This is a genomic window from Caldisalinibacter kiritimatiensis (genome assembly GCF_000387765.1).
In the GTDB taxonomy this organism is placed as follows: Bacteria; Bacillota; Clostridia; order Tissierellales; family Caldisalinibacteraceae; genus Caldisalinibacter; species Caldisalinibacter kiritimatiensis.
The window spans coordinates 1-57671 of sequence record NZ_ARZA01000236.1 but is presented as its reverse complement, the minus strand read 5'-3'; the positions used below and the strand labels follow the sequence as shown (position 1 = coordinate 57671).

The 57671-nt window shown below is 29.9% G+C and carries 62 protein-coding genes and 1 tRNA gene (1 of these 63 running past the window's edge); 61 read left to right on the top strand and 2 right to left on the bottom strand.

Annotation, left to right across the window (positions count from 1 at the left end):
* The 54 genes from L21TH_RS13850 to L21TH_RS10520 all read left to right on the top strand — a co-directional run.
* Window positions 1–1372: the 3' portion of a L,D-transpeptidase gene (locus tag L21TH_RS13850; protein WP_006315756.1), read on the top strand. The gene continues 197 nt to the left of window position 1, outside the view; only the last 1372 of its 1569 coding nucleotides appear in the window; its start codon lies beyond the left edge, outside the window; the stop codon is at window positions 1370–1372.
* Between the two features lie 128 nt (window positions 1373–1500).
* Window positions 1501–2091 carry an RNA polymerase sigma factor gene (locus tag L21TH_RS10770; RefSeq protein WP_006315754.1) on the top strand — a complete coding sequence of 197 codons (591 nt, stop codon included), beginning with the start codon at window positions 1501–1503 and terminating at the stop codon, window positions 2089–2091.
* A gap of 22 nt (window positions 2092–2113) precedes the next feature.
* The gene (locus L21TH_RS10765; protein WP_006315752.1) at window positions 2114–3361 is read left to right on the top strand and encodes a DUF4349 domain-containing protein; all 1248 of its coding nucleotides are present in this window, start codon (window positions 2114–2116) and stop codon (window positions 3359–3361) included.
* 170 nt (window positions 3362–3531) lie between these two features.
* A complete protein-coding gene (polA, locus tag L21TH_RS10760) occupies window positions 3532–6201 on the top strand; it encodes a DNA polymerase I (protein ID WP_006315741.1) in 2670 nt (889 codons plus the stop codon).
* The gene (gene coaE, locus L21TH_RS10755) at window positions 6188–6811 is read left to right on the top strand and encodes a dephospho-CoA kinase (protein ID WP_006315739.1); all 624 of its coding nucleotides are present in this window, start codon (window positions 6188–6190) and stop codon (window positions 6809–6811) included. Before polA ends, coaE begins: the two co-directional genes overlap by 14 nt.
* Window positions 6812–6830: 19 nt before the next feature.
* On the top strand, window positions 6831–7406 hold the full coding sequence (locus tag L21TH_RS10750) for a lytic transglycosylase domain-containing protein (RefSeq protein WP_006315738.1): 576 nt from the start codon (window positions 6831–6833) through the stop codon (window positions 7404–7406).
* A 118-nt stretch (window positions 7407–7524) separates the two neighbouring features.
* Window positions 7525–8571, top strand: a complete 1047-nt coding sequence (locus L21TH_RS10745; protein WP_006315737.1) for a nicotinate phosphoribosyltransferase — start codon at window positions 7525–7527, stop codon at window positions 8569–8571.
* Window positions 8572–8590: 19 nt separating this feature from the next.
* A complete protein-coding gene (locus tag L21TH_RS10740; RefSeq protein ID WP_006315736.1) occupies window positions 8591–10369 on the top strand; it encodes a peptide ABC transporter substrate-binding protein in 1779 nt (592 codons plus the stop codon).
* A 53-nt stretch (window positions 10370–10422) separates the two neighbouring features.
* Window positions 10423–10508 (top strand) — tRNA-Leu (locus L21TH_RS10735).
* A 292-nt stretch (window positions 10509–10800) separates the two neighbouring features.
* Window positions 10801–10953: a hypothetical protein gene (locus L21TH_RS14360; protein ID WP_006315735.1), complete on the top strand. Its 153-nt coding sequence runs from the start codon at window positions 10801–10803 to the stop codon at window positions 10951–10953.
* Between the two features lie 319 nt (window positions 10954–11272).
* Window positions 11273–12349, top strand: coding sequence for a DNA polymerase IV (dinB, locus tag L21TH_RS10730; protein WP_006315731.1), 1077 nt, complete (start codon window positions 11273–11275; stop codon window positions 12347–12349).
* Window position 12350: 1 nt separating this feature from the next.
* Window positions 12351–13235: an SPOR domain-containing protein gene (locus L21TH_RS10725; protein ID WP_006315730.1), complete on the top strand. Its 885-nt coding sequence runs from the start codon at window positions 12351–12353 to the stop codon at window positions 13233–13235.
* Window positions 13236–13260: 25 nt separating this feature from the next.
* Entirely contained in the window at window positions 13261–13629 is a 369-nt protein-coding gene (locus L21TH_RS10720; protein ID WP_006315729.1) for a DRTGG domain-containing protein, read from the top strand.
* Window positions 13622–14071 (top strand): ATP-binding protein, encoded by a 450-nt coding sequence (locus L21TH_RS10715; RefSeq protein WP_006315728.1) that lies wholly within the window; start codon window positions 13622–13624, stop codon window positions 14069–14071. The genes L21TH_RS10720 and L21TH_RS10715 overlap by 8 nt, the downstream gene beginning before the upstream one ends.
* An 18-nt stretch (window positions 14072–14089) precedes the next feature.
* Entirely contained in the window at window positions 14090–15340 is a 1251-nt protein-coding gene (locus L21TH_RS10710) for a [Fe-Fe] hydrogenase large subunit C-terminal domain-containing protein (protein WP_006315727.1), read from the top strand.
* A gap of 31 nt (window positions 15341–15371) precedes the next feature.
* Complete coding sequence (locus tag L21TH_RS10705; protein WP_006315726.1) at window positions 15372–15704, top strand: DRTGG domain-containing protein; 333 nt, start codon at window positions 15372–15374, stop codon at window positions 15702–15704.
* The gene (locus L21TH_RS10700; RefSeq protein WP_006315725.1) at window positions 15705–16421 is read left to right on the top strand and encodes a PHP domain-containing protein; all 717 of its coding nucleotides are present in this window, start codon (window positions 15705–15707) and stop codon (window positions 16419–16421) included.
* Between the two features lie 24 nt (window positions 16422–16445).
* Entirely contained in the window at window positions 16446–17018 is a 573-nt protein-coding gene (locus L21TH_RS10695) for an ATP-binding protein (RefSeq protein WP_006315724.1), read from the top strand.
* A 334-nt stretch (window positions 17019–17352) separates the two neighbouring features.
* Complete coding sequence (gene rsxC, locus L21TH_RS10690; protein WP_006315722.1) at window positions 17353–18687, top strand: electron transport complex subunit RsxC; 1335 nt, start codon at window positions 17353–17355, stop codon at window positions 18685–18687.
* 12 nt (window positions 18688–18699) lie between these two features.
* Window positions 18700–19644: an RnfABCDGE type electron transport complex subunit D gene (locus tag L21TH_RS10685; protein WP_006315720.1), complete on the top strand. Its 945-nt coding sequence runs from the start codon at window positions 18700–18702 to the stop codon at window positions 19642–19644.
* A complete protein-coding gene (locus tag L21TH_RS10680; RefSeq protein ID WP_006315711.1) occupies window positions 19637–20221 on the top strand; it encodes an RnfABCDGE type electron transport complex subunit G in 585 nt (194 codons plus the stop codon). The genes L21TH_RS10685 and L21TH_RS10680 overlap by 8 nt, the downstream gene beginning before the upstream one ends.
* A gap of 32 nt (window positions 20222–20253) precedes the next feature.
* On the top strand, window positions 20254–20856 hold the full coding sequence (rsxE, locus tag L21TH_RS10675) for an electron transport complex subunit RsxE (RefSeq protein ID WP_006315709.1): 603 nt from the start codon (window positions 20254–20256) through the stop codon (window positions 20854–20856).
* A gap of 14 nt (window positions 20857–20870) precedes the next feature.
* A complete protein-coding gene (rsxA, locus tag L21TH_RS10670; protein WP_006315707.1) occupies window positions 20871–21449 on the top strand; it encodes an electron transport complex subunit RsxA in 579 nt (192 codons plus the stop codon).
* A gap of 15 nt (window positions 21450–21464) precedes the next feature.
* Window positions 21465–22439: an RnfABCDGE type electron transport complex subunit B gene (gene rnfB / locus L21TH_RS10665; RefSeq protein WP_006315705.1), complete on the top strand. Its 975-nt coding sequence runs from the start codon at window positions 21465–21467 to the stop codon at window positions 22437–22439.
* Between the two features lie 282 nt (window positions 22440–22721).
* The gene (locus L21TH_RS10660; protein WP_006315703.1) at window positions 22722–23108 is read left to right on the top strand and encodes a NusG domain II-containing protein; all 387 of its coding nucleotides are present in this window, start codon (window positions 22722–22724) and stop codon (window positions 23106–23108) included.
* Window positions 23109–23125: 17 nt separating this feature from the next.
* A complete protein-coding gene (locus L21TH_RS10655) occupies window positions 23126–23641 on the top strand; it encodes a Gx transporter family protein (protein WP_006315701.1) in 516 nt (171 codons plus the stop codon).
* 21 nt (window positions 23642–23662) lie between these two features.
* The gene (locus L21TH_RS10650) at window positions 23663–23911 is read left to right on the top strand and encodes a DUF4321 domain-containing protein (protein WP_006315700.1); all 249 of its coding nucleotides are present in this window, start codon (window positions 23663–23665) and stop codon (window positions 23909–23911) included.
* Window positions 23912–23926: 15 nt separating this feature from the next.
* The gene (locus tag L21TH_RS10645) at window positions 23927–24505 is read left to right on the top strand and encodes a Maf family protein (protein ID WP_006315699.1); all 579 of its coding nucleotides are present in this window, start codon (window positions 23927–23929) and stop codon (window positions 24503–24505) included.
* 19 nt (window positions 24506–24524) lie between these two features.
* Entirely contained in the window at window positions 24525–25220 is a 696-nt protein-coding gene (gene radC / locus L21TH_RS10640) for a RadC family protein (RefSeq protein WP_006315697.1), read from the top strand.
* A 28-nt stretch (window positions 25221–25248) separates the two neighbouring features.
* Window positions 25249–26280: a rod shape-determining protein gene (locus tag L21TH_RS10635; protein WP_006315696.1), complete on the top strand. Its 1032-nt coding sequence runs from the start codon at window positions 25249–25251 to the stop codon at window positions 26278–26280.
* Window positions 26281–26299: 19 nt separating this feature from the next.
* Window positions 26300–27145, top strand: coding sequence for a rod shape-determining protein MreC (gene mreC, locus L21TH_RS10630; protein WP_006315695.1), 846 nt, complete (start codon window positions 26300–26302; stop codon window positions 27143–27145).
* 14 nt (window positions 27146–27159) lie between these two features.
* Window positions 27160–27669, top strand: coding sequence for a rod shape-determining protein MreD (gene mreD / locus L21TH_RS10625; RefSeq protein ID WP_006315694.1), 510 nt, complete (start codon window positions 27160–27162; stop codon window positions 27667–27669).
* The gene (locus L21TH_RS10620) at window positions 27666–31019 is read left to right on the top strand and encodes a penicillin-binding transpeptidase domain-containing protein (protein ID WP_006315693.1); all 3354 of its coding nucleotides are present in this window, start codon (window positions 27666–27668) and stop codon (window positions 31017–31019) included. The genes mreD and L21TH_RS10620 overlap by 4 nt, the downstream gene beginning before the upstream one ends.
* A gap of 99 nt (window positions 31020–31118) precedes the next feature.
* On the top strand, window positions 31119–31760 hold the full coding sequence (minC, locus tag L21TH_RS10615; protein WP_006315692.1) for a septum site-determining protein MinC: 642 nt from the start codon (window positions 31119–31121) through the stop codon (window positions 31758–31760).
* 125 nt (window positions 31761–31885) lie between these two features.
* Window positions 31886–32680 carry a septum site-determining protein MinD gene (gene minD / locus L21TH_RS10610; protein WP_006315691.1) on the top strand — a complete coding sequence of 265 codons (795 nt, stop codon included), beginning with the start codon at window positions 31886–31888 and terminating at the stop codon, window positions 32678–32680.
* Window positions 32681–32706: 26 nt separating this feature from the next.
* A complete protein-coding gene (gene minE / locus L21TH_RS10605; protein ID WP_006315690.1) occupies window positions 32707–32982 on the top strand; it encodes a cell division topological specificity factor MinE in 276 nt (91 codons plus the stop codon).
* A gap of 76 nt (window positions 32983–33058) precedes the next feature.
* Complete coding sequence (gene mgsA / locus L21TH_RS10600) at window positions 33059–33457, top strand: methylglyoxal synthase (protein ID WP_006315689.1); 399 nt, start codon at window positions 33059–33061, stop codon at window positions 33455–33457.
* Window positions 33458–33714: 257 nt separating this feature from the next.
* A complete protein-coding gene (locus tag L21TH_RS10595) occupies window positions 33715–34428 on the top strand; it encodes a M23 family metallopeptidase (RefSeq protein ID WP_034429910.1) in 714 nt (237 codons plus the stop codon).
* A 15-nt stretch (window positions 34429–34443) separates the two neighbouring features.
* Window positions 34444–35322, top strand: a complete 879-nt coding sequence (locus tag L21TH_RS10590; RefSeq protein WP_006315685.1) for a M50 family metallopeptidase — start codon at window positions 34444–34446, stop codon at window positions 35320–35322.
* A gap of 153 nt (window positions 35323–35475) precedes the next feature.
* On the top strand, window positions 35476–37317 hold the full coding sequence (locus tag L21TH_RS10585) for a TIGR03960 family B12-binding radical SAM protein (protein ID WP_006315683.1): 1842 nt from the start codon (window positions 35476–35478) through the stop codon (window positions 37315–37317).
* Complete coding sequence (locus L21TH_RS10580) at window positions 37317–38018, top strand: TIGR03936 family radical SAM-associated protein (protein ID WP_006315680.1); 702 nt, start codon at window positions 37317–37319, stop codon at window positions 38016–38018. The genes L21TH_RS10585 and L21TH_RS10580 overlap by 1 nt, the downstream gene beginning before the upstream one ends.
* 45 nt (window positions 38019–38063) lie before the next feature.
* Entirely contained in the window at window positions 38064–39554 is a 1491-nt protein-coding gene (locus tag L21TH_RS10575) for an Rne/Rng family ribonuclease (RefSeq protein ID WP_006315678.1), read from the top strand.
* Between the two features lie 119 nt (window positions 39555–39673).
* Window positions 39674–39985: a 50S ribosomal protein L21 gene (gene rplU / locus L21TH_RS10570; RefSeq protein ID WP_006315672.1), complete on the top strand. Its 312-nt coding sequence runs from the start codon at window positions 39674–39676 to the stop codon at window positions 39983–39985.
* Window positions 39986–39994: 9 nt separating this feature from the next.
* Window positions 39995–40336 carry a ribosomal-processing cysteine protease Prp gene (locus tag L21TH_RS10565; protein WP_034429909.1) on the top strand — a complete coding sequence of 114 codons (342 nt, stop codon included), beginning with the start codon at window positions 39995–39997 and terminating at the stop codon, window positions 40334–40336.
* Between the two features lie 2 nt (window positions 40337–40338).
* Window positions 40339–40638 carry a 50S ribosomal protein L27 gene (gene rpmA, locus L21TH_RS10560; RefSeq protein ID WP_006315670.1) on the top strand — a complete coding sequence of 100 codons (300 nt, stop codon included), beginning with the start codon at window positions 40339–40341 and terminating at the stop codon, window positions 40636–40638.
* A gap of 186 nt (window positions 40639–40824) precedes the next feature.
* Window positions 40825–42105, top strand: coding sequence for a GTPase ObgE (obgE, locus tag L21TH_RS10555; RefSeq protein WP_006315669.1), 1281 nt, complete (start codon window positions 40825–40827; stop codon window positions 42103–42105).
* Between the two features lie 34 nt (window positions 42106–42139).
* Complete coding sequence (locus L21TH_RS10550; protein ID WP_006315668.1) at window positions 42140–42322, top strand: hypothetical protein; 183 nt, start codon at window positions 42140–42142, stop codon at window positions 42320–42322.
* A 23-nt stretch (window positions 42323–42345) separates the two neighbouring features.
* Complete coding sequence (gene yhbY, locus L21TH_RS10545; protein WP_006315667.1) at window positions 42346–42639, top strand: ribosome assembly RNA-binding protein YhbY; 294 nt, start codon at window positions 42346–42348, stop codon at window positions 42637–42639.
* A 188-nt stretch (window positions 42640–42827) separates the two neighbouring features.
* Window positions 42828–43034 carry a hypothetical protein gene (locus L21TH_RS10540; protein ID WP_162138496.1) on the top strand — a complete coding sequence of 69 codons (207 nt, stop codon included), beginning with the start codon at window positions 42828–42830 and terminating at the stop codon, window positions 43032–43034.
* Between the two features lie 105 nt (window positions 43035–43139).
* On the top strand, window positions 43140–43754 hold the full coding sequence (nadD, locus tag L21TH_RS10535) for a nicotinate-nucleotide adenylyltransferase (RefSeq protein WP_006315665.1): 615 nt from the start codon (window positions 43140–43142) through the stop codon (window positions 43752–43754).
* A gap of 53 nt (window positions 43755–43807) precedes the next feature.
* Window positions 43808–44383 (top strand): bis(5'-nucleosyl)-tetraphosphatase (symmetrical) YqeK, encoded by a 576-nt coding sequence (yqeK, locus tag L21TH_RS10530; protein WP_006315664.1) that lies wholly within the window; start codon window positions 43808–43810, stop codon window positions 44381–44383.
* An 87-nt stretch (window positions 44384–44470) separates the two neighbouring features.
* Window positions 44471–44830 carry a ribosome silencing factor gene (gene rsfS, locus L21TH_RS10525; RefSeq protein WP_006315663.1) on the top strand — a complete coding sequence of 120 codons (360 nt, stop codon included), beginning with the start codon at window positions 44471–44473 and terminating at the stop codon, window positions 44828–44830.
* Window positions 44831–44880: 50 nt separating this feature from the next.
* The gene (locus tag L21TH_RS14355; RefSeq protein ID WP_006315662.1) at window positions 44881–45048 is read left to right on the top strand and encodes a hypothetical protein; all 168 of its coding nucleotides are present in this window, start codon (window positions 44881–44883) and stop codon (window positions 45046–45048) included.
* A gap of 44 nt (window positions 45049–45092) precedes the next feature.
* A complete protein-coding gene (locus L21TH_RS10520; RefSeq protein WP_006315661.1) occupies window positions 45093–45473 on the top strand; it encodes a RidA family protein in 381 nt (126 codons plus the stop codon).
* A 29-nt stretch (window positions 45474–45502) separates the two neighbouring features.
* Here the strand turns inward: L21TH_RS10520 and L21TH_RS10515 are convergent, their stop codons facing one another.
* On the bottom strand, window positions 45503–46816 hold the full coding sequence (locus L21TH_RS10515) for a D-alanyl-D-alanine carboxypeptidase family protein (protein ID WP_006315660.1): 1314 nt from the start codon (window positions 46814–46816) through the stop codon (window positions 45503–45505).
* Window positions 46817–47056: 240 nt separating this feature from the next.
* Here L21TH_RS10515 and L21TH_RS10510 point away from each other — a divergent pair, with 240 nt between their 5' ends.
* From L21TH_RS10510 to L21TH_RS10480, 7 genes are all read left to right on the top strand, one after another.
* Window positions 47057–47713, top strand: coding sequence for a helix-hairpin-helix domain-containing protein (locus L21TH_RS10510; protein ID WP_006315659.1), 657 nt, complete (start codon window positions 47057–47059; stop codon window positions 47711–47713).
* Between the two features lie 12 nt (window positions 47714–47725).
* On the top strand, window positions 47726–48766 hold the full coding sequence (gene selD, locus L21TH_RS10505) for a selenide, water dikinase SelD (protein ID WP_006315658.1): 1041 nt from the start codon (window positions 47726–47728) through the stop codon (window positions 48764–48766).
* 128 nt (window positions 48767–48894) lie between these two features.
* Window positions 48895–50307: an L-seryl-tRNA(Sec) selenium transferase gene (selA, locus tag L21TH_RS10500; RefSeq protein WP_006315657.1), complete on the top strand. Its 1413-nt coding sequence runs from the start codon at window positions 48895–48897 to the stop codon at window positions 50305–50307.
* 13 nt (window positions 50308–50320) lie between these two features.
* Window positions 50321–52228: a selenocysteine-specific translation elongation factor gene (selB, locus tag L21TH_RS10495; protein ID WP_006315656.1), complete on the top strand. Its 1908-nt coding sequence runs from the start codon at window positions 50321–50323 to the stop codon at window positions 52226–52228.
* Window positions 52229–52400: 172 nt separating this feature from the next.
* A complete protein-coding gene (locus L21TH_RS10490; protein WP_006315655.1) occupies window positions 52401–53096 on the top strand; it encodes a response regulator transcription factor in 696 nt (231 codons plus the stop codon).
* A 52-nt stretch (window positions 53097–53148) separates the two neighbouring features.
* Window positions 53149–54522, top strand: coding sequence for a HAMP domain-containing sensor histidine kinase (locus L21TH_RS10485; protein WP_162138495.1), 1374 nt, complete (start codon window positions 53149–53151; stop codon window positions 54520–54522).
* Window positions 54523–54586: 64 nt separating this feature from the next.
* Window positions 54587–55447: a GerMN domain-containing protein gene (locus L21TH_RS10480; RefSeq protein WP_006315653.1), complete on the top strand. Its 861-nt coding sequence runs from the start codon at window positions 54587–54589 to the stop codon at window positions 55445–55447.
* 29 nt (window positions 55448–55476) lie between these two features.
* On the opposite strand, the gene L21TH_RS10475 is transcribed toward L21TH_RS10480, so the two are convergent.
* Window positions 55477–57582, bottom strand: a complete 2106-nt coding sequence (locus tag L21TH_RS10475; protein ID WP_006315651.1) for a methyl-accepting chemotaxis protein — start codon at window positions 57580–57582, stop codon at window positions 55477–55479.
* Between the last annotated feature and the right edge of the window lie 89 nt (window positions 57583–57671).

Sequence of the window (57671 nt, the reverse complement as noted above, 5' to 3'; positions counted from 1 at the left end):
TCCTGTAGGACGATATAGAGTGCTAAATAAAATAGTAGACCCATATTATGTTAAAGGCGATATACCGGGAGGAAGTATTTATAATCCATTAGGAAGTAGGTGGCTAGGTTTTAAAATACATTATGGGATTCATGGAAACAGTGATCCTAGCTCTATAGGAAAATATATTTCTGGTGGATGCATAAGAATGCATGAAAGAGACGTTCAAGAGTTGTATGAAAAAGTACCTATATCAACACCTGTTACAGTGACATATAATCTTATGAAAGTTGAAAAAGATGTTGATAATATTAATCCGGTATTAGTAGTATATAATGATTATTATTCAAAGGAAGAAGGCTTAGATACTAAAGTTATTAACAAATTGAAAGAATTAAATATATACGAGAAAATATCTACAGAGAGAGTTAATAAGTTACTTAAGTTGTTATCTAAAGAAAAAGTTGTGTTTTCTAAGGGATGGACTTTCTTTGTTAATGGAGATTATGTTACTGATGATATTTTAATTGAAAAAGATAAATACTTTGTAAACAAGAAGAAAATTGAGAAATATTTTAATATAAAAATTTTAAGTTTAGCGTCAGAGCAAAAAGCATTATTAATGAATGAAAAGGTATTAGAAAAGAGAATACAACAAAAGCAATATATTCCTATTGAAGAAATACAGAGGGTATTAGGTGGAGTTATTAAAATAGGGAAAGAAAAGCAGATTCTAGATTATAAATTAAATTACATGAAATTAAATGATAAGCTTGTAAAAGGTGAATTTTCAAACTTAGTCGAAAATCCAATTATACCGTTGTTTCCACTTGTAAATAAGTTAGATTTGAAAATAGATTTGGTTGATAATACTCTTGAATTTAAATATGGGGATAATAGTATTGATTATGTTATGTACAATAATAATCCTTATGTGTCAGTACAGACATTATATGATAAATTAAATATAACTAATGAAGTATTTACACTAAATAATAAATTAGAGCTTTATATTGACCCAATAATTGTATTTAATAATACTATTTATAATGGTAAACTAATTGATAAAAAAATATATATACCTTATGAGTTGATAAAATGTGCTAGTTGTTTTGATATACAACAAGATGAGACTGAAGAGATATGTCAACAACAAATATGTAAAGAAGAAAAAGAAAAGGTATTAAAAGAGGTAGTAGGAGATACAGAGCAATTAAAAGCTGAAAATCAAAATGTGAAAGAAGTGTGTAAGCTTAAAGAAATTGACACTATAACTATTGCTGGAACAGAGTATGTAATATTAGATGATATTAGACAATTTATGAAAATAGAAATGAATGAATTTAATACTCAAATATATTTAAGTGAAAAGGAAATCTCTAATAAAAATTGAATATAAACATATAAGAAAAAGGAAAACTTCCTTGCTATAGGAAGTTTTCCTTTTAACAGTGGAACTTTTTTTTTATTAGTTACGTCTAAATATAGATAAAGCTAATAGAGAGAGGAGGGGACTTATAGTTGGAAGACAAAGAATATAAATTGATTAAAAAATGTAAAAAAGGTGACATAAATGCATTCCAAGAGCTTATAAAAAAGTATGACAAAACAGCATATAATATAGCTTTGAAAATGTTGAAGAATCCTGAAGATGCAATGGATATGTCGCAAGAAGCATTAATAAAGATTTATAAGTCAATCAAAACCTTCAATTATAAAGCTTCATTTTCAACATGGCTTTATAGAATAGTAGTGAATACTTGCTTGGACTTTTTAAGAAAAAAGAAAGAGAAAGTATATTCTTTGGACAATCCCATAAAAGTGGAAGATAACGAAATAAATAGAGAAGTCAAAGATGAATCTAATACCCCTGAAAACATTTTAGATAAACAGATTACAAAAGAATTAATACATCAATGCATAAATGAATTAGACGATATTTATAAAACAGTGATTATACTAAGGGATATTCAAGGTTTTTCATATGAAGAGATAGGTAATATTTTAGATTGTTCACTAGGTACTGTAAAATCAAGAATAAGTAGAGCGAGAAAAAAACTTAAAGAGCTTATACTAGCTAAGAAGGAACAAAATAATGAATTTTTCGTCTAAAAAGTAAGGAAGGAGGGATATAATGGATTGTAAAGTGTTCGAAGATAATATGTCTTTATATATAGATAATGAGTTGAATGATATTGACAAAAAAGAGTTTGAATTGCACTTAATGACATGTGAAAAATGTAGAAAAAGTTATGAAGCTATGGTTGCAATATTAAAAGAAGTTAGAAATGAAGAGCAAGTAGAATTACCTGATGGATACACTGAAAAATTAAATGAAAAACTTAAAAAGATTAACGAAAAAGAGAAGAAAAAGGTTAATTGGAAACCTTTAACAGCAATAGCAGCAAGTTTATTGGTCTTATTAGTATCTATTAGTTTTATATTTAATAATTTTATTTTTGACAAAAAAGTACAATATCAATATGATAGTGCGGTAGAAGAACCTGAATTTGATAGAAGTACTAGTATGAATGCTAAAGTTGAGGTACAGGATGACAGAAATATGACGGCTAAAATGGATTTAGATGTTGAGACTTCATCAGTTGCAGAAGATGCTAAGTTTACTGAAAGGGCAAATGAATCAGTACAGAATAAATCTTTTTCGGTTTCAAGAAGCAAGCCAGTACAAAAAATAATTAAGCAAGCCTATTTGAATATAGAAGTAGAAGATTACGATAATAAGTTTAATAGTATAGTTAATTTTGTAAAACAAAATGAGGGCTATATTGAAAATGCCAATACTACTTATAAACCTGTTAAGGACTCAAATAAAAATAAATTAAAACAAGGATATTTAAAAGTAAGAATACCAGAGAGTAATTTTGTTAAAACAATAGAGTATATTAAAAAGTTAGGAGAGGTTACAAATGAGCAAGAGTCAACAAGGAATATATCTAAGCAATATTATGATAAAGAAAATGAATTAAAAAACTTAAGGATTCAAGAAGAAAGGCTTAGAGAAATATTAAAGAAAGCAAAAAATGTAGATGAAATATTAAGGGTAGAAAATGAACTTAGGAGAATAAGAACAGAAATAGATAGTCATACAAATTTATTAAATACATGGGATGACCAAGTAAATATGTCTACTATAAATATTAATTTAATAGAAGTTAAGAAAAATGATGAAAATATAAATGCTGTTGACGACAATATATGGTTGCGAGCTAAGAAAGGATTTATTTCAACAATAAATAATATTATAAAGACAATAGAAAATGGAATTGTCTATATTATAACAATATTACCTATTCTTGCTATAGTAGCTATAACTTTAGGTATTTTATATTTAATAGTAAAAAAAGTTATGATAAAGAGATAAAAATCGGCCATTGTGGTCGATTTTTTAATATGTACTTTAAAATTAGTAATTGTTCGGTTAAAATAGTAGATATAACGTATAAAATAATTTCATAGTGTTTAGTTGTGAGAATGCTAGCAAAAAATAAATAAATAAAGAATTTTTAAATATAAACTAAGGGGTTGTTTATTTTGGATAAAAAGAAGTTAATGATACTAGACGGAAATAGTTTACTTTATAGAGCATTTTTTGCTTTACCACCTCTAACGACTAAAGATGGAGTATATACAAATGGTGTGTATGGATTTTTAACTATGTATTATAAATTAATAGAAAAATATAATCCTGATTATGTAGGAGTAGCTTTTGACCCTAAAAAACCTACATTTAGACATAAAGAGTATGAAGAGTATAAAGCAGGTAGGGCAAAAACTCCAGATGAATTATTAAGTCAATTCCCTATTTTGAAGGAAGTATTAGATAAACTTGGTGTTACTAGATTAGAGATAGATGATTATGAAGCCGATGATGTGGCGGGTACTTTAGCTAAATTTGGAGAAAAACACGACCTAGAAGTTATCATAGTGACTGGCGACAAAGATTATCTTCAATTAGCAAGTGATAATACTACAGTATTAATTACTAAAAAAGGTATAACGAACTTAGTTGAATATGATAAAGATGGGGTAATAGATAGATATCAAATAACACCAGAACAATTTGTAGATATGAAGGGGTTAATGGGAGATAAATCAGACAATATCCCTGGAGTTCCAGGAGTAGGAGAAAAAACAGCTATAAAGCTATTAAAGCAATTTGATTCTATAGAAGGTGTATATGAAAATATAAGCGAAGTAAGTGGAAAGAAATTAAAAGAAAGACTAATAGAAAACCAGCAACAAGCACTTATGAGTAAGAGATTAGCTAAAATTATAACAAATATACCATTAGATATTGAATTAGATGAGCTTAAAAAAGAAGTACCTGATAATGATGCCTTAATAAAAATGTATAAAGAATTAGAATTTAATAGCTTACTTAAAAAGGTAAAGGGTAATTCAGATACTAGTAAAAAAATAGAACAAGATGTAGAAGTGGTAGTTAATAAAGAAAAAATTGAAGATATAATAAAGCAAGTAGATAGGAAGAAAAGACTAGTATTGAAATTTTTAGTTGACGGTGAATATCCTTTAAAAGATGATATATTAGCTTTAGGTATAAAGATAGATGAGGATAAATCATATTACATAGATTTTGAGCAGTTAAATCTAGAAGAAACTTTACGCATATTTAAAGAAATAATAGAATCAAATGACATTAAGAAATCAGGTCATAATCTAAAAAAAGATATATTAGTTTTCTTAAAGCATAATATCCATATGCAAGGTATTTACTTTGACAGTATGATAGGACAATATTTAATAGCTCCATCACAAAATAAATATAGTTTAAAAAATTTAGCTTATGAATATTTAACAATAGATATTAAAAATGAAGAGGAGATATTAGGAAAAGGTAGAAAGAAAAAGGCATTTAAAGAGTTACAGCTAGAAGAAAGAGTTGAATTTCTATCTAATCAGTTAAATGTTATATATAACATAGAACAGCCAATAATAGAAAAGATAGAAGTACAGAATATGTATAAACTTTATAATGAAGTAGAAATCCCTCTTATAGAGGTATTAGCAAGTATGGAGTATGAAGGATTTAAAGTTGATGTAGATAAGCTAAATGAGCTAGGGGAAGAATTTGATAAAAAAATAGAAGGGCTTACGAAAAGTATATATGATTTAGCAGGAGAAGAATTTAATATAAACTCTCCAAAGCAGTTAGGAAAAATATTATTTGAAAAGCTCGAGCTACCAGTTATTAAGAAAACAAAAACAGGTTATTCAACTAGTGCAGAAGTTTTAGAAAAATTAAGTGGTGAACATGATATTATTGAAAAAATACTTGAATATAGACAGATAACTAAGCTTAAATCTACTTATGTAGATGGTTTAATGTCAGTAATAGATGGAAATACGGGGAAGGTACATTCAAGCTTTAATCAAACAATAACTACAACTGGAAGAATTAGTAGTACTGAACCTAATCTACAAAACATACCAATAAAAACAGAAGAGGGTAGGAAAATAAGAAAAGTATTTGTACCTCAAAGTGAAGAATATAAATTAGTTGATGCGGACTATTCTCAAATTGAACTAAGAGTATTAGCTCATATTTCTGATGATGAAAAGTTAAAAGAAGCATTTTTTACTGATGAGGATATACATACAAAGACAGCTTCAGAGGTCTTTGGCGTACCTAAAGAAGAAGTTACTAGTATTATGAGGAGTAGAGCAAAGGCTGTTAATTTTGGTATAATGTATGGTATAAGTGATTATGGTCTAAGCAGAGATTTGAAAATAAGTAGAAAGGAAGCTAAGCAGTATATTGAAAACTACTTATCTAATTACAAAAAAGTAAAAGAGTATATGAGTAATGTAATAAAGTGCGGAAAAGAGAAAGGATATGTAGAAACAATATTAAATAGAAGGAGATATTTACCTGAGCTAAAATCAAGAAATTATAATGTTAGGTCCTTTGGCGAAAGAATGGCTATGAACACGCCTATACAGGGAAGTGCAGCGGACATAATTAAAATAGCTATGGTGAATGTTTATAAAGAATTAAAAACAAGAAACATGGAGTCTAAATTAATACTTCAAGTACATGACGAATTGATAATAGAAGCTCATAAAGATGAGTTAGAAGAAGTTAAATCATTATTGAAGAGTCTTATGGAAGACGCAGTTGAGCTAAGTGTTCCTTTAAAAGCTGATATGAATACGGGGGATAGCTGGTATGATACAAAGTAAAAAACAAGTAAGGATAATAGGTATCACTGGGGGGATATCTACCGGTAAGAGTACTGTATCAAGAATATTAATTAAAGAAGGATATCCAGTAATAGATGCAGATATCATAGCTAGAGAAGTTGTAAGAGTTGGCAAAACAGCATATCGTGAGATAGTAAATTCTTTTGGTGAAAAAATATTAAATCAAGATATGACTATAAATCGTGAAAGGCTTGGAGAAATAGTATTTAATGATAAAGAGAGTAGATTATTATTAAATAAAATAGTTCACTCAAAAGTAGTAGAAGAGATAAAAAGCCAAATCGAAATGCATTCAAAAGAGTATAATATAATTTTTTTGGATATACCATTACTAATAGAAGAGATGGATAAATTAAAGGAATTTGGATTACATATAGATGAGATTTGGTTGGTTTATACAGATGAGGAAACGCAATTAGAAAGACTGATGAAAAGGGACAACTTAGATAAAGAAAGTGCTTTTAGAAGAATTAGAGCTCAGATGCCTATAGAAAAAAAGAAAAAATATGCAGATGTAGTAATAGATAATACAGGAGGAATAGAAGAACTGAAGGATAAAATAGATGCTTTGATAGTGGGTTTAAAGTAAATTGAAGTGGAGGGAACAGATGCATATTATTACTATTAAGTATAGAAGATTGTTGTTGTTCTTCTTTATAATTATTATAATATGTTTAGGTATTGTAAATTTAAAGTGGATTGGCAAAAAAATATATCCATTAAAATATAGAAAATATATTGTTAAGTATTCTAATGAATACGATATAGACCCACTATTGGTTGCATCTATAATAAGAGTTGAAAGTAAATTCGATACATATGCTCAATCACATAAAGGAGCTAGAGGATTGATGCAAATATCAAGACAAACCGGTAGATGGGGAGCTGAACAAGTAGGAATTGAAGATTATACTGATGATATGCTTTTTGAGCCTGAAATTAATATAAAATTAGGTTGTTGGTACATAAGTAAATTAAATGAGCAATTTGATAATAATTTGCCTATTGTAATAGCAGCTTATAACGGTGGAAGTGGTAATGTAACAAAATGGTTAGCGAATGAAAAATACAGTAGTGACGGAATAACATTAGATTATATTCCATTTAAAGAAACAGACCAGTATGTAGATAAGGTATTGAAAAATTATAAAATATATAAAATACTTTATAACAATGAAATGTAACAATAATAAGTTTTTATAAAAAATTAGAGAAATCTGTTATAATTAAATAGTGTTAAGTGATATTTTACAACAAATACAGACAAAAAATACAACTGAAAAAATGGAGAGGATGATAGAAATGGAAAATAATAAAGCTTTAAAAAGTCTAAAAGACGTTGAAGAATATAAAATAGATAGAGAAAAAAGAAAACTTTTTTCAGCAAATCATGATGACATTTTAAGTGGAGCGACTACTGATATATATTTCTTAAGAACATTAGATATATTAAATCATATGGGAGTTGCAGACAGAGAAGTTACTGCAGAAATATTTGCAAGAAAGAAAGGTATATTTGCAGGTATTGAGGAAGTGAAAAACATATTAAAGGATAAAAATATTGAAATGTGGGCATTAGAAGAAGGGACTGAGTTTGAACCTAAGGAAACTTTAGTTAGAATAAAAGGACCATACAAAGAGTTTGCAATATACGAGTCAGTGATATTAGGGTGTTTAGCAAGTCCTTGTGGTTGGGCTACAGCAGCAAGTGAAGTGAAAGAGGCTTGTGGAGATAAACCTTTTGTATGCTTTGGTACAAGGCATCTACACCCTTCAGTAGCTCCAGTTATGGAAAGGGCTGCAAGATTAGGCGGTGCTAGTAGTGTTAGCAATATTTTAACAGCTAAGTTATTAGGTGAAGAACCAACAGGTACATTACCACATGCTTCATTTTTAGTTGCTGGAGATACATTAGAGGTAGCTAAAGTATATAACGAAATAATGCCAGAAGATCATAAAAGAATTGTTTTAGTTGACACATTTAAAGATGAAATTGAGGAATCTTTAAGACTTGCAGAAGAGCTAGGTAGAAACTTATATGGTATTAGATTAGATACTCCAAGTGAAAGAGGAGGAGTAACTCCAGAACTAGTTAAAGAATTACGAGCGAGATTAGATTTAAATGGATATACATGGGTTAAGATTTTTGTATCAGGTGGATTAAAACCAGAAAAAATAAAAATTTTATCAGAAGTAGGAGTAGATGCATTTGGTGTGGGAAGTTACATATCAGGAGCTCCCGCAATTGATATGACTATGGATATAAAAGAAGTAGATGGTAAACCAGTTGCAAAAAGAGGAAGGATACCAGGTATTGTAGAAAATGATAAATTAGTTAAGATGTTGTAATAGTCAAGGAGGAATAAAGTTGAGATTAAAAAAGATATCTACTGTTATATTGTCTTTGCTGCTAATTATGACGTTGGTTAGTTGTACTGTTGAAGACATACAAAACAATAACGGCACAAAGAAAGAAAAAGAACAAAATGAAGTTGTAGAGTACGAGCCTAGCTATGGAGGAGAGTTGGTAGTACCTATATCTTATGTAAAGACTTTTAATCCACTAATGAACAAAGATAAGAGTTTATATTACTTTTATAAATTAATATATGAAGGATTATTTGAATTTGACCAAAATCTTAATATAAAGAACGTATTAGCAGAGAATTACAGTATAGAAGATGAAGGACAGGTTATTAATATAAAACTTAGACAAGATGTATCATGGCATGATGGAGAAAAATTTACAGCAGAAGATGTAAAGTTCACTTTAGATACTATAAAGTATGGAGCCCAAAATTCTGTTTATAGAGAAATGATGTCTAGTATATTTAAACCAGGAAAGCCTGGTGACTTAGAACATATTTTGAATGTTGAAATCATAGATGAATATAATTTAAAAATTATATTTGATAGAAGTTATAGTAATGCATTAGAGAGTCTTGTTTTACCTATATTGCCGAGACATCAGTTTGTAGAAGATGGAATAAATATAAAAGAAGCTTATGAAAGTGCTCTTGAATTAGATAATTTTAAGCCTGTAGGAACAGGCCCTTATAAATTTGAAACATATAACAAGTTAAAATCAGTTACTTTAGTAGTAAATGAAAATTGGTGGAAAGGAAAACCGTATATAAGTAGAATTATAGGTAAAGTTTTAGCAGATGATAGATTGGCTTTAACGGCTCTTAAAGCAGGAGAGATAGATTTAGCAGTATCAGTAGGTGTAGATTGGGAGAAATATGCACAAAATAATAAAGTGAAAGTTTTTGAGTATCCTACTCAAAGATACGAATTTTTAGGATTTAATTTTAGTAAGGAGATATTTACTGGTGAAAAAGGTAAAGTATTAAGAGAAGTGATTGCCTATGGAACAGATAAAGACGAGATTATAGATAAAGTATATTTAGACCATGCTATTAAGACAGATTTACCTATACCTCCTTTTTCATGGCTTGTTGATGAAAACTTAAATAAATTTGATTTCAATGTTAATAAAGCTAGAGATATATTAGAGGAAGCAGGATGGTCTGATATAGATGAAGATGGTATATATGAAGATGTAAATGGAAAAGAACTAACTTTAAACTTATTAACTAATTCTTACAATAGATTAAGAAAAGCAACAGCAGATATGATTGCTGATAATTTAACTGAGGTTGGAATTAAAGTTATCAAAGATTATGATTCTAGTAATAAAGAAAATTTAACTCAAGATATGATTAATACTCAATGGGAAAATGTACAAACCAAAATAGCTAATGGAGATTTTGATATAGTATTAACTGGGTGGAATCTATCTTATATTCCTGATTTATCTTTTGCTTTTCATTCATCTCAAATTGAATATGGAACAAATTTTATTAAATATAATAATGAGCTGATGGATAAAAAATTAATCGAAGCTTTTAAAGCACCTTCACGAAATGAGAAAAAGTCAGTATATAAAGAGATTCAATCAATTTTATTAGAAGATTTACCTTATATAAGTTTGTTTTTTCAAGAATCGGCAATTCTTGTAAATGATAAAATTCACGGAGAAATACAACCTAAGTCATTTAATATTTACTATAACATAGAAGAATGGTTTATTCCTGAAATATATCAAGAAGATAACAAAAAAGATAACAATGAAGATAAGCAATAAAGCTGCTTGACATAATAAATAAAAAGCGTTATACTATTTGGGCGACCAAAATTGCCGTGGTGGTGGAATTGGCAGACACGTAGTGTTGAGGGCGCTATGGGTTAGTCCCGTGCGGGTTCGAGTCCCGCCCACGGCACCATACATAATATTACAAATTAACTGTCCGTAAAGGGCAGTTTTTTTATTGCGTAAAAAGTGATGAAAGAATTGGTGAGTGAAATAGCATACAATAAAACATAAATAATTTACTTATAGGAGCCATTAACAAATGAATTGAAGAAGAGGAAGTTGTTTTTGTATAAAAAAATGAGTAATAACATAAACTTTATATGAAAAATAAAGTATATTAGTTTTCATTATAAACAATTAGTAAGAGTTTATATATAAGAAGTATTTAAAAATAAGCTGCTTAATCCAAGGAGGTGCTTATAATGAAAAAGGGTATGTTTTGGTTAGTTCTAGCACTAGTTTTAGTTCTTGGGCTTATGACTGTATTCATAGATAGTTCTACTGTGAAAACTATGAGAAAAAATGATAATAATCAAATACCAAAGTTAAGTGATTCATTACAAAGTATCCTTTAACTTAGTTTAATATGTAAAAGTTTTCTCACTTTAAACTAATTAATGATACTTATGTACATTAAGAAGGTGATAAAGTTCTTAGAGAAGTGGTACAGTAGATAAAAAGAAATTCACCTAGTAGACTCTTATCTTATGCAGATAGAGCTATGTATTCTGGAGCAAAACAACAAGGTAGAAACAGAATTTGTATGTATATGAACTAATTATAGAGCTTTTTAGCGACGTTTATCGTCGCTTTTGTTGTTTATATAGAAAATGGTTACAGTGATTAGTACTTCATTTTATGTTATAATTAATATATATAATAGGGTGTGATTTTATGGCTAATAAAGCAATAATACATGTAGATATGGATGCCTTTTATGCATCAATAGAACAAAGAGATAATCCAAAGTTAAGGAATAAGCCTATAGCTGTAGGAGGAAATCCTAATTCAAGAGGGGTTGTGTCTACGGCATCATATGAAGCAAGGAAATATGGAGTAAAGTCTGCAATGTCATGTAAGAAAGCGAAAATATTATGCCCTGAATTAATTATAGTACCAGTAAATAAGGAAAAATATAAGAGAGTTTCAAAGAAGCTACACAAAATTTTTAGGAAATTTAGTGACAAAATCGAACCAATTTCACTAGATGAAGCCTTTATAGATGTTACAGGTTCAAATCCTATAATAGTAGCAAAAGAAATAAAGAAAGAAATTAAGCAAAAACTAAGATTAACTGCATCTGTTGGTATATCAAATAATAAGTTTCTGGCAAAATTAGCTTCAGATATGGAAAAACCTGATGGTTTTACAGTTATTAATAAAAACGATGTAGAGAAGATTTTAGACCCTTTGCCAGTTAGAAAGCTTTGGGGTGTGGGACCAAAAACAGAAGAGCAGCTAAATAAACTAGGTATATATAAAATCAAAGATTTAAAGAATTATGATAAAAATATTTTGATTGAGAAGTTTGGTAAGAAAGGTATAGAATTGATTGAGTTTTCTAAAGGCATTGACAATAGGCCTGTAGAGTGGAGGGTTAAGAGCCAATCTATAGGAGAAGAAAATACATTTTCAAAAGATGTATCAGATATTAATATACTACGGAAAGCAGTAAATCAATATGCCTTAGATATAACAAAGAGAATAAAAAAATCTCATTATCTAATAAAAACAGTTACTGTTAAAATAAAATATGAAGATTTTACTGTTGAAACAAGAAGTTTAACACTTAAACAGCCGACAGATAAATTAACCATAATAAGGGATACTGCACATTATATCTTAGATAATAAGTTTAATATAAAGAAAAAAGTTAGGCTGTTAGGACTTACAGTATCAAATTTTGTATATCCTAACGAGCCAATTCAGTTAAGACTAGATATAGACGAATACATGAGGGGGACGATATAAAGTGAGGCGTTCAAGGCGTTCAAGAAAAAAGCTAAATAATAAAAATAAAGTTATAACGGTTTTAGCATTTTTTGTATTCGCGCCAACTGTAGCAGTAATACTTGGATTAGCATTAGTTAAGTATTTTATTTATCCTATTTTTACTAATGAGGAATTAAGTATAAATAAAGACAGGGGGCAACAAGTACAAGAGACAAATGCAAATTCAACTAATACAATAGAAAATAAAGAGGATTCTAATACAGAGACAGCAGATTCCGAAGAGCTTCAGTTAGAAAAAACACTAGTAATTAATGGAGTAAATATATTTAATGTTCAGGTTGGTAGCTTTTCCGATATAAAGAACGCAGGAAATTTGATTAAAGATATGGAAGAAAAAGGTCTTTGTGGATATATAATTAAGGCAGATACCAACTACAAAGTATTTGCAGGAAGTTTTTACAATAGAGAAGAAGCTGATGAGTATATTAAGGAAATAAAGAAGTATTATAAAGATTCGTTTATAAACTCAGCAATCATAGGTCAAAAATCTATAAAATATAAACCTGAGGATAGTGAATATATTGACCAAGTTTCAGATTTATTAGCAACGGTAACTAATGCTTATGGACAAGAATGTAGTTTATGGCCTAATGCATTATTAGAAGATGATAAAGAACTTCTTAAACAAAGCATGGTAAATAATACAGAGAGTATAGAACAAAAGATTGAGTTGGTTGAAGAAAAAGTAGTTAGTGAGCAACTAAGTGAAATTATTAACAATTTAAAAGGGACTATTCAAGTTAGAAAAGAAATTTGTTCTAAACTTGAAAATAAAGATTCTAACTTAATAAAAGAATATAAAAAGTTTAATCAGAGTTTATTTAATTATGGGGTTTCTAATTAAGTAGAAAGTAAATGAGGTGATGCTTGTGAAGTTGGTTGAAATTAAAGAGATTCTAAATGCAGAAGTTTTAGTGGGGGAGGAGTTTTTACAAAGAGAAGTAATATCAGCTTTTGGTTCCGATTTGATGAGTGATGTATTAGCGTTTGTTAACGATAGTACTGTCTTATTAACCGGATTAACTAATTTACAGGTAATAAGGACTGCTGAAATGGTAGATTTATTTGCAATAGTATTTGTAAGAGGAAAGATGCCGAGTAAAGAAATATTAAAAATGGCTAAACAAAATAATATAACAATTATGAAGACGGATGATATTTTATATACTGCTTGTGGTAAATTGTATAGCAAAGGTCTTAAAGGAGTAGAAATAATGGGTGAGGCGTATAATGAATAGTCCAAATACTTCAATAAAGTTAGAGTATGATGTAATTGAAAATGATTTTAGTAGGGCAGGAGAAGCTTCAAGTAATATAAAAAAAGTTTTAACAAAACTAGGGATTGATTCTCAGACTATTAGAAGAGTTGCTATAGTAACATATGAAGCTGAAATGAATATAGTTATTCATTCGCATGGAGGAAAAATAACAGCGATAATATCACCTGAAAAAATAAAAATAACAGCAAAAGACAAGGGACCTGGCATAGAGAATATAGAGCTAGCTATGCAACAAGGATATTCTACTGCACCCAATAGCGTTAGAGAACTAGGATTTGGGGCAGGTATGGGTTTACCTAATATGAAGAAATGGTCTGATAAATTTGAGATTAAATCAAGTCATACAGATGGCACAGAAGTTATTATGTATATTTATTTAAGTAATAAACATAAAAAGTAATGATAGTAGGTGATAAATATGAATGAATTCCACTCTGTGGTTTTAGATAAAGATAAGTGTAACGGTTGTACAAACTGTATGAGAAGATGTCCTACTGAAGCCATAAGAGTTAGAGATAAAAAAGCAGTAATTTTAAAGGAAAGATGCATAGACTGTGGTGAGTGTATAAGAGTATGTCCTTATCATGCTCAGAAAGCAGTTACAGATGATTTAGATAAGTTAAAGCAATTTAAATTTAATGTTGCAATACCTGCAATGTCCCTTTATGGTCAATTTGACATGGATATTGATATGAATAAAGTATTTAATGGTATTAAAAAGTTAGGTTTTGACTATGTATATGATGAAGGTTATGCAGCAGATATTTCTACTACGGTAATAAGAAATATAATAAAGGATAAAAATTTACCTAAGCCTGTTATTTCATCATTGTGTCCGGCAGTATTAAGGCTTATACAAGTTAGATTTCCAACATTAATTGACCATATAATTAAAATAGAATCACCGATGGAGATTGCGGCAAGAATGGCAAGAAAAGAAGTTATGGAAAAGTATGGATTCAAATCGGAGGAAATAGGTGTATTTTATATAAGTCAATGTCCAGCCAAAGTGGCAAGTATAAAAGACCCAATAGGGATAAAGCAATCTAATCTAGATGGTTCAATATCTATTAAAAAGATATATGGAGACATTGTTAGAAGTACTAAGTCTGTTGAAAAAGTAGAGAGAATTGTAAGAGCAACTCCAAAGGGAATAGATTGGGCTAGAGCTGGCGGACAAAGTAGAGCTATTGGAGTAGAAAACTACATTGCTGTAGATGGTATTGAAAATGTTATTAAAGTATTAGAAGAGATGGAATTAGGCAAGTTAGATAATATTGATTATTTTGAAGGATTGGCATGTGTTGGTGGATGTGTTGGTGGACCTTTAAATGTAGAAAATCCTTTTATTGCTAGAAATAGAATAAGAAGAATATCCCAAGGTAAAAGCAACATAGCAGAAATTGATGAAAATTATGCATTAGAATTATATGAAAAAGGACTTATAACATGGACTGAAGAGATACAACCTAAAGGAGTTATGAAACTTGATACAGATATAGGGAATGCTATTAAGAAAATTGAAAAAATTGACGAATTAATGAATACGTTACCAGGACTTGACTGTGGTTCCTGTGGTGCACCAACTTGTTATGCATTGGCTGAAGATATTGTAAGAGGCAAAGCTAAACTAGATGATTGTATAATTATATCTAAAAGGAATAAATAATTTAGGTTATATTAAGTTGGGAGGAGTTATAGTGGATATTTCAAATATAATAAAAAAATTAGATTTAGAAGTGATAGCTGGTTACGAAGGACAAGAAATTGATGTGCAAGGAGCATATATAGGTGATTTATTGAGTGTAGTAATGGCAAATGCTAAATTAAATAATATATGGATAACCATACAAACCCACTTAAATGTAGTAGCAGTGGCTAACTTAGTAGAGTTAGCTGCTGTTATTATTGCAGAAGATATGGAGATAGACAAAGATACAATAAGTAAGGCAAATCAGTTAAATATACCTCTTCTTAAATCAAAAGACACAGCGTATGAATTAGCATGTAAATTAAATGAGTTAGGTGTTTAAATGAAATTTAGCATTGATTTGCATATACATTCAGGACTATCTCCATGTGGGGACGAAGAGATGACGCCTAATAATATAGTAAATATGGCGTATATTAAGGAGCTTGACATTATTTCTGTAACTGACCATAATTCTATGGAAAATGTAAAGGCGATAATGCAATTAGCAGAGCAAAGGGATTTATTAGTTATTCCAGGCATGGAAGTAACTACCAAAGAAGAAATACATGTGTTATGTTATTTTAAGGATTTATCAGATGGATTAAGTTTTCAAAAGTTAATATACAATGGCTTACCAGATATAGAAAATCAAGAGGATATATTTGGAAAACAAATTGTTTATGATACAGAGGATAAAAGAATCGGAAAAATAAAAAAGTTTTTATTAAATAGGACTTGTTATTCAATCGAATATATATATGATTTAGTAAAACAATATAACGGAGTAATGGTTCCAGCACATATCGATAAAAAAGCTTATAGTATATTATCTGTATTAGGTTTTATACCTAAAAACCTAGAATTTAATACTTTAGAAATTACAAATAAATGTAATTTAAAGCAACTGAAAAAGCTTGTAGATTTAAAAAAATACAATATTATCCAAAACTCTGATGCTCATTACTTGAAGGATATAAACGAGCCGTTACACTTTATAGATATTAAAGAAAAGTCTATTGAAGCAGTGTTTGATTTTTTTAATAGAGTCCAGCAATAATATAAGTTTGTGGAGGAATGAGTAATGAAGGAGTTATCTCTTCATATATTAGATTTAGCACAAAACTCTATAAGAGCAAATGCAAACTTAGTAAGAATAGAAATACGTGAGGATTTTGAGAAAGATAGATTTGAGTTAGTAATAGAAGACAATGGAGACGGAATGGATAAAGAACTTTTATCAAGAGTTACAGACCCTTTTATAACAACTAGAAAAACAAGAAAAGTTGGTTTAGGATTATCACTAATGAAAGCAGCAGCATTAAGATGTGAAGGAGATTTAAAAATTAATTCCCAAAAAGGAGTAGGAACTAAAATTCAATGTTATTTTAAACATAGTCATATAGATAGAGCTCCTTTAGGAGATATAGGTGAGACAATAATGATATTAATGAACAATGAAAAAGATATAGATATAGAATATGTACATTATGTAAATGATGAAGTATTCAAATTCACCACTAAAGAAGTAAAAAAAGTATTAGGGGATGATGATATAAGAACCGCTGAAGTACTTCTTTGGATTAAAGACTATGTAAATGAAAAGATTGGATATTTACACAAAAATATAGAAAAAAATAATTCTGTTATATTATAGCCTGTACAATTTTCAAAAAAGATGTTAAAATATAATTTGTACAGTTTAGGGGACACTTTGTTGGGACTAGGGGTCATTTAAAGACACCTAAATTTTATGCATAAAATAATAGTATAGGTCATATTTATATAGTGATTATAAAGTAATGTGTTACTTTTAGGGACAAGCATCACTATTGAATGGTGTTGGTTGAGAAAACATTATCACACCCTAATACCTAATATTTCGACAACATTTTTAGACAAGTTAATATTTTTTCTTTTAAAGTTTATTGTATACAAAAGGCGAAGCATCTAATCAAGTATTATAATTTAAAACAAAGAGGTGAAAATTTATGAGTCTAAAGAACCTAACCTTTAAAGGTGGGATTCATCCACCGCATTATAAAAAGGCTACCGAAGGGGTTCCAATTGAAAGAGCTAAGGCTCCAGAAACAGTTGTTATTCCGATGCAACAACATATAGGAGCACCATGTGAGCCGGTGGTAAAAGTTGGGGATAAGGTAAAAGTTGGACAAAAAATTGGTGAACCTAAGGCATTTGTATCAGCACCAATACACTCAAGTGTTTCAGGAGTAGTAAAGAAAATAACTTCTATGAATACGCCTACGGGTTCTAAAGTAACTTGTGTAGTTATTGAATCAGATGGTAATAACGAGGTGCATGAAACCGTTAAACCAAAAGGGGATTTAGATTCTTTAAGCGGAAAGGAAATTGTAGAAGTAGTAAAAGAAGCTGGTATAACTGGAATGGGAGGGGCTGGATTTCCAACTCATGTAAAGTTATCACCACCATCAGATAAGAAAATTGATACAGTTATTTTAAATGGAGCAGAATGTGAACCTTATCTAACAGCAGACCATAGACTTATGCTTGAACAACCTGAAAAGGTAGTGTTTGGATTAAAAGCTATTATGAAGGCTGTTGGAGTGGAAAAAGGTTATATTGGTATTGAAAACAATAAACCAGACGCAGTAGAAGCTATGGAAAAAGTAGTAGCTAATGAACCAAATATTGAAGTAGCTTCATTGGTTACTAAGTATCCTCAAGGAGACGAGAAAAGATTAATAAACGCTGTTACAGGAAGAGAAGTTCCTTCAGGAGGACTTCCAATGGATGTAGGAGTAGTAGTAAATAACGTTGGTACTGCTGCTGCTATTGCTGATGCAATACAGACTGGAATGCCTTTAATTGAAAGAATAGTGACTATTACAGGCAGTGCAATTAAAGAGCCAAAAAACTTAATTGTGAAAATAGGTACAAGCTTTAAAGAAGTAATAGAACAATGTGAAGGATATAAAGGACAACTGGGTAAAATTGTATCAGGTGGTCCGATGATGGGTATAGCTCAATTTACTGATGAGGTTCCAGTTATTAAAGGAACGTCTGGTATTTTAGTTTTAAATGAAAAAGAAGCAAAAGTTCCAGACCCACAGCCATGTATTAGATGTGGTAAATGTGTTGATATTTGTCCGGTTAATTTACAACCGTTATTCTTAAGTCAGTTTTCACTAAGAAAAATGTACGATGAAGCTGACAAATATCATATATTAGACTGTATAGAATGTGGTTCATGCTCATTCGTTTGTCCTTCAAAAAGACCACTTGTAGAAGCTATCAGAGTTGGAAAAAGAGAGGTAATAGCTAAAAGAAAGAAAGCTCAGAAGTAAGGAGGGAGTATAATGGATAAGAAACTTATAGCGTCATCTTCTCCACATATAAGGTCAGAAGAAACAGTTTCTAGAATTATGTTAGATGTTATAATTGCACTTTTACCAGCAACTTTAGCAAGTATATACTTTTTTAGATTCAATGCAGTAAAGCACATTGTACTTGCGATTGGAGCTGCTGTATTAACAGAGTATGTAATTCAAAAATTATTAAAGAAACCAGTGACAATAAATGATTTTAGTGCAGTAGTAACGGGATTATTACTTGCATTTAACTTACCGCCAACAGCTCCTTGGTGGATTCCAATTGTAGGTTCTGTTTTTGCTATAGCTATTGTAAAACAGGCATTTGGAGGATTAGGACATAACTTTATGAATCCGGCCCTAGGGGCAAGGGCGATGTTATTAGCATCTTGGCCAAGTATTATGACTACTTGGGTTAAGCCAGGTCCAGATGCAGTGACTACAGCTACTCCATTAGCTAGATTAGTTGGTGAATCTCAAGATTTACCTTTACAGCCATTAAGTGATGTATTCTTAGGAAATATAGGAGGATGTATTGGAGAGACTTCAGCAGCTTTACTAATTTTAGGTGGCTTATATTTATTATATAGAGGAGTAATTAACTGGCGTATACCAGTTTCATATATTGGTACTGTTGCAGTATTAGCATTAGTTTTTGATGGTGGATTTGTGAATATGTCTTATCACTTATTCGCTGGTGGATTAATGCTAGGTGCAATTTATATGGCAACAGATTACGCTTCATCACCTGTTACACCTAAAGGACAATTAATATTCGGTATAGGTGCAGGTATTATCACAATCTTAATTAGATTAAAAGGAGGATATCCAGAAGGTGTATCATATTCAATTCTATTAATGAACGTAGCTGCACCTATTATAGATAAATATACTAGTCCAAAGGTATTTGGGGAGGTGAAGCAAAATGCGTGAGGTAACTAAGTTAGGTTTAATGCTATTATTAATTACTTCTGTTGCAGCTATTGTATTAGCATTTTCTAATAATGTGACTAGTGATATTATTGCAGAGGTTGAGGCCAAAGCAAATGATGAAGCTAGAAAAGAAGTATTACCTCAAGCAGATAGCTTTAAACAAATAAGTGAAGAAACAATGAAATCTATTTTAAGTAATAACGAGAGAGTTATGGATATATATGCAGGTTATTCGAATGACACATTAGTAGGATATACAATCAAGACTAAAAATATTGAACCAGGTTATGCAGGAGATATTGAAATGATTGTTGGTATATCACAAGATGGAAAAGTAACAGGAGTTAAAGTAGTTAGTCATGGTGAAACTCCAGGGTTAGGAGCGAATGCTGAAACTCCTGAATATAGAGGTCAATATGAAGGAAAAAGTGTAGATAATGAGTTAATAGTCGTAAAATCAGAGCCAGCTAATGAAAATGAAATACAAGCAATAACAGGCGCTACAATTACTTCGAGAGCTGTAACTAGTGGTGTTAACAACGCTATTGAGATATTTAATACAGAGTTAGCTAAGTAATAGGTGTCTTAAAAGTTGGAGGTGAGATATAGATGAGTTTAATGAAGACTTTTAAAAATGGGTTGGTAAAAGACAATCCTATATTTGTTCAGTTGCTAGGTATGTGTCCAACATTAGCTGTTACAACTTCAGCTAAAAATGGATTGGGTATGGGACTGGCGACAACTGCAGTTTTATTAGGTTCCAATATAGTTGTATCTTTATTAAGAAAGGTTATACCAGATAAAATTCGTATACCAGCGTATATCGTTATTATAGCGACATTCGTTACTTTAATAGATATGTTTATGCACGCTTTTGCACCATCTCTTTATAGTGCATTAGGATTATTTATTCAATTAATCGTTGTTAACTGTTTGATTCTAGGTAGAGCAGAATCTTTTGCATCAAAGAATAATCCAATTAAGTCTATAGCAGATGCATTAGGGATGGGTATAGGTTTTACAATAGCTCTTACAATTTTAGGTATAGTTAGAGAGGTATTTGGAGCTGGGACAGTGTTCGGAATTCAGTTATTTGGCCAAGCATTTAAACCAGCATTAGTTATGATATTACCTCCTGGAGCATTCTTAGCATTAGGATTATTGATTGGATTTATAAACTGGTTTAAAACTAAGAAAACAGCTAACGCTTAAAAGGAGGGTTAAGGATGGAATTTGTTGCTATATTAGTTAGTGCCATATTAGTAAACAACTTTGTACTTTCTAGATTCTTAGGTATATGTCCGTTCTTAGGTGTATCTAAGCAAGTTGAGACTGCTTTCGGTATGGGTATGGCCGTTACATTTGTAATGACTTTATCTTCAATTATCACATATATTGTACAGAAGGCAATTTTAGCTAACTTGGGCTTAGAATATTTACAGACTATAGCATTTATCCTTGTTATTGCTTCATTAGTTCAGTTGGTTGAAATGTTCGTTAAAAAAGCAAGTCCAACGCTATATGAAGCATTAGGGGTTTATTTACCACTTATTACAACAAACTGTGCGGTTTTAGGTTTAGCTATATTAAATATACAAGCTGAATATACATTGTTACAAACTATAACTCATGCTATTGGAGCGGCTATTGGATTTACACTTGCGATAGTTTTATTCGCAGGAATAAGAGAAAGGTTAGTGTTAGCTGATGTGCCAGAGTCATTAAAAGGATTCCCTATTGCTTTAATTACAGCGGGATTAATGGCAATAGCATTCTTAGGATTCTCTGGACTTTCAGTAGTATAGGAGGTGACTTCAATAATGAATAGTATATTAAGTGCAGTTTTAACTCTTGGAGGATTAGGATTATTATTTGGTATTGGGTTAGCGATTGCTTCAAAAGTATTTGCTGTAGAAGTTGACCCGAAAGTTGAGGCTATTAGAGAAGCTCTTCCTGGAGCTAACTGTGGTGCTTGTGGATATCCAGGATGTGATGGATTTGCAAGTGCTGTAGCTGCGGGAAAAGCTCCGGTAAACGGATGTCCTGTAGGAGGAGCTGAATCAGCTGGAAAAATTGGAGAAATTATGGGTGTAAATGCAGAAGCAGGAGAAAAGAAAGTAGCAAGAGTTAAATGTAAAGGTAACAATTCAGTATCTAAAGAAAGATATGAATATAAAGGAATAGAAGATTGTAAAGCAGCTGCAATGGTAGCAGGCGGTAATAAAGCTTGTGAGTATGGCTGTTTAGGATTTGGTACTTGTGTTGATGCATGTAATTTTGATGCTATAAAGATAATAGATGGCGTGGCGGTTATAGATCCTGAAAAGTGTACAGGTTGCGGTAATTGTGTAGATGCATGTCCAAAGTCAGTGATAGAAATGGTACCTTATTCACAAAAAGTATTTGTTGATTGTAATAGTAAAGACTTTGGAAAAGAAGTAAAACAAAGTTGTACTGTTGGATGTATTGGTTGCCAATTATGCGTAAAAGCTTGTCCGTTTGATGCAATTGAATTCGAAAACAATTTACCAAAGATAAACTATGACAAATGTAAAAATTGTATGCTTTGTGCAGAAAAATGTCCTACAAAAGCCATAACTGCTCAACTAGAAAATAGAAAGAAAGCAGAAATCGTTGAAGAAGATTGTGTAGGATGTACTATCTGCGCTAAAAATTGTCCAGTGGATGCAATAGAAGGAGAATTAAAACAACCTCATAAGGTTATAGAGGATAAATGTATAGGATGCGGGGTTTGTGCAGAAAAATGTCCTAAAGATGCAATAAAACTTAAATAGTTAATTAAAAGCGACCAGTTTTGGTCGCTTTTAATTAACTATTCTTTGAATATATGTTATAATTATAAAAACTTAAATTATATTGTTAATTATAGTCTTATAATGTACTTGACAAAGTTATAACAAAATAACTATATTAATAGTAAACATATAACAGAGATTGTTCTATAAAAATTGTACTTGAAGAAAAAATTGTATCTTGTAAAAGATATTAGTAGATGATAAACTAAAATTGTAAAAGTATGTATATTAATGTTAATTCAATGCTGAAGGGTGTAATAGATGACTAAATGGGACAAGGTTTTAATTGTATTTGTTATATTAGTAAGCTTGCTTGGATTATATTTTACCAAAGGGAATATAGCTAATGATAAACAATTGTATGCATTAATCAAAGTTAATGGAGAAATGTATAAAAAGATTGCACTGGGACCAGAAATGAATGAAAAAACCCTTGAAGTTAGAACGAAGTTTGGATATAACAAGCTTTTATTTGGAAAAGATAGAGTTAGAGTTATAGAAGCTGATTGTCCCGATAAGCTAGATGTAAAACAAGGATGGATATCTAAACCTGGTGAAGTAATAGTTTGTTTGCCTAATAGGCTTGTTATTGAGCTAGTCTCCGAGGATACAGATAAAGAAGATGATATTGACTCTATAAGTTATTAAACGAAAAGGTGATATAATTGAACCAATTAAGAAAATTAGTTTTCTTGTCTCTGCTAGTAGCTCTAGCATTAGGTTTAAGTATTATAGAAACTTTTATACCTGTACCTTTTATAGCTCCAGGAGCAAAATTAGGACTAGCTAATATAGTTAGTCTAGTAACTTTAGTTGTCTTCGGATTTAAAGATGCACTAATAGTAGGTGGATTAAGAAGTATAACTTTTGTACTTGCTACTGGTAATCTATCTAGCTTTTTTTATAGTATTACTGGTACAATATTAAGTGTAATAATTATGTTTATCATATATAGATTTTTTTCAGAATTTTTTAGTTTAATTGGTGTAAGTATATTTGGTGCTATTTTTCATAATATTGGCCAGATAACTGTTGCAAGTATAATCATGGAAAATATAAAAATATTTTACTATCTTCCAGTGATGTTATTAGTAAGTCTTTTCACAGGATATTTTGTAGGACTTGCTGCAATTTTTATTTCTACAAAGTTAAGAGGTAACTTATTAAACAACTTTATATAGCAATAATTAAGGAGGAATATGATGAGAGCAAGAAATAGGAATACACTACTGTTAATTACTTTGTTAATAGTAGGTATAATAATAGGGGGCATATTAGGAGATATATTAAGTGATCAAGTACCTTTCCTAAATAAAAGTTATCCTATAGGATTTCAACCAGTGCATATTGATTTAAATGTTATTGATATGACATTTGGACTAATGATTGATATAAATGTAGCTAGTATAATAGGAATTGTATTAGCAATTTTAATATTTAAAAGAATATAGCGGATAGGTGATTAAATGAGACAGATAGTTTTAGCATCAGGTTCTCCTAGAAGAAAAGAAATTTTATCTAATTTTAATGTAGATATAGAAGTTATAACAAGTGATATTGATGAAAAAGTTAATAATGACGAGAAGCCCGAAATAGTTGCCATGACTTTAGCCTTTGAAAAGGCGTATGATGTAGCTAATAAAGTTGAAAAAGGAAAAATTATACTTGCAGCAGATACTATTGTGTATCATAATCATATATTGGGAAAACCAGAAGATGAAAGTGAAGCATTTAAGATGTTAAAAGCATTAAGTGGTAAAGAACACAGTGTAATAACAGGTATTTGTATTATGGAAAGTGGAACATATAAGAAAGTAGTAGATTGTGGGAAGACTCAAGTTAAATTTAAAGACTTAACTAATGATAAGATAAAGAGGTATCTTGCTACAGAAGAGTATAAAGATAAGGCTGGTGCATATGGCATTCAAGGCTATGGAGCTTTACTAGTTGAAAGAATAAAAGGGTCATATCTTAATGTAGTAGGGTTACCTATTAGTAAAGTAGAATATTTATTAGAGAAACATTTTAACTTTAAAATATTATAAACTAAATCTTGGAGGAGCTATGGGGGATTATACGAGTTATACTATTAAAGATTTACCTGAGGATGAAAGACCTAGAGAAAAATTGTATAAATATGGTTCTAAAGTATTATCTAATTCTGAGTTACTGGCTATAATAATAAGGACTGGTAATAAAGAAGATACAGCAATTGGAATTTCACAACGAATGTTAGCACTTAATAATAAAGGGCTGCAGTTTTTAGCAGAAGCTGAGATTGGAGATTTAACTAGAATAAAGGGTGTAGGTAAGTGCAAAGCAGCTCAAATTCTAGCAGCGATAGAATTAGGTAGAAGAATATCTAAAACAGTAGCGAAGGAAAAGGTTAAAGTGAATTCTCCGTTACATGTTGCAAATTTAGTAATGGAAGATATGAGATATCTTAAAAAAGAATATTTTAAAATTATATTATTAGATACTAAAAATCAAGTAATAACTATAAATGAGATTTCAGTAGGTAGTTTAAATGCTTCTATAGTTCATCCAAGAGAAGTTTTTAAAGAAGCTATATTAAAGAGTAGTGCATCTATAATTTTAGTACACAATCATCCTAGTGGGGACCCTACTCCGAGTAGGGAAGATATAAACATTACCAATCGTATAATTGAAGCTGGTAAAATTATAGGGATTGATGTATTAGACCACATAGTGATTGGAGATGGAATATACTTTAGCTTTAAAGAAGAAAACTTAATATAAGTTAACATATAGGAAGGAGCAGGAGATAATGGGACTACTAAATATGTTTTCAAAAGATATGGGAATAGACTTAGGAACAGCTAATACTCTTGTTTATGCAAAGGGTAAAGGAATTGTTTTAAGAGAACCTTCAGTTGTTGCAATAAATATAAAAACTAACAAGGTTCTTGCTGTAGGTGAAGAAGCAAAGAGAATGATAGGAAGAACACCAGGAGATATTATAGCAGTTAGACCTATGAAGGATGGTGTTATAGCAGATTTTAATGTTACTCAAAGTATGTTAAAATATTTTATTAAGAAGGTTTATCAAAAAAGATTATTTGTACAACCTAGGGTTGTTATTTGTGTGCCTTCAGGTGTTACTGAAGTAGAAAAGAGAGCAGTAGAAGAAGCAGCTATACAAGCCGGAGCTAGAGAGGCACATCTTATAGAAGAACCAATGGCAGCTGCAATTGGTGCAGACCTTCCGGTTGAAGAGCCAACAGGTAGTATGGTAGTAGATATCGGTGGAGGAACTACCGAAGTAGCAATTATTTCATTAGGTGGTATTGTTACAAGTAAATCTATAAGAGTAGGTGGAGATGAACTAGACGAATCAATAGTTCAATATGTAAAAAAAGAATATAATTTAATGATAGGAGAGAGAACAGCAGAAGAAGTAAAGATACAAATAGGTTCAGCAGATAAAAAATCTAAAGAGGAAAGTATGAATATAAGGGGAAGAGATTTAGTTTCAGGATTACCAAAAACAATTAAAGTAACATCAACTGAGATTCTTGGAGCATTAAGAGAACCAGTTGAAAGCATAATAGATGCTATAAAATATACATTAGAGAAAACGCCACCTGAATTAGCTGCTGATATAATGGAACAAGGTATTGTATTGACTGGTGGTGGAGCATTGTTAGATGGATTAGATAGATTAGTTAAAAAAGAAACTGGAATGCCAGTTAAAATAGCAGAAAATCCATTAGATTGTGTTGCTTTAGGAACTGGTAGAGCACTTGAAGAGTATAATACCATAAAAAGAACATCTTTAGCATCAAGTAGAGCCAAATAATTATTGAGTTGGTGATAAAATGTCAATATTTAAAAAGTATGGCAATAGAATGATAGTAACTGTAGTTACTATCATTCTAATTATTATTATAAGTTTGACATCAAAAGATAGAAATAGTATTACATTTGTTGAAAATAATATAGGGAATGTAGTTACGCCTGTACAGAAATTTGTATATAAAATTGGTAAATCTGTATCTAATACTTTTAATTCAATTGCAAATTTTACTAAGTTAAAAGAGGAAAATGAGCAATTTAAAAAAGAAATAGCAAGACTAAAAAAAATAAATAGAGAAATGGAAGATATTATAGCTAGAGAAGATATTTTACGAAATGAAGCAATTTTAAAGCAGAAGTCACGATATGATTTTATAAAAGCTCAGGTTGTAGGAAAGAATCCAAATAATTGGTTTGATAAATTCACAATTGATAAAGGATTAAAGGATGGCATTAAAAAAGGAGATTCTGTAGTAAAAGCAGTAGTTATAGATGGTGAAGTAGTGGAAGAAGGGCTAGTGGGGCATGTAATAGAAGTAGGAGATAATTGGGCAAAAGTATTACCTATAATAGATGAAGGAAGTAAAGTTAGTTTTAGAGTATTGAGGACCCAAGATGGGGGTATTGTAGAAGGTAGTATTGATGGTGATTTGAGTGGATATTTTTTCGATACTAAAGCCAATGCTATAAAAGGAGACAAGCTTATGACTTCTGGTTTGGGTGGTTTATATGAGGAAGGGCTTTATATAGGAAATATTGTTGAAGTATCTCAGAAAAGTGATGAACTTGTAAAACAAGTTAAAATTAAGCCATCAGTAGATTTTAAGAAAATATACGATGTTTTTGTAATAATTTCAAAAAAAGAATAAAGGAGTTTAGGTAAGTGAGATTTTTTATAATCTTCAGCATAATAATATTAAATTTCATATTTCAGTCAACATTGCTACACTTTTTTGAGTTTTTTGGCGTAGTTCCTAATACAGGCCTGATATTAGTAGTAGTTTTTGGATTATTAACCAATAGAAAAGCTAGTAGTACTATTGGTTTAACTATAGGTTTCTTACAAGATATTATATTTGATAGTGTAATAGGTGTACATGCTTTAATATATTTTTTTATAGGGTATATTTTAGGAGTAACAAATCAAAATTTATTTAGGGAAAACAAATTAATCCCTTTCGTTGTTACTGTCATATCTACCGTAGGATTTCATTTAGCTTATTATCTATGTATGTATTTTTTAGGTATTAATACTACTATAGTACATATCGTTAAAGAAATAGCTTTTGCAGAAGCTGTTTACAATTCAATTATATCTATTTTTATATATAGTAGAATTGCTAAAATTTACAAAAATCCTCAATTGAACTTTGGCAGTAATAGAAGGGGGTGATTATAATAAGTTTAATAAATAAATTGAAGGATAGATATACAATATTATTATTAGCTTCTGTTGTTTTATTTCTAGTTATTTTCTTTAGATTGGCTACTCTAACGATTGTACAAGGTGATGAATATAGAAAAAAGTCTGATATGAGACGATTGAAAAATATAGAAATAACGGCGCCAAGAGGAAATATTTATGATAGATATGGTAGGCTTTTAGCTGGAACTAGGCCGAGTTTTACAGTGCAAATAATGAAAGATGAAATTGATAAAGAGCAATTTAATGATATAGCACTTAGACTTGTTAAATTATTAGAAGAAGAAGGAGAAAGATATGAAGATGATTTTCCAATAGTATTAAATGAAATTAAATTTAAAGATGAAAGCTATTATTATAAATACAGTGAAGAACCTATTGATAAATTTGTAGAGATATTCATAGACAATAATCTAATGTCCGAATTATTAGAGGCTTATTATAAGAGAGAATCATATAAAGAAGAATTTCATTATCTAGTTGGAAGAAAAGCTGTAAACGTACTAGAAAATGAAGGTATAGAAGTTCCTATTAGTATAAAATTAAGTAATGAGAATAAAGTAGTATATTCATATAAAAACGATATAGACATTAATAAATGGAAAAAAGAAAATAATTTTAATCTTAGGATTGGTCCTAAGGATGCGTTAATGAGATTAATTAATAATGATGAAAAAATAGTTAAAAAGATTTTGGGTCATGGAATAGTAAGGAAAAAGGCATATGAACTACTTGAAAATAAAGGTTTAAATACTATATTTAAACTTGAACCATATAGTTTTACTTTTGATAATAATTATAAAGAAATAAAAAGAAGTTTAATTAGTAATCCTGATATTAATGCATTCAATGAAATTACTATAGAAACTTCAGCTAAAGAAGATTTTATAAGTATTGTATTAAATCTGGATATTGTCGTAGATAATCTTTTTAGCAATGAGTTTATAATAAATAAAGAAAATGGTATTGAAAAGAAAATTGTACCTGGAAAAATGTTATTAAATAAATTCAATAAAAATAATATATTTTTACCTATTATATGTGAGGTGAAAGATGGCAAAGTAATTTACGAATATAAAGATGAGACTAGTAAGTTAGCTTTTTTAAGTGATTTTGGTCTACAAAATGAACTTGAAGCAAAAGAAGCTTTAATTGAAATAGGTAAAGCCAAAGGGTTTATAAGTGAAATAATAACTCATGATGATGTAAAAGGATTTGCTCAAAAATTAATGCTTAAAGAGTTAAATCCACGAATATCAATTGCTAAATGGGAATATATGCCACTAATAGATAAAAAAAGCTGGTTAAATAAATCGACACATAAAATACCTGAAGGTAGTAGTGCGCATGAAACATTTAATATATTAAGAAAAAAATATAATATAGATAAAAGTTTGAGTTGTTATGAAGCAAGATATATTTTTTTATTAAAGGATAGGTTAGATAAACAAGGTTATAGAGCGTATCAGCCGGTTAATATTGCATCTGGAATTAAAGATGAAACTGTCGCAAAAATTTCTGAACATAATTTAGATTTACTAGGAGTAAAGGTTGCTGTTGAACCTATGAGATATTATCCAATGGAAAAAACAGCAGCACATATTTTGGGTTATTTAGGTAAAATATCACAAAGATATGAAATAGATAAGTATATTGGAGAACTAGGATATTCACCTAATGATTTAATAGGTAAAACCGGTATTGAAGAAAAGTTTGAAGAATATTTAAATGGAGTAGACGGATTAAAGAAAGTTGAAGTTGATGCATTAGGGAATACGATAAGGGGAATAGATGCGGAAAAGGCTATACCAGGAGATGAATTATATCTTACAATAGATGCTGAGCTACAGCAAGTAGCAGAAAAAGCTCTTAAACACGCATTAGAGGAGATACAAAAAGGTGGGGTATTTAAAAGTAAATGGGGAGATTATAACTATAGAGAAGCCTTCAAAAACGCGACTTCAGGTTCAGTAGTGGCTATAGATGTAAAAACAGGTGAGGTTTTAGCTTTAGCTAATTATCCAGCATATGACCCTAATCTTTTTTCTACTGGTATATCTACAGAGGATTGGGATGAATTATCTATAGATTCAAAGGACCCTTTAGCTCCAAGACCTTTGTACAATATTGCTTTGCAAACTGCTATACAACCTGGTTCTACATTTAAAATGATAACAGCATTAGCAGCATTAGAAAAGGGATTGGACCCTGAAGATAAGTTATTAACAAAAGGGTATATAGATATTGGAAATAAAAGATTTGGATGTTGGATATGGAATAGTTCGAGGGGAACTCATGGTTCTGAAAATCTTTATGATGCCATAAGAGATTCATGTAACTATTATTTTTACACATTGACCCTTAATAAAGATGATAGAAGAACTGGTAAAAACCTAGATGTAAAAGTAGATTTACAAGATATAATAAATGTTGCTAATGAATTTGGACTTAACGATGAAACAGGAATAGAAATAGATATTCCAAGCGAAACATATGGTGGTGTCCCTAATCCTCAAGATAAAATAAATACTACTAAGGTTTATTTAAGAAGATTTTTAACAGCTAACATCGATAACTACATCGTAGATATATCTAAGGATATAGATAAGAATGCAATAATAAATGAAATAGTTAGTTGGGTAGAGTTAAATCAGATTCCATCTAGAATTGAAGTTATAAATAAACTGAACAATTTAGGGTTAGATGCTTTGAAGAAAAATGAAAAAGGTATACCTTTAGCTGATATAATTAAATATAGCTATTTAAATCAAGCTTCATGGAAAGACGCTGACAATCTTAATGTAGCTATAGGACAAGGTGCAAATAGATATACACCTATTCAGATGGCTAATTATATAGCTACTCTTGCGAATAGCGGAGTCAGAAATAAAGTAAGTGTTGTGAAAAAGATTCAAAAATATGATGGGAGAGAGTCAACTTATAACATTGAGAGAAGTCAGGAAAAAGTATCAATAAAAAGAGAAAATATTGATATTGTAAAGAAAGGTATGCTGGAGGTAACTAAACCAGGAGGAACAGCATATTCTCACTTTAGAAATTTTCCTGTGGATGTAGGTGCCAAAACAGGTACAGCTCAAAAGGATGGAATAAACCCAGTTACTGGAGAAGAATATGATAATTATGCATGGTTTGTTGCATTTGCACCTTATGATGACCCACAGATAGCAGTTGCTACAGTAATTTTTCAAGGTGGGCATGGAGGATATGCAGCACCTGTAGCTAAAGAAATCATTGCTCAATATTTAGGGCTAAATAATAATTCAAAAGAAATTACATTTAAAAATAAAATGGTGAGATAGTACCTGCTTACCATTTTATTTTTTTCTATTTAATAAGAAGGAATTATAAAAAATTTGAAGAATAAATACATAACAGCATTTACAACTGGAGGTTGTCAAATGAATGGAAACTTAGTAACTTTTAAAGGAAATAAAGATGGAATATACATACATATAAAAGAAGGAAATTTTAAAGCAATTAAAGAGCAGTTAGATAAAAAACTAAAGAATGCTGGTTCTTTTTTTAGTGGAGGTAAAGTTATAAATTTTAAAGGAAAAAAACTGACTAATAAAGAGAAAGAAGAATTAGAACATATAATAAGCGAAAAATATGGTATTGATATTGAGAAAGAGAATAACAATTTTAGCAGTGAAAAAATTGATAAAAGTAATAAAGATATGAACTTTTTTCAGGGCATAAACGAAGGAAAGACTAAGTTTATAAGAGCTACTATACGTTCTGGCCAAGAGATAAATTATGAAGGCAATATAGTAATATTAGGAGACATAAATCCAGGTGGGGTTGTTATAGCAAAAGGAAACATAGTAGTCTTAGGAGCATTAAGAGGAGTTGCCATAGCAGGTAGCGATGGCAATAAAGAGGCAATAGTAGCAGCATTTAATTTACAACCAACACAGTTAAAGATAGGAGACATATTGTCTAGAAGCCCAGATGAGGATGAGGTTTCTTTCAGGAGGCCAGAAATAGCATATATAAGGGATGATTCAATAATAGTTGAACCCTATTTACCTAAGAAGTGAGATTTTTCTAGGGGGATGATAATTTGTAAAGTATAATTGATAACCTTAGGAAGATAACAATAAATTACTTATTTGATTAAAAATTATATAAAACCATAGAAAATATAAGTCAGGAGGATGAAGATATGGGAGAAGTAATAGTTGTTACATCAGGAAAAGGTGGAGTTGGTAAAACTACTACTACTGCAAATATTGGAACAGGGCTAGCAATGTTGGACAAGAAAGTTGTTGTTGTAGATGCAGATATTGGTTTAAGAAATTTAGATGTTGTTTTAGGGCTTGAAAATAGGATTGTATATGACATTGTAGATGTAGTAGAAAAAGTTTGTAGGTTAAAGCAAGGATTAATAAGAGATAAAAGATATGAGGGACTATACTTACTTCCTGCAGCGCAGACAAAAGATAAAACTGCTGTTACACCAGAACAGATGCAGGAATTAAGTGACGAATTAAAGGAGATTTTCGATTACGTTATTATAGATTGTCCTGCTGGTATTGAACAAGGATTCCAAAACGCTATAGCGGGGGCGGATAAAGCTATAGTGGTTACTACACCAGAGATATCAGCAGTTAGAGATGCAGATAGAATAATTGGTTTACTTGAGGCTAAGGGGTTATATGAACCTCAACTTGTAATAAATAGAATTAGACAAGATATGGTACAAAAGGGAGATATGATGAATATAGATGATATGATAGATATTTTAGCTATTGAATTACTAGGAATAGTACCAGATGATGAATCCATAGTAATTTCAACTAATAGAGGAGAACCTGTTGTTACTGATGAGAAAGCAATGGCTGGAAAAGCCTTTAGAAATATATCTAGGAGATTGGTTGGAGAAGAAGTACCATTATTAAACCTACATGTTGAAGAGGGTATGATGTCTAAACTTAAGAAAATATTTTTCGGAAAATAGCTACAAAGGAAGGAGTTGAGTTGGGTTTGTTTAAGATTTTTAATAAAAATGATAATAGTAAAGAGGTAGCTAAGGAACGATTAAAACTTGTATTAATTCATGATAGAGCGCATGTTTCACCAAAGTTTTTAGATATGGTTAAAGGAGATATTATTAGGGTTATATCAGATTATATGGAGATAGATGAAGAAGGATTAGATGTTAAGTTAACAAGAACTAAAAGAGAAAGTGACGACACACCAATACCAGCATTAGTTGCTAATATTCCTATATTAAAAATGAAGGATAGAGCATTAAAATAAATTAGTTTCCATTTACATAAAAGCTTTGTAATAAACACTATTATTTTATTGTTATGACTATAATAGGGGGCTCAATATGAATATAGCTTTAATTGCTCATGATAAGAAGAAAAAAATTATGATTAATTTTGCAATAGCTTATAAAGAGATTTTGAAGAAGCATAATTTGTATGCTACAGGTACAACAGGAAAAAGAATTAATGAAGCAACGGGATTAGATGTGCATAGATTTCTATCAGGACCTTTAGGAGGAGACCAGCAGATAGGTGCAATGATAGCTGACAATAAGATTGATTTAGTAATTTTTATGAGAGACCCTTTAACAGCTCAACCTCATGAACCCGATGTATTAGCGCTTATGAGATTGTGTGACGTACATGGTGTACCTTTAGCTACTAATATTGGCACAGCAGAAGTATTGATTAAAGCATTAGAAAGAGGAGATATAGACTGGAGAAAAGTAGTAAAAGAATAATGTGATGAATAGTTGGTGAGTTTAATAAATGGGAAGGGTTAAAATGTAACGGAGGCTGAACCTCCGTTTTTTTATTTTTTGTACGCTATTAATTATAAATACTTTAGTTAATATCTAGTAATAAAAAGTGATTAGATAAAAGTGAGCGACGTTAGTCGATTTTTCATTATAAGCAACAATAAATTAAGCAGTAAAACAGTAATAAAAGGAGGTAAGTCTAAATATTTATATAATAAAACACTAAATGGGGGATTAAATTGAGAAGAAATACTTTTTTAAAAATAATACCTCGCAGATATAATGTAACTAGTAATAGAAAAGTTAAGAATAAGAATTTTTATAGAAACCAACTAAAAAAAGTTGTAATAAGTATAATTATAATTTTAATCATACTACTTATTAAAATGATTGATACAGATGTTACTAATGAGGCTATAAGATTAGTGGATAAAGCAGTAAATAAAAGTACAGATATTAGAGAAGATAGTAAGAAAGTTTATGAATTTGTGAAAAGTAAGGTTAAACTGTCTGATAAAATTACATTTGTTTTTAACAATCAAAATATAAATAGTGAAGGTTATATAGCTCCAGTAAAAGGTATTGTTTATAGAGAATTTGGGGAAGAAACCAAGAGAAATGGTGTGAAAATATTTTATAAGGGTGTAGACATTCTAACAAGAGACACGAAAGTTAAGTCATTAGGGGATGGATTGGTAATTAAAGCTGGTGAAAATGGAATGTTAGGTAAATATGTAGAAATAGAGTATGGTGAATTTAAAGCTGTGTATGGGAAGTTAAATAAAATAGATGCTGAAGTTGGAAAAGAAATTAGAAAAGGAGAAATAATAGGTAGATTTAATAGAACATATAATCAAAAGAAATTATTGCATCTTGAAATATGGAAAGATGATACTCCTATAGACCCTCTAGAGGTTATACATTTATCTGTAAACAATGCAGAATTTAGGTGATAGGGATGTGCTGTAATGACGATTCTAAATTTAAAAAATGTAAAGTTTAAGATAAATGTGTTTTTATTAGTAATTTTAGGAATATATATTTATTTTGGATATTTAACAGAAATAACCGTAATTATTTTAACAGTAACTATGCATGAGATTTCCCATGTATTAGCTGCTAATAAGTTGGATGTAAAGGTTAAAGAATTTGAAATTTTTCCATTTGGTGGAGTTGCAAAATTAGACAGTATAATAGGTCCAGACCCTAATATAGAGATAAAGGTTGCATTGGTTGGTCCTATGGTTAATTTTTTGTTAGCTCTGATATTCATGTTAATCAATCATTTTTTAAGTATTGAGTTTATAGAATTGCTACTGAAATGTAATTTTTATATGGGGGTATTTAATTTGCTTCCTATTTTACCTCTAGATGGAGGAAGAATATTAAGAGGAGTTTTATCATATGTATTGGGATTTAGAAAAGCTACAAGAATTTTAACTTATATAGCTTATGGCTTTTCAGTATTGTTTATAATTTTAGGTACTTACATATATAGTATTAAAGAAAATGGATTGTATATAATCCTAATAGCTATATTTCTTTTTATTGCTGCCAATAAAGAAAAAAGAATGGCAGCTTTTATTTTCATTAAAGAAGTTACTGAAAAAAAGCAGCAACTATTAAAAAAAAGAGTTATGAAAACTCAACATTTGATAGTTTTTAAATCTGCACCAGTGAATTTAGTTTTGAAGAACTTTCTGCCTAAAAAATTCCATATTATAATCATTATTGATGATAATGGAAATATAATTGGGACAATTAATGAAATAGATTTACTTAATGGTGCTATTGAATATGGTATTGACATAAAAATAGAAAATCTACTAATAAAAAAGAAAAAATGATAAAATAGTAGTTGAAAAAATAAAATACTAATTAATTGACTATTTTAAGATTATAATATAGAATTAGAGGGATGTATTGATATAATAACATATAAAATAAATTAGTTATAAAATTGATATTAAAAAAACTAAAGATAGTTAAGGGTGATGAAAATGATAAGCAGAGAAGTTTTAGATAAAGTACTTATGAAAGTAGAAAAGCCAGCTAGATATATTGGTAATGAACAAAATATAATAGAGAAAGACCTAGACAATGTAAAAGTTAGATTTGCTTTTGCCTTTCCAGATGTATATGAGGTGGGAATGTCTCATTTAGGATTACATATTTTATATAATCTTCTAAATGAGGAAGAAGAAATTTATTGTGAAAGAGTATTTGCTCCTTGGGTAGATATGGAAGAACAGATGAAAAAGAATAACATTCCTCTTTATGCATTAGAAAGTAAAGACCCATTGAAAGAGTTTGATTTTATTGGTTTTACCCTACAATATGAAATGAGTTATACAAATGTATTAAATATGCTGCATTTAGCTGATATACCACTATTAGCAAAGGAAAGAGGAGAAGATGACCCAATAATAATAGCAGGTGGTCCTTGTTCATACAATCCAGAACCTTTAGCTGATTTTGTAGATGTTTTTGTTATAGGTGAAGGTGAGGAGCTTACCTTAGAAATTTTAAATGTATACAAACAAATGAAGGAAGAAGGTAAGAATAAAGCTGATTTCTTAAAAGAAATAACTAAATTACAAGGTGTTTACGTTCCTGCTTTTTACGAAGTAAAGTACAATGAAGACGGGACTATTAAGAGTATGGAGCCTAAGGACGACTCATATCCTAGAAAGATTAAGAAGAGAATAATTAAGGATTTAAACGAAACATATTTCCCAGAAAAAGTTATAGTACCTTATATAGAAACTGTTCATGATAGAGTCATGTTAGAAATATTTAGAGGATGTACAAGGGGATGTAGATTTTGTCAAGCAGGTATGATTTATAGACCTGTAAGGGAAAGAAAAGTAGAAAACTTAGTAGATTTAGCAAGAAAACTTATTCGTGCAACAGGTCATGAAGAAATTTCACTTTCATCTTTAAGTACAAGTGATTACTCACAACTAGAAGAATTAGTAATAAAGTTACTTGATGAATTTGAAGATAAAAAGATAGGTTTATCATTACCATCATTAAGACTAGATTCTTTCTCATTGGATATTGTAGAAAGGATACAAAAAGTTAGAAAGACAGGGCTTACATTTGCTCCAGAAGCAGGTACTCAAAGACTTAGGGACGTTATAAATAAAGGTATTACAGAAGAGGATTTAATTAGCTCTGTTACAGATGCATTTGGTTTAGGATGGTCTACTGTAAAACTTTATTTTATGCTTGGATTACCAACAGAAACTGAAGAAGATATTTTAGGAATCAAAGAATTAGCCTATAAAGTAAAAAATATATTCTTTAAAATCCCTAAAAATGAGAGAAAAGGTAATCTAAAAATTACAGTAAGTACGTCATGCTTTGTACCAAAGCCTTTTACACCATTTCAATGGTATCCACAAGATAGTATTGATACATTTAGAGAAAAAATAAATATATTAAAGGATAACATCAAAGATAGAAAAATAACTTATAATCATCATGACCCTGAACTTAGCTTCTTAGAAGCAGTATTTGCCAGAGGGGATAGAAGACTTTCAAAAGCTTTATTAAGGGCATGGGAAAAAGGGTGTAAATTTGATGGTTGGTCAGATATGTTTAAGTACGATAGATGGATGGAAGCATTTGAAGAAACTGAAATTAATCCAGATTTTTACGCATTAAGAGAAAGAAGCTATTATGAAATTCTTCCTTGGGATTTTATTGATGTAGGAGTATCAAAGCAGTACTTAATGAGAGAAAATGAAAAAGCTATGAATGGTGAACTTACACCAGATTGCAGACAAGGATGTACTGGTTGTGGAATAAATAAAGCTTTTACAGGTGGTGTATGCTAATGATAAAAATAAGAGCTAAGTTTAAAAAGGAAAAGGATATGAAATATATTTCTCACTTAGATTTAATGCGAATGTTACAAAGAGCATTTAGAAGAGCAGATATTCCAATTAAATATAGTGAAGGATATAATCCACATCCTAAGATCTCACTTGCATCAGCTTTATCTTTAGGGATATCTAGCACAGGTGAATATATGGATATTGAAATGGAAAAAAAGATTAATGTAGATGATTTTATAAAAAAGTTAAATAATGTATTACCTGAGGGAGTAGAAATTATAAAAGCAGAGTATGTTAATAATAAAAAATCATTAGTTTCCGAAATAAGTTGGGCTATGTATGCTATAGAGTTTGAATTATACGAAGGAATTACTAAGGAAGATGTTGAAGATAATATAAAAGGGTTTTTAGAAAAAGCTCAAATAATTCTAAAGAAGAAAAAGAAAAAGAGAGGAAGAATAGTTAATAGAGAAGTTAATGTTAGAGAATTTATAAAAGATATATCTATTTTAATGTTTGAAGATGATAGAATAGTTCTAAAAACAAATTTAAAAACAGGTAGTAGAGGAAACCTAAAGCCACAAGATTTAATAAAATTACTTAAGAAATATACTGATATAAGTATAGTTGAAGATAGTATCAAGATACATAGATTAGAATTGTTCGTTGATAGTGAGAAAGGTATAGCAACACCTTTATAATCGTTGTTTCATTTGGAAAATATTTTGGATTTCGGGAGAGGTTTTATGAATCAAATTATTATAGATTGTGGTCTTAATCAGGATAGGGCAGCTATCCTTGAAAACAATGATTTGGTAGAACTTTATATAGAAGAAGATAAAAACAAAAGAATATTAGGTAATATATATAAAGGTAGGGTAGTAAATGTATTACAAGGGATGCAAGCGGCCTTTGTTGATATAGGTCTAGAAAAGAATGCATTTCTTTATGTAAAAGATGCTATACCTAAGGACATGCTACTAAATAAAGATGTAGATTTAAAGGATATATCAATAAGAGATGTAGTAAAGTCAGGGCAGGAGCTCGTGGTACAAGTAATAAAAGAGCCGATTGGAACCAAAGGGGCTAGGATTACTACTCACATAACGTTGCCTGGAAGATATTTAGTGCTTATGCCTTATACTGATTATATTGGAATATCACGTAGAATAGAGGATAAGGAAGAAAGAGATAGATTAAAAAAATTAGCTGATGAAATAAAACCTGATGATATGGGTATTATATTAAGAACAGCTGCCAATGGAGTAGAATTAAATGATTTAAAAGAAGACTTAAAATTTTTAGTTAAAATATTTACCAAGATAGATAGAGATAAGAATCTAGGTTTTGCACCTCGGGTAATATATAAAGATATGGACTTAGTTCACAGAACTGTTAGAGATTTATTTACCGATGGAATACATAAGCTAATAATAAATGATAAAGAGAAATACGATAGCATTGTGGACCTCGTAGAACTTATTTCGCCCCATCTTAAGTCAAGGGTTGAGTATTTTGATAGCAGCTATGATGTGTTTAGTTATTTTGGTATTGATTCAATGATAAAAAAGGCTCTAGAGAGGAAAGTGTGGCTTAAAAGCGGAGGATATATAGTAATAGATAATACGGAAGCCCTGACCTCAATAGATGTAAATACGGGTAAGTATGTAGGAAGCATTGATTTAGAGGATACTGTATTTAAGACAAATATTGAAGCAGCTAAAGAAATAGCAAAACAACTAAGGTTAAGAAATATTGGAGGTATTATAATTATAGATTTCATTGATATGAATGAAGAAGAGGATGTAAAAGCAGTATTAGAGTGTTTAGAGAAAGAACTAAAAAAAGATAGAACAAAGACAACTGTACTAGGAATAACTAAATTAGGACTTGTAGAAATGACAAGAAAAAAAGCTAGAAGCAGATTATCATCTAAAATACAAGCTAAATGTCCTCACTGTGATGGAACAGGAAAAGTATATTCAGAACATTATATTATAAAATCTATTGAGAAAGAAGTAAAAAGGATTAAAGTCCATACTAATGCTGAAGCTGTTATATTTGAAATTAATAAATTTCATTATGATAAAATTGTAAATAATAACAAATCATATATTGATCAACTTGAAGAAAAATATGGTATTAAAGTATTTTTAACTTCGAGCATAGATATTGATATAAACGACTTAAAAGTAAAGAGTATGGGAAAACTAGAATATATAAAAAATATATTATAATTTATTGACAAACAGAAACATATTTGATAGAATTTATTTTTGTAAGTAGCCGCACAATGTGGGTTTAAAACTTTGTTACCTAACATTGGCGAGACTGGATAGAGGAGGTGTATCAGACAATGTATGCTGTAGTTGAAACAGGTGGAAAACAATACAGAGTTCAAGAAGGAGATGTAATCTTCGTAGAAAAGTTAAATGGAAGTGAAGGTGACGATGTTAAGTTTGATAAAGTTCTTTTAGTTTCAGAAGAAGGTGACATCAAAGTAGGAAGTCCATACGTAGAAGGTGCTTCTGTAGAAGGTAAAATACTTGAGCAAGGAAAAGCAAGAAAAATCATTGTGTTCAAGTATAAGCCTAAGAAGGGTTATAGAAAAAAACAAGGACATCGTCAACCATATACAAAAATTCAAATTGAAAAAATTACTGGATAGTGCTTAAATATGACTACAATAAAGATTTTACAAAATGAGAGTGGAAGTATAGTAGGCTATACTGTTAACGGGCACACTGGATATGCTGAGGCGGGGAAAGATATTGTATGTGCTTCTATATCTACCCTGACTCAGACGACGCTTATAGCATTGAATAAAGTGTGCGGAGTGAAAGAGGAAAAGCTCCAATATACTGTAAAAGATGGGTACTTAAAAGTAAGTATTTCTGAAGATATAAACGAGCAACAAAGAAAAAAAGTATCAGTTGTTTTAGAAACGATGATAGTAGGTATAGAGGCATTGTTAGAAGATTACTCAGAATATTTAACTCTCGAGTACGGGGAGGTGTAAGAATGATTAAGTTAAATTTACAGCTGTTCGCTCATAAAAAAGGAGTAGGTAGTTCAAAAAACGGTCGTGACAGTGAATCTAAAAGACTAGGAGTAAAAAAAGCAGACGGTCAATTAGTTACAGCTGGTAATATCATAGTAAGACAAAGAGGAACTAAAATACACCCAGGAAACAATGTAGGTAGGGGTGGAGACGATACGCTATTTGCTAAAATAGATGGTATCGTTAAATTCGAGAGAAAAGGTAAGAAGAGAAAACAAGTTAGTGTATATCCAGTAGAAGCTTTATCAAAAGCAGAGTAAAACCTACCATATTTCGGTAGGTTTTTTTTATTGATAAAATATTGCTAATACATTTAAAATTAACACATAATAACTATTAAAATTTTGGAATAATAATATTAAAATAGTTGACACTTTTAGTACAATTGGTATAATTAAATTACTAATATAACAAGTATCAACAAAATTACATAAAGGATGGTATCTATGTTTATAGATGTAGCAAAGATATACGTCAAAGGTGGAAAAGGCGGAGACGGTGCAGTAGCATTTAGAAGAGAAAAGTACGAACCATCAGGTGGACCAGCTGGTGGTGATGGTGGTCATGGTGGTAGCGTAATACTTAAAGTAGATGAAGGTATAAAAACATTAATGGATTTTAGATATAAGAAACACTATAAAGCAGAAAATGGAGAGAATGGAAAATCAAAAAATCAATATGGGAAAAAAGGTAAGGATTTGATACTTAGGGTACCGCCTGGAACTTTAGTTAAAGATGCAGATACCGAGGTAATATTAGCAGATCTTACTGAAAAGGAGCAAGAATTTATTGTCGCAAAAGGAGGTAGAGGTGGTAAAGGTAATTCGAAATTTGCCACAGCTACACGACAAGCACCAAGATTTGCTGAAGCGGGTGAAAAAGGTGAAGAAAGATGGATTATATTAGAATTAAAGCTCTTAGCAGATGTGGGGCTTGTAGGATTTCCTAATGTGGGAAAATCTACTTTATTATCTTCAGTAACTAGTGCAAAGCCTAAAATTGCAAATTATCACTTTACTACTTTAAAACCTAATTTAGGTGTTGTAGAGCTAGGAGACGGACAAAGTTATGTTATAGCAGATATACCAGGGTTGATTGAAGGAGCACATGCAGGAGTTGGACTTGGACATGAGTTTTTACGACACGTTGAAAGAACTAGGCTTTTATTGCATGTTATAGATGTTTCGGGTATAGAGGGAAGAGACCCAGTCGAAGATTTCCATAAAATAAATGAAGAAATTAAACAATATAATTCTAAATTAGCAGAAAGACCCCAGATAATTGTTGCGAATAAAATGGATTTACCGACTTCACAAGAAGGTTTAAATAAATTAAAAGAAGAATTAGGAAACGAATATGAAATACATGAGATATCAGCTGCTACAGGCAAAGGACTAGATGAGTTGAAATATATTGTATGGAATAAGCTTGATGAATTAGGAGAACCAGAGCCATTAATTGAAGAAAGCGAAGAAATCAAAGTTTATGAACATAAAAATAAAGATAGACAGGAGGTAATAATTAGGAAGGAAGGCGATAAGTTTATCGTCGAGGGATATCCTATTGAGAAACTTATTAATTCAACTAATTTTGAAGACTTAGACTCCTTTAGATATTTCCAAAAGGTTATTAGGAAACGTGGCATAGTTGAAGAACTTAAAAAACTAGGGGTTCAAGATGGAGATATAGTGAATATGTGTGGTTTTGAATTTGAATTCTTAGACTAATAAAACATTAGTAATTGGAGGTTAAGTTAGAAAGATGAACTGTTTAAAATGCGGTAATTGTAAAGAAAATACACCTACTTATTATTGTTTAGCCAAAGGTGAAATTGTTATCAACGAAAATTATAAGCCAGATGTAAAAGTAAGGACAGGATGGAAAAAAGGAACTAAGGATTACGAAATGTATAGAAGAAAAACTAAAAAAGAAGTAGAGATATAAAAGTAATAGAAGGAGAGGATTAGGTGTTAACCAGCAAACAACGAAGTTATTTAAATGGATTAGCTAATAAAATAGACCCAATACTTCAATTAGGAAAAAAGGGTATAACAGATAATTTTATAAAACAAGTAGATGACGCTTTAGAAGCGAGAGAATTAATAAAGATAAAAGTTTTAAATAATAGCTTATTAGAAGCTAGAGAAGCTGCAAATGAAGTTGCTGAAGCTACTAATGCGGATGTTGTTCAATGTATAGGAAATAAGTTTATTTTATATAGAGAGTCTGAAGACAAGAAAAGAATTGAATTACCAAAATAGTATAATTACTTTAAGAACTGGCTATAATAATTATAGCTAGGAGGTTTAATATATGAAAGGTAAATTCAAAAATAATTCAGTAATTATACTAAATAAATATAAATTAAAACTCTATAATGCGGGGAAATAGCAGGCCAAGGGTGTGGAAAATATAACCATCCCTTGGTTTTTTATGAATAAAAAAGGAGATGAAAATATTAATGAAAAATATAGACATATTAAGAGAGCTTTATAATAAAGGTTTTAAATGTATTAGGTATGAAGACGGAGAACGGGGTGAATTCACTGTTTATTGCAAAAACTTTGAAAAAGAAAAAATATATTCAATTCAAACAAATAATCAAGATGAAATACAGGAGATTAAAGATTATATTGATAATAACACTTATAGCTAGTAAATAAAAAATGGATGGAATCTAGGTTCCATCCATTTTTTAGGTTTAAGTTGTTAAGAAAATAATGTATAATAAGGTATGATAAAATAAGTTGGAGGTATCTTAATGAAGGGTAAGAAAATTAAATACGGAATAATGGGAGGTACATTTGATCCAATTCATATTGGGCATTTAGTGGTGGCAGAAGAAGTAAGAGATAAATTTGAGCTTGATAAAGTGATATTTGTACCTTCAGGGACTCCGCCACACAAAAAACCTAGTCTTGTTACTAAGGCTAAGCATAGATACATGATGACATTGTTAGCCACAATAACCAATCCAGATTTTGAGGTTTCGTCTATAGAAATAGATAGAAAAGGGGTTACTTATACAATAGATACAATTAAAGCTTTTAAAGAAAAATTTAATAACGTTGAATTTTATTTTATTACTGGTGCAGATGCTATAATGGAAATTACCACATGGAAAAGTACAGAGGAATTATTGAAAATATGTAACTTTGTAGCTGTATCTAGGCCAGGGTTTAAAGCTAGTAATATGGAAAAGCAAATTAGTATGTTAGAACAAAGGTATAATGCTAAGATTCATACTATGGTTATACCTGCACTTGAAATATCGTCTACAGATATACGAAATAGAATAAAAGAAGATAGACCAGTTAAATATTTATTGCCTGAATCTATTGAACAATATATTAAGAAAAATGGACTGTATAAGTAGAGGTAATGAGTAAAAATATCTAATGTATACTATATAATTGGAGGAAGTATAAAATGTTATCACAACAGATAATACATAAAAAGCTTAAAGAGATTATAGGGAATAAGAGATATAAACATTCAGTAGGAGTTATGGAAACAGCTAAAAAACTTGCAAAAACATATGGATGCAATGTAAAAAAAGCTGAGTTAGCAGGTTTATTACATGACTGTGGAAGAATAGCAGAAAATCAGGATTTATTGAAAATAGCAATTGAGTTTGGTATAATTTTAGATGACGTGATGAAAAGAAGTACCAATTTAATTCATGGACCATTGGGGGCAAAAATAGCCCAGAATGAATTTGGTATAAAAGATATGGATATTTTAAAAGCAATATCCTATCATACTACTGGTAGAGAAAATATGAGTTTACTAGAGAAAATAGTGTATTTAGCTGATTATATAGAACCTGGAAGAGATTTTTCTGGAGTAGAACGTATAAGGGAACTTGCTTATAGGGATTTAGATAAAGCTATTTTATTGTCTATGGATAACACGATTAAATATGTAGTAAAAAATGAATGGCTGCTTCATATAGATACTATAAAAGCTAGAAATTTTATTTTAAGTAGTTTAAATAGCCAATAATATATAATATTAACATTACAAAGTTGCACTAAATAGAGCACTTGAATAAAATATAGTAAGGTATAGAGAATAGGAGGGAATATTTAAGTGACAGAGGTTGAAAAAAGACTTTCAGTTATATTGAAGGCTGGAGACGATAAAAAGGCTTTTGACATAAAAGTATTAAATATATCTGAAATTACAAATATAGCTGATTATTTTATAATTTTTAGTGGTAATTCAGATAGACAAGTTATATCAATTGCTAATGCGATTGAAGACCAAATGAAGGAAGCAGGATATATGGTATCCAATAAAGAAGGTAACAGAACTGGTAGATGGGTATTATTAGATTACGGCGATATAGTAGTACATGTATTCCATAAAGAAGAAAGAGAATTTTATAACCTAGAAAGAATTTGGGTAGATGGAAAAGAGCTTGATTTTGAAAAGTTTTTAACTGCTTAAAGTAAAAACTCCTAATTCCATAGAAATGGAATTAGGAGTTTTTATTTCATATGACGATTAAAAATGCAAGGATTGATTACACTAATAATGTAACTGAATTAATTATATTAAAACTATTAATAATATTATCAAATAAAACAGGAATTATCCATATAATTGTAGAAGAAGTATGTAGGTATTTAGTGAAATTAATTGATATGTACTCACTTGGAATTTAATAATTCCTTGAGACCAATTTATAAACAAACAGGAGGGGATACATATGGAAAGAAAAGTGATTTTTACTGAAAAAGCTCCAAAGGCAATAGGACCTTATTCTCAAGGTATAAAGGCTGGTAATATGATTTTTACTTCAGGACAATTAGCGTTAGACCCAGAAACAGGTGAATTAGTAAATGACGATATTAAAAAAGAGACTAGATTAGCTTTAGAGAATCTAAAAGCAGTATTGGAAGATGGTGGAGCTACATTAAATGATGTAGTTAAAGTAACTGTGTTTATAAAAGATATGGACCAGTTTGGATTGATTAATGAAGTATATGGAGAGTATTTTAATGAAAATAAGCCAGCAAGATCTTGTGTCCAAGTTACAAGACTACCTAAAGATGGTAATGTGGAGATAGAAGCAATAGCAATAGTATAGATGTAAAGGACGGCATAAAGCCGTCCTTTTTAATATCCGTTATATTTAGTATTATAATAAGTAATTCTCTTGCTTCTTCTTCTCTTTCTTCTTTTATATCTAATATATGCTATATAAAATCTCCAAAGGATAAATAGCACTATTAACCAAAACCACCATTTTGTCCATATAGAGTCTTTTTTAGTAGTAGCTACTACTTGGTAAATGCCTTTTTGGTTAACTTCCATAGTTGAAACAATATTAGTAGTAGCTAGTGTTTCACCATCAAGAGTAAATTTGACTGTACCTAATACTTGTCCAATTGATATTGGAGCAGATAGTTCTTCAGGAATATCAAGTACTTTTTGAATTTCATCTTCTCGTCCCTTTGGTATAGTAGCAAATATAGATTGATTAATTATTCCTGGAACATATTTGTTATCACCATGGGTTACTTTTATATTTTCTATAAATTCGTTTTTAAAGGCTAATTGCTTATAATTAAAATTATCAAAACCGTAATTTAACAGTTTGTGTGTATCTACATAAACATTAGTTCCTTGGGCATGTAATACTACACTAATAAGTCTTTGATTGCCACGAACAGCGCTAGCTACAAGACAGTTTTGAGCGGCAACTGTATATCCCGTTTTTATACCTTCTGCACCTTCATATTTTATATCTACCCATTTTCCATCAACATATATTTGGTTACCTGAGCCCGTTCCGTAAATTAATCTATTTGCTGACTTTAGATATCTAGGTTCACTTTTTTTGTTGGTAGCTCCTATTTTGTAATTATAATTTTTAACTATTTCTCTAAACTTGTCTATTTCCATTGCGTATTTAGCCATCATTGCAAGGTCATAAGCTGTTGTAGTATGGTTTTTGTCTGGTAGTCCGTTTGGATTTGTAAAGTGTGTATTTTTTGCTCCAATAGATTTAGCTTTTTCATTCATGAGTTTTGCGAAGTTTTCTACTGAACCTCCTATGTGTTTAGCGATGGCTATTGCAGCATCATTAGCAGATTCTATCAATAAAGCATATAATAAATCTTCCATGCTTATAATTTCACCAGGTTCTAAAGCGATATGACTACCTTCTATACCATATGGAGTTTCATTATCAATAGTAACTTTATTACCTAGATTACATTTTTCTAAAGCTAGAATAGCAGTCATTATTTTAGTTGTACTAGCAGGATACATAGATTTATGGGCATTTTTTTCAAATAATACTTGTCCAGTATTTGCATCAATTAAAATAGCTGCATGGGAAGTTATTGATGGCTTATCTGCATATGATATATTGAATGAATTTAATACTAGGAATAAACTGAGTATACCTACTATGACATTTTTCAACAATAATCACCTCGTCTTTATTATGTATTTATAGTATATCATAACCTTGTCTTAAATGTTATTTTACGAATATGCCCAAAACCTATGCAATATATATTTTATATGGAAATCAAAAAAAATTCCACAATAAAGTCGAATTTGAAAATAATTTGATAAAATTAGGCCAAATAGAAGGAAGTTAATAGTATATATAGAATTTATTACTAAAGGCAAAGTATATTCGATAGAGAGGTGTGTTTTATGATTTCCTTTACAAAAAAAGAACAAATAGTTATACTAGTAGTTGTTATAGGTATTTTACTTGTTTTAGGTTATAATATTCTTATAGAAGATGATATAGATATAGTTACATCAGGTGAAGAAACTGTTGATATAGATAAAATAGAAGAAGAAAATAACAATTTAGATGTTATAAATAAAATGGAAACTGAAAATAAAGAGGAAAATGTAGAAAAAAGTCGAATAATATACGTTGATATAAGTGGTGAAGTCAATTATCCAGGGGTTTATAAACTTAAAGATGGTTCAAGAGTAATAGATGCAGTTGAAAAAGCAGGAGGCTTAACTGAAGAAGCTGATAGAAACAGAATCAATTTAGCAAAGAAGATTTCAGACGAGGATAAAATTTACATACCAAAGGTTGGAGAAGAAACTATCGATATTAAAACTCATACAAGTGTAGAGGATAATGTGTCAACAAATCAAAACTTAGTTAATATAAACACAGCTACTAATGAAAGATTAAAAAGTTTACCTGGAATTGGTCCTGTTTTAGCTCAAAGAATAATAGATTATAGAAATGAGAAGAAATTTGAAAGTATAGATGAATTAATAAATGTAAAAGGAATTGGAGAAAAGAAATTTGAAGATATAAAGGATTTAATTATAGTTAAATAAAGGGGTGATAATATGCAAGAGAAGGAAAAAAGATTGACTCAACTATCAAAAAGCTCTGGCTGAGCTGCTAAAATAGGTCCTGAGACCTTGGCACAGGTTCTGTGTCAGTTACCGAAAGTGGAAGATGAAAACTTGATAGTTGGTATAGATACATCCGATGATGCAGCTGTGTATAAGATAAATGAAGAAGTAGCATTAATTCAAACTATAGATTTTTTTACACCAGTTGTAGATGAACCTTATACTTTTGGACAAATTGCTGCAGCAAATTCCTTGAGTGATATTTATGCAATGGGTGGAGAACCTAGACTTGCAATGAATATCATATGTTTTCCAACATGTTTATCAACAGATACAATGGCTAAAATATTAAGAGGTGGGTATGATAAAGCTAAAGAAGCAGGAGCTATTTTAGTTGGAGGACACACAGTTGAAGATGATGAACCTAAATATGGTTTAGCAGTTACTGGTTTTACACACCCAGATACTATTCTTACTAATAGCAATGCTCAAGTTGGGGATGTATTAGTATTGACAAAACCTCTAGGATTAGGAATTTTAAATACAGCTATAAAAGCTCAAATGGTGGATGATGATACATATAATAAAGCAGTTGAAGTAATGACTACATTAAATAAATATGCCAAAGATGCAATGGTTAAAGTAGGAGTAAATAGTTGTACAGATGTAACTGGATTTGGCTTGCTAGGACATGCACTAGAAATGGCAGAGGGAAGTAATGTATCTTTAGTATTAAAAAGTGAAAAAATACCAGTAATAGAACAAGCTTTTGATTTTGCAAATATGGGCTTAATACCTGCAGGAGCTTATTCTAATATGGGCTTTATTGGAGATAAAGTTAAGTTTAGTGATAATGTTTCACAGCAGCTACAAGATATAATGTTTGACCCTCAAACTTCTGGAGGTCTTTTAATTTCTGTTGAAGAAGAAAAGGTTGAAGAACTATTAAAAGAGTTAGATGGAAATGCTACTGAATATGCGGTTATTGGTAAAGTAATAGAAAAAGGAGAACATCCTATTGAGGTTGAATAGAATTGTTATATTTTTTCTAAGATGTTGAGTGGAGTCTCTTTCAATATCAAAATATACATATAAACAGCAATTTCAAAAATTTCATATAAATTATTTTTAATTATAAACTAGATGGGAAGGTTATTAATATGAAGGACAAAAAAGAACTATTTATGAAATTGCCTAAGGTAGACCACATACTTTCTAATAGTAAATTTAATGACTTAATGGAAAGAGTACCTAGGGATATAGTTGTAGAAAGTATAAGAGAGGAACTGGAAAACTTAAGAAACTTAATAAAGAATAGTGATATTGAAATTGATTTTTTAGATAAAAAGATACAAAATATAACCGATATTATAGAAAAACGTATAAAAGAAAAAATTTCATTAAAGTTTAAAAGAGTTATAAATGGGACAGGTGTAGTTATACATACTAATTTAGGTAGGTCACTTATTAGTGAGGATGTAATGGAAAATATTTATGAGTTAGTTACTAATTATTCTAATTTGGAATTTGATTTAGAATTAGGTAAAAGAGGCTCGAGGTACAGCCATGTAGAAGAAATATTAACTAGAATTACAGGGGCAGAAAGTGCTTTAGTAGTGAATAACAATGCAGCTGCTGTTATGCTTGTGCTTAGCAGTTTAGCTAAAGAAAAGGAAGTTGTGGTTTCAAGGGGAGAGTTAGTGGAAATCGGAGGTTCATTTAGAGTACCAGATGTGATGGAGCAAAGTGGAGCCAAATTAGTAGATGTCGGTACTACAAACAAGACCCATATTTCTGATTATGAACAGGCGATTAGTGAAGAAACAGCGGCTTTGATGAAGGTTCATACTAGTAACTATAGAATATTGGGATTTACAGAAAGTGTTTCATTAGATGAGATAGTTAAGTTAGGCAGAAATAATAATATACCTGTAATAGAAGATTTAGGAAGTGGTGTATTAATTGATTTAAGTAAGTATGGATTAGAATATGAGCCTACTGTTCAAGATTCGATAAAAGCAGGAGCAGATATTGTTACATTTAGTGGCGATAAATTATTAGGTGGACCACAAGCGGGAATAATTGTTGGAAATAAGAAGTACATAGATATTATGAAAAAGAACCCATTAACCCGAGCAGTAAGGGTAGACAAATTTACTTTGTCATCACTAGAGGCAACTTTACGATTATACTTAGATGAAGAGGAAGCTATGGAAAAAATTCCAACTTTAAAAATGATTACAATGCCAATTCATGAAATAGAAAGAAAAGCTGTTAAATTATCAAATACATTAAAAGAAAGAGTAGAAGAAAACCTACAAGTAGAGGTAGTTGATGTGTTTTCACAAGTAGGCGGAGGTTCAATGCCATTAGAAGAATTACCAAGTAAGGGTGTTGTGATATATTCAAAAATGTTAAAGGCATCTTCAATAGAAAGAAAGTTAAGAGAGCAGGATATACCTATAGTTGCTAGAGTTTATAAAGAAAAGCTATACTTAGATTTAAGAACTGTTAAAGATGATGAAATAGAAATAATTTGTAAGACATTTAAGAGAATAATTGACAACACTTGAGGGAGTGTTCTAAATGAATAATATAATTATTGGGACAGCAGGCCACATTGACCATGGTAAAACTACTTTAATTAAAGCACTAACAGGAAGAGATACAGATAGATTGGAAGAAGAGAAAAAAAGAGGTATATCTATTGAGTTAGGTTTTACATATTTTGATTTACCTAGAGGAAGAAGAGCAGGAATTATTGATGTACCTGGCCACGAAAAGTTTATAAAAAATATGTTAGCTGGTGTTGTAGGTATGGATATTGTAGCTTTAGTCGTAGCAGCAGATGAAGGTGTCATGCCACAGACTAAAGAACATTTAGCTATACTTAATCTACTGGGAATTGAAAATGGGATAGTAGTTCTTACTAAAATTGATTTAGTAGATGATGAGTGGATGGAACTTGTAAAAGAAGATATTAAAGATAATTTAAGAGGAACATTTTTAGAAAATAGTCCTATATTACCAGTGTCTTCTACAGAAAAAACAGGTATAAAAGAAGTAATTAAAGTCATTGATAGATTAACAGAAGAAGTTCAAGAAAGGGATATAACCCAAACTCCAAGACTTCCAGTAGATAGGTCCTTTACTATAACAGGTTTTGGAACAGTAGTAACTGGAACATTACTATCAGGTGAATTTAAAGTAGGAGATGAAGTCCAAGTTTTCCCGGGGAATAAAGTAAGTAGAATAAGGTCGATTCAAGTACATGGTGAAAATACAGGGGTAGCGTATGCAGGTCAAAGAGTTGCTATTAACTTAGCGAATTTAAAGAAATATGAAGTGAGTAGAGGAAATGTTATAGCCCCTGTAGATTCTATGAAATCTACAATGATGCTTGATGTAAAATTAAAGTTACTAAAAGATTCTAAAAGAATAATTGAGAACAGGCCAAGGTTGAGATTGCATATTGGAACTACAGAAGTCCTTTGTAGAGTAGTGCTTTTAGATAGAGAACAACTGACTCCAGGAGAAAGTTGTTATGCACAGTTAAGATTAGAAGATGAAGTGGTGGCCAATAGAGGAGATAAATTTATTATAAGATTTTATTCACCAGTAATGACTATAGGTGGAGGTATAGTTCTAGAGGGCAATCCTCCAAAGAGGAAAAGGTTTGACCAGAAGGTTCTAGAGGAGTTAAAAGTTAAAGAAAAGGGAGATTCAAAAGAAATAGTGGAAAAAATAATAAAAAAAAATAGTGAAGAATTTCCAAATCTTAAAGACTTGAATGTTTTAACTACAATGTCAGAAGAAAAAATTAGAAAAATATTAGATAAACTTGTTAATGAAAAAAGGATTATTACTTTTAAGCTTTCAGATAATATTTATGCAATTCATAAAGAATATTATAGCCATTTAATGCAACAGATTTCGGAAGGACTTAAGGAATTCCATGAAAATAATCCTTTAAAGATAGGTATGCTTAAAGAAGAATTGAAAAGTAAGTATTTAAACCATATAAAACCTAAATTAGCAGATACTTTTATAAACCGTTTAACAGAAGAAAATGTTATCAAGCAAGATAATGAATATGTTTCTCTGAAAGATTTTGAAGTGAAATTTAATGAAACACAGGAAAAGATTAAAAGGGAGATAGAGAAAGAATATTTAAATATTAAATTTCAACCATTAAAGTTTGAAGAATTACCTAACAGGTTAAAATATGATAGTATAGATATTAAAGAAGTATTTGAAGCATTGATACAATTTGGAGTATTAATTAGATTGAAAGATAATATTATCCTTCATAAAAAAAACTATTTAGAAAGCATAGATATAACTAAAGCTCATATTAAAGAGTATGGTTGTATAACAGTAGGTGAATTAAGAGATATATTAAATACAAACAGAAAATATGCTATTGCTATATTAGAGGATTTTGATAGTAAGAAAATTACTAAGAGAATAGATAATAAAAGGGTTTTATACTAGAAAATATGACTAAATCTAGCAAAAACTATTTATAGATTTGGAATGTGTAGGTATTCATTTTTTTATTATATGTTTTTATGTATAATATAGTTATTGATGATTTTTTTATACATTTTTATATAAAAGATTATTGTATTGGTATGGATGGAAATAATATTTATGAGGTGATAAAATGAGTAGTAGAATCTTAATAGTTGATGACGAGGCTCTATTGGTTAAAGGATTAAAATATAGTTTAGAGCAAGATGACTATGAAGTAGATGCAGCTTATGATGGAAAGGAAGCATTAGAAAAGGCCCAAAAGCAAAGATATGATCTTATAATATTAGATTTGATGTTGCCAGGTATGGATGGATTAGAAGTTTGTCAGAAAATAAGAGAGAAGTCTCAAGTTCCTATTATTATGCTAACTGCAAAAGGTGAAGATATAAATAAGATATTGGGTCTAGAATATGGAGCCGATGACTATTTAACAAAACCGTTTAATATTCTAGAATTAAAGGCAAGGATAAAAGCTATATTAAGAAGGGTAAGTGCACAAGATACTAAGGTAGGAGAACAAGTAATCAAAGTAGATGATTTTACTATAAATACTTTGGGAAGAAAGGTAACTGTTGGAGGAAAGGAAATAAATCTGACTGCAAAAGAATTTGATTTATTACTTTTGTTAGCAACTAATCCGGGAAAAGTATTTACAAGAGAAGAACTACTAGAAATAATTTGGGGATATGAATATTTTGGAGACTTAAGAACAGTTGATGTTCATATTAGAAGGCTGAGAGAAAAAATAGAAAAAGATTCAAATAACTACGAATACATATTAACAAAGTGGGGAGTTGGTTATTATTTTAGGAGCACTCCTAAATAGGAAGAACAGGTTTATTAGTGTTAGGTGGAAGCTTGTTTCCACCTATTTGTTATTGGTAATAATCACTTTACTAACAATTAATGTATTTGTAAGTAGAACTTTATTAAATATATATATTCAAGAAAGAAAATCTGAGCTTTTTACAAGTGCCAACATAATATCAAAAAGAGCTAATTATTATTTGAGAATAGACCCATCTTTTAATTTAGGTAAATTTCTAAATACAACAATTAAATCTTATAGTGAAGATATAAATTCTAGAATATTAATATTAGACGATGATAGCATAGTAAAAAGCGACTCAAACGATAAATTTACAGATAAAATTTTAAGACATGTAGAAATAACTAATGCTTTAAAGGGAATAAGTCACTCATCTATTCATAATTTTGAAGAATTAGGTTATGTATTATATATAGCAGTGCCTATTAAATACGAAGGTAAAGTAATAGGAGCTACCTTTATATCATCATCTTTAAATGATATATATGATACTGTTGGTGAAATAACGGACAAACTGAGAATAATATCTATGGCTAGTATTTTTTTAATAGCTATTTTAAGTTTTGCATTTGCAAATTTTTTGTCTAAACCTATAGAGGAATTTACAAGAGCTATTAAAAAAATGGCTAAAGGTAAATTGGGATGCAAAGTAGAAATCAAAACTAATGATGAATTTAAACATTTAGCTAATGCATTTAATATAATGAGTACAAAGTTAAATGAAGTAGACATACAGAGAAAAGATTTTGTTGCTAATGTATCCCATGAATTGCGCACGCCATTAAGTTCAATTAAATTATTATCTGAATCTCTGTTACATCAACAAGAGGAAGATGTCAATATATACAGAGAATTTTTAAAAGATATAGACTCTGAGATAGATAGGCTTAACAAAATTATTGATGATTTACTTGTTTTAGTTGATTTAGATAAAGAAAAACTTAGTCTAAATTATCAGACTACTTATATTAATTTTTTACTAGAAAAAATAATATCTAGACTATTACCTTTAGCAGAGAAAAAGCATATAGACCTTAAAGTAGACTTTAAAGAAAAGTTACAAATTAAGGTAGATAAAGATAAAATACAACAGGCTATAATAAATATTGTTCATAATGCAATAAAGTACACACCAGAAGGTGGAGTAGTAGAGGTAAGCTTATATTCGGAGGGAGAATATATAGTTGTAAAAGTTAAAGATAATGGAGTAGGAATACCTAAGGAAAGTTTACCACACATATTCGATAGATTCTATAGAGTAGATAAAGCAAGAGCTAGAAGTACAGGAGGTACTGGGTTAGGTTTATCAATTGCATACCAAATAATCACACTACATCAGGGAACAATAGAAGTTGAAAGTGAAGTGAATAAAGGAAGTACATTTTATATAAAAATACCTTATAGTTCAGGATTAGGAAGTTAAAATATTGCTATGTTTAATTAGCTATACTTAAGAAATATGTAAGGTGTTATCTGGGGGAAGATATATGAACAGAAAAGTAATACTTATGTTATTAATATTAATACTAGTTCTTATAAGTTGTAAGTCATATGAAAGAATTGACTTAAATGAAAGTAAATATCCAATTATATCACCATTTCCAGAGAGAAAAGATAGAAAGGTAGTTATATATTATCCAGATTCTCAATTAAGATATTTAGTAACTGAAAATAGAGAAATTGAAGTAGAGGAAGAACAGAATATAATTAAAATTATTATAAATGAGTTCTTAAAGGGACCAAAAAGCGAATATTCAAAGAGCTTAGTATCTCCTAATACGAAACTATTGTCATTAGATGTTATTGGAGATACAGCATATGTTAACTTTAGTGGAGACTTAATTGATAGCAATTTAGATGAGCGTAATGAAGCATTATTGCTTTATTCTATTGTTAATACAATAACTGAAATAGATACAATAAAAAATGTACAAATACTTATTGATGGAAAAGATAGAAACATTTTCATCAATAATTACAAAATAGATAAGCCGTTAGAAAAAAGTGAATTTTTGGTAAATAAAACATATGTAAGTCCTATGAGTGTAATTAAGAATTATTACGATAGTTTACTTAATAAAAACTATGACAAAGCAATGAGATATGTAAAATTAAATGGGAATATAGATATTAATTATGCAACTATAAAAGCTTATTTAAAAAGCAATTATACTTTTATGTCAAATTATAATATTATAAAGTATTATATAGAAAAGTATGATACTAATACAAGAGTGGATTTTGTAATGGATATAAACTATTCCAGCCCTGATAGGATTAGAAAAACAGAATCTTTTAACTTAGCTTATAAGAGAGAGGGATACAAAATAAATATAGAATTTGATTAGAAAAACCCGAAGCTATTTTAGCCTTCGGGTTAAATATTAAAATTCTTTATCTCATTTTCCAATTCTTGTGCTAGGTCTTGAAGATGTGCAGAATTTTTTCTTACTTCTTCAATCATAGCAAGAGTTTCTTCAGTACTTGCTGATACTTCCTCTGTGGAAGCTGAAATTGAAGATGTTGATTCAGCTACTTCATTTATAAAAGTTAGGATTTCCTCTTTTTTATCTACCATATTTTTATTTAATACTTTTATTTCATTCACTTCTTTTACCAATCGAGTAATTTGATTTGAAATATGAGTAAATATTTCTTTAGTTTCGTTAACAACTTTTTTTTGTTGATTTAATATAGTGCGATTTATGCTTATTGATTCAACTGCATTTGTTGATTTCTGTTGGATTTTAGAAATTAATGCTTCGATTTTCATTGTTGCATCTTTACTTTGCTCAGCAAGTTTCCTAACTTCTTCAGCAACAACTGCAAATCCTTTTCCTGCTTCCCCAGCCCTTGCTGCTTCTATTGATGCATTTAATGCTAATAGATTTGTTTGTTCAGATATTTCATTAATAGTAGATACTATTTGTCCAATTTCATTAGAATTTATATCCATTTCATTTATTACCTTAGCTAAATCTTCACTTGAGATAACCATTTGTTTAGTCTTATCTGTTAAGAAAGAGATTGTTTTGATACCTTTTTTATTTAACTTTTCTGTATTTTTAAAGGAAGATTGCATTTTATCTATTGAATTTGAAACTAATTCAATATTTTCAGCAAGTTCTTTTGCTTTAATGCTTCCATCTTCTGCGATATTAGCTTGTATTGAGCTTTCTTTTGCAATATCTGCTATAGCTTGTGTAACCTCTTCAGATGCTATTGCAATTTGGTCACCTATTTGTTTTACAGTAGCCGAATTATCTGTAACAGTTTTCGAAGATACTACAATTTTGCTCACAAGATTTTTAATTCCTTCTATCATTGTGTTAAAGCTATCCGCTATACTATTAAATTCATCCTTAGTATTCAAGTTAGTTTGCACTGTTAAATCACCATTAGCTGCTTTTTCAAATGATGTTTTCAAGTGGTTCAATCTTTTAACAATTATATTAACTACTAAGCTTGATACGATAAGTAAAATAATAATAACTATTCCTATCATTAAAATAGTAAAACGTCGTATATCATTTGCTTTAGAATAAAGGTCATCAACTTTGCTTCCAGCCATTATTTTCCAATTTGTTTTATCGTTTGTTACAAAGGTTAATAGTTCTTTACTAGTTTTATATTGTTCTTCTTGATTTTCTTTTAAAAGCTTTAGTAAACTTTCATCTTTTATCTTTTGACCCATTTTTATTTTATTAGGATGTATTAAGTATTTGCCTTCATCACTTACAACATATAAGTAGCCTGATTTACCTAATTCTATAGAACGAATCTTATTTAGAAGCATGTCTAACTTAATATCCATAGCAAAAACACCGTAAGTCTCTCCATCATGTTCAATTGCTTTTGAGATTGTAATAACTATAGATTTCTTTTCTCTATCTAGATAAGGCTTAGTCCAAACAACTTCGCCTTTATTCTTAATTGCATTTATATACCATTCTTCTGTATGACAATTATAATCCCCATTAATACCATATATATAATGTTTTTTGTCATAATACATATTATGATTTCTAGTACCTATATAACAGGTTTTAATGTCAGGTCTTTTTTTGAGAGTACTCATTAGTTCTCTTATGTACATTCCAGAAGTTACTTGTATTCTATCTTCTGTTTCTAAGTTTATTTCTTTAGATTTCAATTTTTCATTGAAATTTGATTCTTCTTCCTTTTCTACTATATAAACAAATCCTTTTTGCTTTGAAACCATTTCAACCGTATTAGATAGACTAGAAAAGTATTCATTTAATCTTTCATTTACCTGCTTAGTAATTTGATACGCTTCTTCATTTGCTTGAATAGTTAATGTATCATAGAACTTATTATAAGAAAAATATCCCATAAAAATTAATGGTATAAGAGCAATAAATGAAAAAAGGATGGTTAATTTGAACCTAAAAGAGTGAATTCCTAATTTGTTATTGTTTTTATTTCTTTCTTGTTTCAATATCTTTTTGAAATTAAATTTCAACCCTACCCCTCCTAGGTTATTTATTCATTTTAGCTTATTGCAAAACTCTAAAAGTGTTGAAATTTAGAGTTTTTATTAAATTTATTACA

Excerpts from the sequence above, each read along its gene's own strand:
- L21TH_RS14355 (WP_006315662.1), top strand. The coding sequence starts at position 44,881 with ATGACGATTAAAAATGCAAGGATTGATTACACTAATAATGTAACTGAA.
- L21TH_RS10550 (WP_006315668.1), top strand. The coding sequence starts at position 42,140 with ATGAACTGTTTAAAATGCGGTAATTGTAAAGAAAATACACCTACTTAT.
- rsxC (WP_006315722.1), top strand. The coding sequence starts at position 17,353 with ATGAGTCTAAAGAACCTAACCTTTAAAGGTGGGATTCATCCACCGCAT.
- rsxE (WP_006315709.1), top strand. The coding sequence starts at position 20,254 with ATGAGTTTAATGAAGACTTTTAAAAATGGGTTGGTAAAAGACAATCCT.
- L21TH_RS10750 (WP_006315738.1), top strand. The coding sequence starts at position 6,831 with ATGCATATTATTACTATTAAGTATAGAAGATTGTTGTTGTTCTTCTTT.
- minD (WP_006315691.1), top strand. The coding sequence starts at position 31,886 with ATGGGAGAAGTAATAGTTGTTACATCAGGAAAAGGTGGAGTTGGTAAA.
- nadD (WP_006315665.1), top strand. The coding sequence starts at position 43,140 with ATGAAGGGTAAGAAAATTAAATACGGAATAATGGGAGGTACATTTGAT.
- L21TH_RS10765 (WP_006315752.1), top strand. The coding sequence starts at position 2,114 with ATGGATTGTAAAGTGTTCGAAGATAATATGTCTTTATATATAGATAAT.
- L21TH_RS10660 (WP_006315703.1), top strand. The coding sequence starts at position 22,722 with ATGACTAAATGGGACAAGGTTTTAATTGTATTTGTTATATTAGTAAGC.
- L21TH_RS10540 (WP_162138496.1), top strand. The coding sequence starts at position 42,828 with ATGAAAATATTAATGAAAAATATAGACATATTAAGAGAGCTTTATAAT.
- L21TH_RS10645 (WP_006315699.1), top strand. The coding sequence starts at position 23,927 with ATGAGACAGATAGTTTTAGCATCAGGTTCTCCTAGAAGAAAAGAAATT.
- rpmA (WP_006315670.1), top strand. The coding sequence starts at position 40,339 with ATGATTAAGTTAAATTTACAGCTGTTCGCTCATAAAAAAGGAGTAGGT.
- coaE (WP_006315739.1), top strand. The coding sequence starts at position 6,188 with ATGATACAAAGTAAAAAACAAGTAAGGATAATAGGTATCACTGGGGGG.
- mgsA (WP_006315689.1), top strand. The coding sequence starts at position 33,059 with ATGAATATAGCTTTAATTGCTCATGATAAGAAGAAAAAAATTATGATT.
- L21TH_RS10585 (WP_006315683.1), top strand. The coding sequence starts at position 35,476 with ATGATAAGCAGAGAAGTTTTAGATAAAGTACTTATGAAAGTAGAAAAG.
- radC (WP_006315697.1), top strand. The coding sequence starts at position 24,525 with ATGGGGGATTATACGAGTTATACTATTAAAGATTTACCTGAGGATGAA.
- L21TH_RS10685 (WP_006315720.1), top strand. The coding sequence starts at position 18,700 with ATGGATAAGAAACTTATAGCGTCATCTTCTCCACATATAAGGTCAGAA.
- rsxA (WP_006315707.1), top strand. The coding sequence starts at position 20,871 with ATGGAATTTGTTGCTATATTAGTTAGTGCCATATTAGTAAACAACTTT.
- selB (WP_006315656.1), top strand. The coding sequence starts at position 50,321 with ATGAATAATATAATTATTGGGACAGCAGGCCACATTGACCATGGTAAA.
- selA (WP_006315657.1), top strand. The coding sequence starts at position 48,895 with ATGAAGGACAAAAAAGAACTATTTATGAAATTGCCTAAGGTAGACCAC.
- L21TH_RS10680 (WP_006315711.1), top strand. The coding sequence starts at position 19,637 with ATGCGTGAGGTAACTAAGTTAGGTTTAATGCTATTATTAATTACTTCT.
- L21TH_RS10520 (WP_006315661.1), top strand. The coding sequence starts at position 45,093 with ATGGAAAGAAAAGTGATTTTTACTGAAAAAGCTCCAAAGGCAATAGGA.
- L21TH_RS10580 (WP_006315680.1), top strand. The coding sequence starts at position 37,317 with ATGATAAAAATAAGAGCTAAGTTTAAAAAGGAAAAGGATATGAAATAT.
- L21TH_RS10700 (WP_006315725.1), top strand. The coding sequence starts at position 15,705 with ATGAAATTTAGCATTGATTTGCATATACATTCAGGACTATCTCCATGT.
- L21TH_RS10715 (WP_006315728.1), top strand. The coding sequence starts at position 13,622 with ATGAATAGTCCAAATACTTCAATAAAGTTAGAGTATGATGTAATTGAA.
- L21TH_RS14360 (WP_006315735.1), top strand. The coding sequence starts at position 10,801 with ATGAAAAAGGGTATGTTTTGGTTAGTTCTAGCACTAGTTTTAGTTCTT.
- L21TH_RS10590 (WP_006315685.1), top strand. The coding sequence starts at position 34,444 with ATGACGATTCTAAATTTAAAAAATGTAAAGTTTAAGATAAATGTGTTT.
- minC (WP_006315692.1), top strand. The coding sequence starts at position 31,119 with ATGAATGGAAACTTAGTAACTTTTAAAGGAAATAAAGATGGAATATAC.
- rnfB (WP_006315705.1), top strand. The coding sequence starts at position 21,465 with ATGAATAGTATATTAAGTGCAGTTTTAACTCTTGGAGGATTAGGATTA.
- L21TH_RS10565 (WP_034429909.1), top strand. The coding sequence starts at position 39,995 with ATGACTACAATAAAGATTTTACAAAATGAGAGTGGAAGTATAGTAGGC.
- L21TH_RS10695 (WP_006315724.1), top strand. The coding sequence starts at position 16,446 with ATGAAGGAGTTATCTCTTCATATATTAGATTTAGCACAAAACTCTATA.
- yqeK (WP_006315664.1), top strand. The coding sequence starts at position 43,808 with ATGTTATCACAACAGATAATACATAAAAAGCTTAAAGAGATTATAGGG.
- L21TH_RS10480 (WP_006315653.1), top strand. The coding sequence starts at position 54,587 with ATGAACAGAAAAGTAATACTTATGTTATTAATATTAATACTAGTTCTT.
- obgE (WP_006315669.1), top strand. The coding sequence starts at position 40,825 with ATGTTTATAGATGTAGCAAAGATATACGTCAAAGGTGGAAAAGGCGGA.
- L21TH_RS10745 (WP_006315737.1), top strand. The coding sequence starts at position 7,525 with ATGGAAAATAATAAAGCTTTAAAAAGTCTAAAAGACGTTGAAGAATAT.
- mreC (WP_006315695.1), top strand. The coding sequence starts at position 26,300 with ATGTCAATATTTAAAAAGTATGGCAATAGAATGATAGTAACTGTAGTT.
- L21TH_RS10510 (WP_006315659.1), top strand. The coding sequence starts at position 47,057 with ATGATTTCCTTTACAAAAAAAGAACAAATAGTTATACTAGTAGTTGTT.
- L21TH_RS10490 (WP_006315655.1), top strand. The coding sequence starts at position 52,401 with ATGAGTAGTAGAATCTTAATAGTTGATGACGAGGCTCTATTGGTTAAA.
- L21TH_RS10650 (WP_006315700.1), top strand. The coding sequence starts at position 23,663 with ATGAGAGCAAGAAATAGGAATACACTACTGTTAATTACTTTGTTAATA.
- L21TH_RS10710 (WP_006315727.1), top strand. The coding sequence starts at position 14,090 with ATGAATGAATTCCACTCTGTGGTTTTAGATAAAGATAAGTGTAACGGT.
- L21TH_RS10635 (WP_006315696.1), top strand. The coding sequence starts at position 25,249 with ATGGGACTACTAAATATGTTTTCAAAAGATATGGGAATAGACTTAGGA.
- dinB (WP_006315731.1), top strand. The coding sequence starts at position 11,273 with ATGGCTAATAAAGCAATAATACATGTAGATATGGATGCCTTTTATGCA.
- rplU (WP_006315672.1), top strand. The coding sequence starts at position 39,674 with ATGTATGCTGTAGTTGAAACAGGTGGAAAACAATACAGAGTTCAAGAA.
- L21TH_RS10575 (WP_006315678.1), top strand. The coding sequence starts at position 38,064 with ATGAATCAAATTATTATAGATTGTGGTCTTAATCAGGATAGGGCAGCT.